The sequence below is a fragment of the Hamadaea tsunoensis DSM 44101 genome (assembly GCF_000428945.1).
Taxonomy (GTDB): domain Bacteria; phylum Actinomycetota; class Actinomycetes; order Mycobacteriales; family Micromonosporaceae; genus Hamadaea; species Hamadaea tsunoensis.
The window spans coordinates 1-56,572 of sequence record NZ_AUAX01000022.1 but is presented as its reverse complement, the minus strand read 5'-3'; the positions used below and the strand labels follow the sequence as shown (position 1 = coordinate 56,572).

General features: G+C 70.3%; 52 protein-coding genes (1 of these 52 cut by a window edge). 18 read left to right on the top strand and 34 right to left on the bottom strand.

Features of this window, described 5'->3' with window-relative positions; all coding sequences use genetic code 11:
• A protein-coding gene (locus tag G401_RS0128150; RefSeq protein ID WP_027345097.1) for a sensor histidine kinase crosses the window boundary here: on the top strand, positions 1–47 show its 3' portion. Its footprint begins 1,171 nt before the window's first position; only the last 47 of its 1,218 coding nucleotides appear in the window; its start codon lies off the left edge, out of view; the stop codon is at positions 45–47.
• A gap of 107 nt (positions 48–154) precedes the next feature.
• On the opposite strand, the gene G401_RS49010 is transcribed toward G401_RS0128150, so the two are convergent.
• The 7 genes from G401_RS49010 to G401_RS0128115 form a co-directional block, all read right to left on the bottom strand.
• Positions 155–625, bottom strand: a complete 471-nt coding sequence (locus G401_RS49010; RefSeq protein WP_051367262.1) for an ATP-binding protein — start codon at positions 623–625, stop codon at positions 155–157.
• 72 nt (positions 626–697) lie between these two features.
• Positions 698–2,275, bottom strand: a complete 1,578-nt coding sequence (locus G401_RS0128140) for a fused response regulator/phosphatase (protein ID WP_027345096.1) — start codon at positions 2,273–2,275, stop codon at positions 698–700.
• 2 nt (positions 2,276–2,277) lie between these two features.
• The gene (locus G401_RS49005) at positions 2,278–4,008 is read right to left on the bottom strand and encodes an ATP-binding protein (protein WP_064741874.1); all 1,731 of its coding nucleotides are present in this window, start codon (positions 4,006–4,008) and stop codon (positions 2,278–2,280) included.
• Complete coding sequence (locus G401_RS0128130; RefSeq protein ID WP_034593387.1) at positions 4,005–5,009, bottom strand: SpoIIE family protein phosphatase; 1,005 nt, start codon at positions 5,007–5,009, stop codon at positions 4,005–4,007. The genes G401_RS49005 and G401_RS0128130 overlap by 4 nt, the downstream gene beginning before the upstream one ends.
• On the bottom strand, positions 5,006–5,425 hold the full coding sequence (locus G401_RS0128125) for an anti-sigma regulatory factor (protein WP_034593385.1): 420 nt from the start codon (positions 5,423–5,425) through the stop codon (positions 5,006–5,008). The genes G401_RS0128130 and G401_RS0128125 overlap by 4 nt, the downstream gene beginning before the upstream one ends.
• Positions 5,422–5,829 carry an STAS domain-containing protein gene (locus G401_RS0128120; RefSeq protein ID WP_027345093.1) on the bottom strand — a complete coding sequence of 136 codons (408 nt, stop codon included), beginning with the start codon at positions 5,827–5,829 and terminating at the stop codon, positions 5,422–5,424. Before G401_RS0128120 ends, G401_RS0128125 begins: the two co-directional genes overlap by 4 nt.
• Positions 5,829–6,683 carry an STAS domain-containing protein gene (locus G401_RS0128115; RefSeq protein ID WP_027345092.1) on the bottom strand — a complete coding sequence of 285 codons (855 nt, stop codon included), beginning with the start codon at positions 6,681–6,683 and terminating at the stop codon, positions 5,829–5,831. Before G401_RS0128115 ends, G401_RS0128120 begins: the two co-directional genes overlap by 1 nt.
• A gap of 192 nt (positions 6,684–6,875) precedes the next feature.
• Between G401_RS0128115 and G401_RS0128110 the strand changes: the two genes are divergently transcribed.
• The gene (locus tag G401_RS0128110; RefSeq protein ID WP_027345091.1) at positions 6,876–7,223 is read left to right on the top strand and encodes an STAS domain-containing protein; all 348 of its coding nucleotides are present in this window, start codon (positions 6,876–6,878) and stop codon (positions 7,221–7,223) included.
• An 8-nt stretch (positions 7,224–7,231) separates the two neighbouring features.
• Here G401_RS0128110 and G401_RS0128105 read toward each other — a convergent pair whose 3' ends face one another.
• Positions 7,232–8,365 carry a family 16 glycosylhydrolase gene (locus G401_RS0128105; RefSeq protein ID WP_027345090.1) on the bottom strand — a complete coding sequence of 378 codons (1,134 nt, stop codon included), beginning with the start codon at positions 8,363–8,365 and terminating at the stop codon, positions 7,232–7,234.
• A gap of 199 nt (positions 8,366–8,564) precedes the next feature.
• On the opposite strand from G401_RS0128105, the gene G401_RS0128100 reads away from it, so the two are divergent.
• Positions 8,565–10,469 carry a Xaa-Pro dipeptidyl-peptidase gene (locus G401_RS0128100; RefSeq protein ID WP_034593383.1) on the top strand — a complete coding sequence of 635 codons (1,905 nt, stop codon included), beginning with the start codon at positions 8,565–8,567 and terminating at the stop codon, positions 10,467–10,469.
• Between the two features lie 122 nt (positions 10,470–10,591).
• Here G401_RS0128100 and G401_RS49000 read toward each other — a convergent pair whose 3' ends face one another.
• Genes G401_RS49000 through G401_RS0128080 form a run of 4 tightly spaced genes read right to left on the bottom strand, consistent with a single transcriptional unit; the run spans position 10,592 to position 15,639 of the window.
• A complete protein-coding gene (locus tag G401_RS49000; protein ID WP_051367261.1) occupies positions 10,592–12,526 on the bottom strand; it encodes a sialidase family protein in 1,935 nt (644 codons plus the stop codon).
• Between the two features lie 40 nt (positions 12,527–12,566).
• Positions 12,567–13,442: a carbohydrate ABC transporter permease gene (locus G401_RS0128090; RefSeq protein ID WP_027345088.1), complete on the bottom strand. Its 876-nt coding sequence runs from the start codon at positions 13,440–13,442 to the stop codon at positions 12,567–12,569.
• Positions 13,439–14,308 (bottom strand): carbohydrate ABC transporter permease, encoded by an 870-nt coding sequence (locus G401_RS48995; RefSeq protein WP_245601869.1) that lies wholly within the window; start codon positions 14,306–14,308, stop codon positions 13,439–13,441. Before G401_RS48995 ends, G401_RS0128090 begins: the two co-directional genes overlap by 4 nt.
• Complete coding sequence (locus G401_RS0128080; RefSeq protein ID WP_169734265.1) at positions 14,308–15,639, bottom strand: ABC transporter substrate-binding protein; 1,332 nt, start codon at positions 15,637–15,639, stop codon at positions 14,308–14,310. The genes G401_RS48995 and G401_RS0128080 overlap by 1 nt, the downstream gene beginning before the upstream one ends.
• 164 nt (positions 15,640–15,803) lie before the next feature.
• Between G401_RS0128080 and G401_RS0128075 the strand changes: the two genes are divergently transcribed.
• Positions 15,804–16,817, top strand: coding sequence for a LacI family DNA-binding transcriptional regulator (locus tag G401_RS0128075; protein WP_027345086.1), 1,014 nt, complete (start codon positions 15,804–15,806; stop codon positions 16,815–16,817).
• 37 nt (positions 16,818–16,854) lie between these two features.
• On the opposite strand, the gene G401_RS0128070 is transcribed toward G401_RS0128075, so the two are convergent.
• Entirely contained in the window at positions 16,855–17,343 is a 489-nt protein-coding gene (locus tag G401_RS0128070; RefSeq protein WP_027345085.1) for a hypothetical protein, read from the bottom strand.
• Between the two features lie 39 nt (positions 17,344–17,382).
• Between G401_RS0128070 and G401_RS0128065 the strand changes: the two genes are divergently transcribed.
• Positions 17,383–18,375, top strand: coding sequence for an alpha/beta hydrolase family protein (locus G401_RS0128065; RefSeq protein ID WP_027345084.1), 993 nt, complete (start codon positions 17,383–17,385; stop codon positions 18,373–18,375).
• A gap of 139 nt (positions 18,376–18,514) precedes the next feature.
• On the opposite strand, the gene G401_RS0128060 is transcribed toward G401_RS0128065, so the two are convergent.
• Positions 18,515–19,474, bottom strand: a complete 960-nt coding sequence (locus G401_RS0128060; RefSeq protein ID WP_027345083.1) for a LysR family transcriptional regulator — start codon at positions 19,472–19,474, stop codon at positions 18,515–18,517.
• Positions 19,475–19,548: 74 nt separating this feature from the next.
• On the opposite strand from G401_RS0128060, the gene G401_RS48990 reads away from it, so the two are divergent.
• Positions 19,549–20,313 (top strand): nitroreductase family protein, encoded by a 765-nt coding sequence (locus G401_RS48990; RefSeq protein WP_084557690.1) that lies wholly within the window; start codon positions 19,549–19,551, stop codon positions 20,311–20,313.
• A gap of 140 nt (positions 20,314–20,453) precedes the next feature.
• Here the strand turns inward: G401_RS48990 and G401_RS48985 are convergent, their stop codons facing one another.
• Entirely contained in the window at positions 20,454–21,857 is a 1,404-nt protein-coding gene (locus tag G401_RS48985) for an MFS transporter (RefSeq protein ID WP_169734264.1), read from the bottom strand.
• Between the two features lie 167 nt (positions 21,858–22,024).
• Here G401_RS48985 and G401_RS0128045 point away from each other — a divergent pair, with 167 nt between their 5' ends.
• On the top strand, positions 22,025–22,300 hold the full coding sequence (locus G401_RS0128045) for a hypothetical protein (protein WP_034593379.1): 276 nt from the start codon (positions 22,025–22,027) through the stop codon (positions 22,298–22,300).
• A 117-nt stretch (positions 22,301–22,417) separates the two neighbouring features.
• Here G401_RS0128045 and G401_RS0128040 read toward each other — a convergent pair whose 3' ends face one another.
• From G401_RS0128040 to glgA, 4 genes are all read right to left on the bottom strand, one after another.
• Positions 22,418–22,921: a hypothetical protein gene (locus G401_RS0128040; protein WP_157546467.1), complete on the bottom strand. Its 504-nt coding sequence runs from the start codon at positions 22,919–22,921 to the stop codon at positions 22,418–22,420.
• A 31-nt stretch (positions 22,922–22,952) separates the two neighbouring features.
• On the bottom strand, positions 22,953–25,055 hold the full coding sequence (glgB, locus tag G401_RS0128035; protein WP_027345080.1) for a 1,4-alpha-glucan branching protein GlgB: 2,103 nt from the start codon (positions 25,053–25,055) through the stop codon (positions 22,953–22,955).
• On the bottom strand, positions 25,052–26,986 hold the full coding sequence (locus G401_RS0128030) for an alpha-1,4-glucan--maltose-1-phosphate maltosyltransferase (protein ID WP_027345079.1): 1,935 nt from the start codon (positions 26,984–26,986) through the stop codon (positions 25,052–25,054). Before G401_RS0128030 ends, glgB begins: the two co-directional genes overlap by 4 nt.
• A 380-nt stretch (positions 26,987–27,366) precedes the next feature.
• Positions 27,367–28,590 carry a glycogen synthase gene (gene glgA, locus G401_RS0128025; RefSeq protein ID WP_027345078.1) on the bottom strand — a complete coding sequence of 408 codons (1,224 nt, stop codon included), beginning with the start codon at positions 28,588–28,590 and terminating at the stop codon, positions 27,367–27,369.
• 114 nt (positions 28,591–28,704) lie between these two features.
• Here glgA and glgC point away from each other — a divergent pair, with 114 nt between their 5' ends.
• On the top strand, positions 28,705–29,940 hold the full coding sequence (gene glgC / locus G401_RS0128020) for a glucose-1-phosphate adenylyltransferase (protein WP_034593377.1): 1,236 nt from the start codon (positions 28,705–28,707) through the stop codon (positions 29,938–29,940).
• Positions 29,941–30,007: 67 nt separating this feature from the next.
• Here the strand turns inward: glgC and G401_RS0128015 are convergent, their stop codons facing one another.
• The 8 genes from G401_RS0128015 to G401_RS0127980 all read right to left on the bottom strand — a co-directional run bounded on the left by G401_RS0128015 (position 30,008) and on the right by G401_RS0127980 (position 40,460).
• Positions 30,008–32,011: a prolyl oligopeptidase family serine peptidase gene (locus tag G401_RS0128015; RefSeq protein WP_027345076.1), complete on the bottom strand. Its 2,004-nt coding sequence runs from the start codon at positions 32,009–32,011 to the stop codon at positions 30,008–30,010.
• Between the two features lie 96 nt (positions 32,012–32,107).
• Positions 32,108–33,262: an endonuclease/exonuclease/phosphatase family protein gene (locus G401_RS48980; RefSeq protein ID WP_051367258.1), complete on the bottom strand. Its 1,155-nt coding sequence runs from the start codon at positions 33,260–33,262 to the stop codon at positions 32,108–32,110.
• A gap of 14 nt (positions 33,263–33,276) precedes the next feature.
• Positions 33,277–34,263 (bottom strand): UbiA prenyltransferase family protein, encoded by a 987-nt coding sequence (locus G401_RS48975; RefSeq protein WP_064741873.1) that lies wholly within the window; start codon positions 34,261–34,263, stop codon positions 33,277–33,279.
• Between the two features lie 18 nt (positions 34,264–34,281).
• Entirely contained in the window at positions 34,282–35,325 is a 1,044-nt protein-coding gene (locus tag G401_RS0128000) for an NAD-dependent epimerase/dehydratase family protein (protein WP_027345075.1), read from the bottom strand.
• Positions 35,319–36,635 carry an aspartate aminotransferase family protein gene (locus G401_RS0127995; RefSeq protein ID WP_211240867.1) on the bottom strand — a complete coding sequence of 439 codons (1,317 nt, stop codon included), beginning with the start codon at positions 36,633–36,635 and terminating at the stop codon, positions 35,319–35,321. The genes G401_RS0128000 and G401_RS0127995 overlap by 7 nt, the downstream gene beginning before the upstream one ends.
• A gap of 131 nt (positions 36,636–36,766) precedes the next feature.
• Positions 36,767–37,879: a glycosyltransferase family 4 protein gene (locus tag G401_RS0127990; protein ID WP_027345073.1), complete on the bottom strand. Its 1,113-nt coding sequence runs from the start codon at positions 37,877–37,879 to the stop codon at positions 36,767–36,769.
• The gene (locus tag G401_RS53445) at positions 37,869–39,695 is read right to left on the bottom strand and encodes a glycosyltransferase (protein ID WP_084557688.1); all 1,827 of its coding nucleotides are present in this window, start codon (positions 39,693–39,695) and stop codon (positions 37,869–37,871) included. Before G401_RS53445 ends, G401_RS0127990 begins: the two co-directional genes overlap by 11 nt.
• Positions 39,696–39,773: 78 nt before the next feature.
• Positions 39,774–40,460, bottom strand: a complete 687-nt coding sequence (locus tag G401_RS0127980) for a hypothetical protein (protein WP_027345072.1) — start codon at positions 40,458–40,460, stop codon at positions 39,774–39,776.
• Between the two features lie 211 nt (positions 40,461–40,671).
• Here G401_RS0127980 and G401_RS48960 point away from each other — a divergent pair, with 211 nt between their 5' ends.
• Positions 40,672–41,961, top strand: coding sequence for an extracellular solute-binding protein (locus G401_RS48960; protein WP_034593374.1), 1,290 nt, complete (start codon positions 40,672–40,674; stop codon positions 41,959–41,961).
• 42 nt (positions 41,962–42,003) lie between these two features.
• On the opposite strand, the gene G401_RS0127970 is transcribed toward G401_RS48960, so the two are convergent.
• Both G401_RS0127970 and G401_RS48955 read right to left on the bottom strand, forming a co-directional pair.
• On the bottom strand, positions 42,004–42,657 hold the full coding sequence (locus G401_RS0127970) for a response regulator (RefSeq protein ID WP_027345071.1): 654 nt from the start codon (positions 42,655–42,657) through the stop codon (positions 42,004–42,006).
• On the bottom strand, positions 42,654–43,760 hold the full coding sequence (locus G401_RS48955) for a sensor histidine kinase (RefSeq protein WP_051367256.1): 1,107 nt from the start codon (positions 43,758–43,760) through the stop codon (positions 42,654–42,656). The genes G401_RS0127970 and G401_RS48955 overlap by 4 nt, the downstream gene beginning before the upstream one ends.
• A gap of 101 nt (positions 43,761–43,861) precedes the next feature.
• Here G401_RS48955 and G401_RS0127960 point away from each other — a divergent pair, with 101 nt between their 5' ends.
• From G401_RS0127960 to G401_RS0127950, 3 genes are all read left to right on the top strand, one after another.
• Positions 43,862–44,794, top strand: coding sequence for an ABC transporter ATP-binding protein (locus tag G401_RS0127960; RefSeq protein WP_051367255.1), 933 nt, complete (start codon positions 43,862–43,864; stop codon positions 44,792–44,794).
• Positions 44,791–45,591, top strand: coding sequence for an ABC transporter permease (locus G401_RS0127955; RefSeq protein WP_027345069.1), 801 nt, complete (start codon positions 44,791–44,793; stop codon positions 45,589–45,591). The genes G401_RS0127960 and G401_RS0127955 overlap by 4 nt, the downstream gene beginning before the upstream one ends.
• 273 nt (positions 45,592–45,864) lie before the next feature.
• Positions 45,865–48,765 carry an AfsR/SARP family transcriptional regulator gene (locus tag G401_RS0127950; protein ID WP_051367254.1) on the top strand — a complete coding sequence of 967 codons (2,901 nt, stop codon included), beginning with the start codon at positions 45,865–45,867 and terminating at the stop codon, positions 48,763–48,765.
• A gap of 15 nt (positions 48,766–48,780) precedes the next feature.
• Here the strand turns inward: G401_RS0127950 and G401_RS0127945 are convergent, their stop codons facing one another.
• Positions 48,781–49,764, bottom strand: coding sequence for a cation diffusion facilitator family transporter (locus G401_RS0127945; protein WP_027345067.1), 984 nt, complete (start codon positions 49,762–49,764; stop codon positions 48,781–48,783).
• 683 nt (positions 49,765–50,447) lie between these two features.
• Entirely contained in the window at positions 50,448–50,693 is a 246-nt protein-coding gene (locus tag G401_RS0127940; protein ID WP_245601868.1) for a DUF6980 family protein, read from the bottom strand.
• A gap of 640 nt (positions 50,694–51,333) precedes the next feature.
• Between G401_RS0127940 and G401_RS56230 the strand changes: the two genes are divergently transcribed.
• The 5 genes from G401_RS56230 to G401_RS56220 all read left to right on the top strand — a co-directional run bounded on the left by G401_RS56230 (position 51,334) and on the right by G401_RS56220 (position 54,001).
• Positions 51,334–51,912: a hypothetical protein gene (locus G401_RS56230; RefSeq protein WP_157546458.1), complete on the top strand. Its 579-nt coding sequence runs from the start codon at positions 51,334–51,336 to the stop codon at positions 51,910–51,912.
• A 274-nt stretch (positions 51,913–52,186) separates the two neighbouring features.
• Positions 52,187–52,768: a hypothetical protein gene (locus tag G401_RS56225; protein WP_157546455.1), complete on the top strand. Its 582-nt coding sequence runs from the start codon at positions 52,187–52,189 to the stop codon at positions 52,766–52,768.
• A gap of 123 nt (positions 52,769–52,891) precedes the next feature.
• Positions 52,892–53,119 carry a hypothetical protein gene (locus G401_RS55085; RefSeq protein ID WP_084557685.1) on the top strand — a complete coding sequence of 76 codons (228 nt, stop codon included), beginning with the start codon at positions 52,892–52,894 and terminating at the stop codon, positions 53,117–53,119.
• Positions 53,109–53,420, top strand: a complete 312-nt coding sequence (locus G401_RS0127925; RefSeq protein ID WP_027345063.1) for a type II toxin-antitoxin system PemK/MazF family toxin — start codon at positions 53,109–53,111, stop codon at positions 53,418–53,420. The genes G401_RS55085 and G401_RS0127925 overlap by 11 nt, the downstream gene beginning before the upstream one ends.
• Positions 53,421–53,830: 410 nt before the next feature.
• A complete protein-coding gene (locus G401_RS56220) occupies positions 53,831–54,001 on the top strand; it encodes a hypothetical protein (protein WP_157546449.1) in 171 nt (56 codons plus the stop codon).
• A gap of 192 nt (positions 54,002–54,193) precedes the next feature.
• Here G401_RS56220 and G401_RS0127915 read toward each other — a convergent pair whose 3' ends face one another.
• The 3 genes from G401_RS0127915 to G401_RS0127905 are packed head-to-tail and all read right to left on the bottom strand — an operon-like array spanning position 54,194 to position 56,207.
• Positions 54,194–54,616 carry an NUDIX hydrolase gene (locus tag G401_RS0127915; RefSeq protein ID WP_027345062.1) on the bottom strand — a complete coding sequence of 141 codons (423 nt, stop codon included), beginning with the start codon at positions 54,614–54,616 and terminating at the stop codon, positions 54,194–54,196.
• Positions 54,613–55,437 (bottom strand): protein phosphatase 2C domain-containing protein, encoded by an 825-nt coding sequence (locus G401_RS48950; RefSeq protein WP_051367253.1) that lies wholly within the window; start codon positions 55,435–55,437, stop codon positions 54,613–54,615. The genes G401_RS0127915 and G401_RS48950 overlap by 4 nt, the downstream gene beginning before the upstream one ends.
• A complete protein-coding gene (locus G401_RS0127905) occupies positions 55,434–56,207 on the bottom strand; it encodes a GntR family transcriptional regulator (protein ID WP_169734263.1) in 774 nt (257 codons plus the stop codon). The genes G401_RS48950 and G401_RS0127905 overlap by 4 nt, the downstream gene beginning before the upstream one ends.
• Before the next feature lie 158 nt (positions 56,208–56,365).
• Here G401_RS0127905 and G401_RS0127900 point away from each other — a divergent pair.
• On the top strand, positions 56,366–56,572 hold a 207-nt coding region (locus G401_RS0127900), incomplete at its 3' end, for a hypothetical protein (RefSeq protein ID WP_027345060.1).

The following is a 56,572-nucleotide window of genomic DNA, read 5'->3' as shown; positions in this document are numbered from 1 at the left end:
GCGAAGGCGGCGGCCTCGTCGTCACCGTGACGCTACCGGGCAGCTGAGACCTTCGATCCCGGGCGCGTCGAGTCACGCGACCGCCGGATCCCCGGTGGCGAGGTCGGCGCCGCCCACGTCCGCCACCCCGACAGGGCTGCGGCCGGCCGGCGGGCTAGGGCGTGACGACGGTGGGCATCGCGACGGTGACCCGGGTGCCCCGGCCGCCCGTCTCGATCTTCACCCGCGGGACGAACTGGCGGATCAACCAGAGCCCGCGGCCGGTGGCGGCCGACGGCGCCGGCCGCTCCGCACCGACGTCGCCGGGCGGCTGCGCCAGCCCCGGACCGTGGTCCTCGACCCGGCAGTAGAGCCAGCCGCCGTCCGGCCACAGCCACATCCGCCCGGTCCCGCCGCCGTGCCGCATGACGTTCGTCAGCAGTTCGTTCACGGCGAGCACGAGATTGTCGCGGTGCTCGGGCGTCAGTCCGCACCCCTCCGCCGTACGCAGGATCACGGTACGCAGCGCGGCCAGCGAGTCGATGTCGACCGCGTACCCGGGCGTGCCCGATGGCGGGGCTTCGCCGTCGATCCGGGGCTGCCCGTGATCGAACACCCAGTCCGGGGAGGTGTCGGTCGCCCTCATGCCGCCCCCTCTCCCGCGTATCCAGTGGCCCTCGCGTCCGTCATACCCACATTCGCGCCGTTCAGACGCCGTTCAGCCGGCGGGTTGCCGGCGCAGGACGACAAGCGCGATGTCGTCGCTCGGCACCGGCGGGCCCACGTCGGCGAGCAGCCGGCTGGCGTACTCCTCCAGGTCGCGTTCGATCCGGACGGAGGCCGCGGCCAGCCGCTCGAAGCTCTCGTCGAACGTCTCGGTACGCAGTTCGACGAGCCCGTCGGTGTACAGCACGAGGGTCGCACCGGGATCGAGGGTCACCTTGGTCTCGGTGGCCGCCCGAACGTGAATGCCGAGCAACGGACCGTGCTCGCTGATCATGCTGACACTTCCGGGCGCGCACGGCAACGCGGGAGAGGCTTCGGGGTCCGGCCGGTGCAGCAGCGGCGGCGGGTGGCCGGCGTTCGCCATCAGCATCTCCCCGGTGGCCGTGTCCAGGCTGAACAGGCACAGTGTCGCGATCTCGCCGGGCAGCAGCCGCCGGACGAGGGTGTTGAGGCGGTCCAGGACGGCCGCCGGACCGTGCCCCTCGACCAGGTACGCCCGGGTCGCGTGGCGCAGTTCGGCCATGACCGTCGCGGCGTGCAGGGAGTGCCCGCCGACGTCCCCGACCGCGATGAAGAGCCGGTCGCCGATGCGTACCACCTCGTAGAAGTCGCCGCCGATCTCCGCGGTGTCGCTGGCCGGGACGTACCGGATGGCCAGGTCGTAACCGGCCACGGCCGGCGGGCGCGCGGGCAGCAGGCTGCGTTGCAGGGTCAGGGCGAGATTGTGCTCCTCGTCGAACAGGCGCACCGCCTCGGTCGCCGCCATCACCGCCTGGCCGAACAGGGTCAGCACCGGCGCGCCCTCCAGGGTGGCCGCCGTCGGCACGATGACGTACAGGGCCGGGCGGTCGGCGCGCGTACGCACGGTCAGCACGCGTACGGTGCCGTCGGGCGGGAAGGCGATCTGCGGCCAGCGCCCGGCCGACTCGTCGGCGAAGCGTACGCCGACCGGCTCGTCGCCGACGTCCACCATGGACGGTCGCACGTCGACGGCGGCGCCGGGACCGGTGCACGCCGCGACCACCCGGGCGCCGTCCGCGTCATTGGCGATGACGAGGATCGGTGCCTGGAAGATCTCGGCACCGCCGGCGGCCGCGGCTTCGAGCAGGGCCCGCTGCGCGGTCACGCCGTTCATCGCGGCGGTCACCCGGACCAGGTTCGCCAGCCGGGACGCCAGCCGCTCGGCCTGGATGCGGGCCTGGTAGTAGCGCAGGATCGCCGACACCGTGGCCAGCAGTTCGTCCGGGTCGATCGGCTCCACCAGGTACGCGTCCGCGCCCCGCTCCAGCCCGTGCGTGCGGTCCACGGCGTGGATCGCCGCCGCCGACACGTGGATCACCGGCGTCGCCCCGTGCACGGGGTGCGCCTTCATCTGCTCGCAGACCTCGAAGCCGCTCGCGTCGGGCAGGCGTACGTCGAGGACGACGAGGTCCACGCCGCCGCGTTCGAAGCGTTCGAGCGCCTGCGCGCCGGTGGCCGCCTCGTCGACCGCGTACCCGCCGCGGCGCAGCCAGCTGGCCAGGATGTAGCGCTTGGACGGGGTGTCGTCGACGACGAGGACGGTGTTCATCGTCAGCCCCGCCGCCGGGCGGTCAGCACCACGACGCCGCACAGATCGTCCAATGTGGTCGACGTCTTGTCGAGCACCGCCACCGCGTGCCGCAGCTCGGCCGTGTCCACCACGTCGGCCCGGTACGCCGTCACGACCACCACCGGGATCGAGCGCAGCCGCTCGTCGGCCTCCAGGGCCTCGATCACGGCGAACCCGTCGAGCTCGGCCAGCCGCAGGTCGAGCAGGACCACATCGGGCGGCCGGGCGGCGATCGCGGCCAGCGCGGTACGCCCGTCGGCTGCCTCGCGTACGCCGAACCCACAACCGCGCAGCACCTGGGCGGCGGCCCCGCGGAACGTGTCGTCGTCGTCCACGAGCAGCACGCTGATCGGCTGGTCGGGCCGGGCGTCGGCCGGCCCGCCGACGGGCAGCCGGAGCGTGAAGGTGCTCCCCCGGCCGACCTCGCTCGCCAGTTCCAGGGTGCCGCCGAGCGCCTCGGCCAGCCGGCGCGCGTACGCGAGCCCGAGGCCGGTCCCCTGCGCCGACGCCTGCAGGTGATTGCGGACCTGGTGGAACTCCTCGAAGACCCGGTCCTGTTCGGCCTCGGGAATGCCGATGCCGGTGTCGCTCACCGCCAGCGCGACCCATGCACCGTCCACGGTGGCCGTCAGGCGTACCTCGCCGTCGGGCGTGAACTTGAGCGCGTTGGTGAGCAGGTTGCGCAGCACCTGGGCCAGCATGATCGGATCAGTGTGGATCACCGGTACGCCGACCGGATCGTCCACCACCAGCGAGGTGTCCGCCGACCGCGGAGCGGCGCGCAGCGTACCCCGCAGGGTCGTGAAGATGGGCCGCAGGTCGGTGTCCTCGATCGCAGGCTCGACCCGGCCGGACTCGGCCTTGGCCAGGTCGAGCAGGTCGTTGACGAGCGTCAGCAGGCTGCGCGACGAGGCGTCGATGAGGTCGAGCTGCTGGGACTGCTCCGCGGAGAGCGGGTCGGACAGGGGATCGCGCAGCAGCCGGGTCAGGCCGGTGATCGAGCTGACCGGCGAGCGCAGTTCGTGCGTGACGTTGGCCAGGAACCGCGTCTTGGCCTCGCTCGCGGCGCGCAGCTGCGCCGAGCGCTCCTCCAACTCGGCGTAGAGCGCGACCACGCCCCGGTTGGTGGCCTCCAGCTCCTCGGACAGCTCGGTGTAGAGGGCGAGCACGCCGCGGTTGGTCTCCTCCAGCTCGGCGTTGAGCCGCAGCAGTTCGTCGCGCTGCGTCTGGACCTCGCCCAGGGTCGCCAGCAGCTGCCGGTTGTGCTCGGCCAGCTCCTCCAGCGGCGTACCGGTCTGGGCCGAGACGACCTCCGTACGCAGCGCGCCGAGCTGGTCGTCGGTCAGGGTCGCGGCCTTGTCCGGCACCCGGCGCGCCATCATCACCGTCGTCCTCCCCGGCTCCCGCTCGACCGACCAGCGGTCCATCAGTCCTCTTGTCACCGCCAGCGCGGCGACGAACTCCTCGTCCACGTCCGCCGCGACCGTCGCGGCGAACAACAGCGCGGGCTGCGGGGCCTCCAGCGCGAAGATCACCGTCACCCGGCCCAGCGGCAGCAGCCGCCGCCCGGTCTCCGACAGCGCCGCGGCCACCCGGATCTGGTCCTGGTTCTCCAGTCCCAGCCCCGCCGCCAGTTGTCTTCCCTGACGGCGTACGCCGAAAACATCGGCCTCCGTCGCGACCACCGCACGCAGCAGCTCCCGGGCGCTCATGTGGCCGTCGCCACCAGGACCGCCGCGTCGTCGCGCCGCTTGCCGGCGTCCCGCAGCAGGGTCGCGGCCACCACGACCGGCGCCTGCCGGGACAGGCCCGGGTAGTCGGCGAGGTCCCAGCGGTCGGTCAGGCCGTCGGTGTGCAGGACGACCAGGGCGCCGGGTGTCAGCGGGTACTCGAATTCGCGGATCGTGCGCGCCTGGTGGCCCACGATTCCCGGCAGCGACACCATCGCGCGGCGGCTGTCGGCGCAGACCACCGCCCCGATGTTGCCGATGCCGGCGAAGCGGGCGGCACCGCGTACGGGATCGAGATCGGCGATGCCCACGACGGCGCCGCGGGTGTGCGTGACCTTGCGGTGCAGGAAGTTGAGTGTCTCTTGTGGACCCGCGGCCGGGGCCGCGTGGAAGGCGGTGACCAGCGCGTCGGCGGCGATCGCGGCGAGCGCGCCGTGCCCGAGCCCGTCGCAGAGCATGATCTGCCGCCGCTCGCCCACCAGCCGCGCCGCGTAGCCGTCGCCGCAGACCGTCTCGCCGTCCATCGGCCGGCGCAGGCCCGCGTACCAGGCCGCCGCGGGGGTCGCGCTCCAGACCGTGGCCGCCAGCACCGTCCCTTTGCCCACACGGGAGTACGCGTGCAGCTCCGAGGCCTGCCGCTGGATGGCACCGAGACCGATGCCGAGCGTGCCGGCCGTGGAGTGTCCGTCCACTGTCGACGCCGCCAGGTCGGCCATGCCGGGGCCGCGGTCGATCCCGATCATCTCCACCCCGTACGCCTCGTCGCTGCGGACCAGCCGGAGGAGGACCACGCCGCCCTCGGCGTGCCGGGCGAGATTGGTCGCCAGCTCGGTCGCGACGATCGCCAGGCCGGCCTGCGCCTGCTCGGACAGCCCTGCCTCGGCACCGAGCGCGACCGCCGCCCGGCGTACGCCGCCCGCTCCCGTCACCTCGGTCGCGGGCAGCCAGGCCCGGTCCTCGGTGGTGCGGACGGTGGCGGTCATCGTTCCCACTTGACGGCGGAGACGGTGGTCCCCTCGCCGGGCGTCGTCTCCACCCGGAACTCGTCCATCAACCGCCGGGCCCCGGACAGCCCGAGCCCCAGCCCGCCCGCGGTGGTGTAGCCGTCGGTGAACGCGAGATCCAGGTCGACGATGCCGGGGCCGTCGTCGACGAAGACGATGAGGATGCCGTTGCGCCGGCCGTTGGTGACCGGTATCACCTCCGCGTACCCGCCGCCGCCGTGGATCAGCGTGTTGCGGGCGAGCTCGCTGGCCGCGGTCACCAGCTTCGTCTGGTCGACGAGGCTGAGCTTGGTCGCCACGGCGGCCGCCCGCACGAGTTGGCGTACGCGTACGACGTCGTCGTCCCCGCCGATGCCCTGCCGGCGGGTCTCCCCGGTCGGTTCGGCGTTGATCATGTGGCGACCGACTCGTCGTCGTCGCTCTCCTCCGGCTCGGCGTACTCGGCGGCGCGGGCGGCCCGCAGCGCGGCCAGGCCCAGCTCGACGTTGAGCGCCGTGCGGATGCCGCGCAGCGGCAGGCCCAGCTCGACCAGCGTGATCGCGACCGCCGGGCGCATGCCGACGACGAAGGTCTCGGCGTCGAGCACCTTCGACACGGCTGCGATGGTGGCGAGCATCCGGCCCACGAACGAGTCGACGATGTCCAGCCCGGTGATGTCGATGATCACACCGTGCGCGCCGGTGGACACGATCCGGTCGGCGAGATCCTCCTGCAGGCGCAGCGCCAGCTGGTCCTCCAGGTCCACCTGGATCGAGACCAGCAGCACGTCGCCCAGGGTCAGGACGGGGATCCGGTCCATCAGATCACCGCGCCGCGGGGCGCCCGCTTGCCGATGTCCGTGCCGAGCGAGCGCAGGGCGTACTGGAGGGCGTCCGACAGGTTCGCCTTCGTGACGATCTCACCGAACTCGATGCCCAGCGACACGATCGTCTGGGCGATCTGCGGCCGGATGCCGGAGATGATGCACTGCGCGCCCATCAGCTGGGCGGCCACCACCGTCTTCAGGATGTGCTGGGCGACCTGGGTGTCCACCGCTGGTACGCCGGTGATGTCGAGGATCGCGTACGGGGAGCCGGTGTCGACCAGCGCCTGCAGCAGCCGCTCCATGACGATCTGGGACCGGGCCGAGTCGAGCGTGCCGATCAGCGGTACGGCGACCACCCCGTCCCACAGCTTCACCACCGGGGTCGACAGCTCCATCAGCTGCTGGGACTGCTCGGTGATGATCGAATCACGGGCGGCCACGTAGGTCTCCACGGTGTGCAGCCCGAGGTCGTCGATGAACAGCGAGAACGCCGCGAAGTCGGCCTTCGACACGTGATCGTCGTCGCCGGCGGCCCGGTAGAACGCCGCTTTCAGCGCGAAAACGCTGATGGCGGTCTCCGAGACCGAGAAGCCCTGCCTGGCCCGCGCATGCGACAGATCGGACAGCATCGAGCGCAGATCCGCCGCATCGGGCCGGCCCAGCGACGAGCTGCCCGACTCGAGCAAGGTGCGCAGGAGCGTGTACAGATCGGCCAGCTGCCGGTCCAGCTCGGCCCGGGTCAGCCGGCCGCGCAGGGTCTCCCGGACCGCGTCGGACCAGGCCTCGACCACCGCGTCCTGCCGGTCGGCGAGCACCGCCGCGAGGCGTAGGGCCGTGTTCGTCTCCATGTGTCCTCCGTGTGGCTTTCAGCGACGTTCGGTAGCGGCCACGCTACCCGCCGGCCATGTCGGCCGACACGTCGCGTTGCAGGTCTCGCGAGTTGTGGCCACAATCGTGACCATGGCCGTCTCTCCCGTCCCGCTTGACTGCGGCGCCGTCTTACCCGGTGCGCGCACCGCCCAACCGTCCACGGGGGCGTCATGCCGCTGAGCACCTCCGCCACGGAGGCCGGCGCGTACGGCGTCCTGGCCGTCACCGGCGACCTCGACCTCGTGACCGCGCCGCAGCTGACCCGGGCGGCCGGTGAGCTGATCGCGGCCGGCCGGCGCGACGTGGTGATCGACGCGAGCGGGTTGAGCTTCTGCGACTCGTCCGGCATCACGGCGTTCGTCGCGATCGCCACCCGGCTCGAGGATTCCGGCGGCCGGCTGGCCATCGCCGGCGCGACCGCCATCGTCCGGCGCATCCTGGAGATCAGCGGGCTGATCGAGGCCCTGGTCGTGACCGCGACGGTCGAGGAGGCGGCGGCCGAGCTGGCCGGCACCTGAGACCGGCGCTAGGCCGGCACCTGCTGGTAGACGCGCAGGTAGTCGACCTCGAGCTGGCGCGTCAGCGACGGGTCGGCCAGGCCCACGCCCCACCGGCGCTGCCAGTCCACGTCGACCATCAGGTTGAGGATGATCTGCATGGGCCCGTTCTCGATCTGACTCGCGTCGGTGTACTGCGCGCACATCTTGCCGTCGATGTACCAGGCGATCCGGTGGGGCTCCCAGTCCACGCCCATGCGGACGAAGTCCTTGGAGTAGTCCTTCACCGCGCACGCGCCGTTGTTGCCCTTGCCCTTGTTCACGGCGTACGACTGGGTGCGGTCGTCGTAGTTGTAGGTCATGAACATGGTGCTCGGGTCGTCGCCGAGCATCTCCAGGATGTCTATCTCGCTCCGGTAGTGGAAGCTCGTGTCGGTGGGCAGCATCCAGAACGCGGTGAAGAAGCCGCGGCCGGCCGGCACCTTGAAGCGCGATTCGACGTAGCCGTAGGTGAACTTGTAGAGGTAGCCGGAGCCGTTGTTCGCGTTGGGCCGCGCGGTCGACAGCAGCCCGGACTTGTAGGTGCAGGTGCCGTTCTGGCAGCCGTCGGCCTTCAGCGCCGGTGAGAGCGGGGCCGCGACCAGCTTGGCCGTGCCGCCGGAGACCCGCACCTGCGACGACTGGTAGTGCTCGCGGCCGTTGTTGAACGAGTTGGTGCAGCCGCCGGTGTTCCAGTCGAAGCACGGCGTCAGGTGGTCGTGGTCGTAGTCCGAGCCGTCGAACTCCTCGTTGAAGGTGACCTTCCACGCCTTGCCGCCGGCCGCCGCGAAGGGCGGCTGACCGCAGTCGGCGCACGGGGGAACCGGCTTGCGCGGCGACGGCTTCGCCGTGGTCGAAGCCTGGCCCGAGGCCGACGGGCTCGGCGTGGCCGAGAGGCTGGGCCCCATGGCCGACGGCGAACCGTCCACGATGGACTCACTCGGCTGCGGGCCGGCGAGCGGACCGCCCTGCGCCCGGGGACTCACCTGCGTCGGCGGCAACGCGAGCATCGCCAGCACCACCCCGATCACCACGGCCAGGGCCGCGACCGGCAGGCCGATGGCGAGCCACAGCCGGCCGCCGCGGCGGCGGTGGGCGGGAGCGTACGGGTCCGCGGACAGCACCCGGCGACCTTAACAGCGGCGGCTGTCCGGCAAGCGCCCGTCCGCATAGATCTACACGAACGGGTCGGGCATGCTGACCTGCCGATCTTCGTTGTACGCCGATCCCGCCCGGCAAGTGTCGGATGGCTTACCGAAGCGGCCGATCCGGCATCGATATTTGAGCATCGACATTTCTCGTTGACCGGTGCCACGATGTGCCATGCGTACACCTCGCCTGATCATCCCCCTCGTGCTGGCCGTCGTGCTCGTCGGCGGCGGCGCGTACGCCCGACCGGCGCACGCGGCCGCGCTCACCCAGACCGACCCCGTCTACTCCTACACCGACGCGATCCGGGAGACCGTCTACGTCGACACCGCCCTCGACAACGACGGCGACCACGTGCCGGACAAGGTCGTGGCGGACATCATCCGCCCCCGCGAGCTGAGCGGGGTGGCGACCGTCCCGGTCATCATGGACGCGTCGCCCTACTACGACTGCTGCGGACGTGGCAACGAGAGCGAGACCAAGGTCTACGCGGCCGACGGCACGGTGACGAAGTTCCCGCTGTACTACGACAACTACTTCGTCCCCCGCGGGTACGCGTTCATCGCCGCCGACCTGCCCGGCACGTCCAAGTCGACCGGCTGCGAGGACGTCGGCGGCCCCGAGGAGGTGGCCGGGGCGAAGGCGGTGATCGACTGGCTGAACGGGCGTACGACGGCGCACACCGCGAGCGGGACGGCCGTCGTGGCGAGCTGGTCCAACGGCAAGGTCGGCATGATCGGCAAGTCGTGGGACGGCAGCATCGCCAACGGTGTCGCCGCGACGGGTGTCGCCGGGCTGGTCACGATCGTCCCGATCTCGGCCATCTCCAGCTGGTACGACTACGAGCGGGTCAACGGCTCGGTCAACCCGAAGGTGAGCTCGGTGACCAGCCTGCAGTCGCTGGTGACCGGGCGGACGTCGAGCGCCTGTTCCGCCGTGGCGAGCGCGCTGTCCAGCGGCTCGGACGCGAGTACCGGCAACTACAACGCGTTCTGGGCGGCCCGCGACTACGTCCCCGCCGCGGCCGCCGGCCAGGTGCACGCCAGCGTCTTCGTCGTGCACGGCATGAACGACCTCAACGTGCAGGGCGTCAACTTCGGCAAGTGGTGGAACGCGCTGTCGGCGGCGGGCGTACCGCGCAAGATCTGGCTGTCCCAGGAGGGGCACGTCGACCCGTTCGACTTCCGCCGCGCGGCCTGGGTCGACACCCTGCACCAGTGGTTCGACTACTGGCTGATGGGCATCGCCAACGGCATCATGAGCACGCCGACGGCCGACGTCGAACGCGCCGCGGACACCTGGTCCACCAGCTCGGTCTGGCCGCCGGCCGGCACCGCCACGGTCAACTACTCCCTCGCCGGCACCGCCAACCCCGGTACGCTCAGCACCGCCGCCCCGGCCGCGGGCACACTGTCCATCACGGACTCCCCGTCGCTGACCGAGACGAACGCGGTCTCCTCCCCGGCGACCAGCCGGACCGGCCGGAAGGTCTACGAGACCGCGGCCCTCGCCACCGCCCTGCACATCGCCGGTACGCCGACCGTCACGCTCAAGGTGAAGTCGAGCAAGTCGACGACGACGCTGTCGGCCCGGCTGGTCGACTACGGCACGGCGACCCGTGTCAACTACCGCAGTTCCGGTGAGGGGATCACGACCCTGACCACGCAGACCTGCTGGGGTTCGGCCACGACCGCCGACGACGCCTGCTACAAGGACACCGCGAAGACGGTCTCCTCGTCGGCGCAGCAGGTCCTCGCCCGCGGCTGGATCGACGGCGCCCACCGGGATTCGCTGTCGGCCACGACCGCGATGTCGACGTCCACGTACTACACGATCACCATCCAGCTGCGGCCGATCGACCAGGTGATCCCGGCCGGCCACCAGCTCGGGCTGGTGCTCACGCTGAGCGACGCGGAGTTCGTCTCGTCGCACTCGACCGGCGCGACGGTCAGCTACGACCTCAGCGGCTGCGCGCTCGCGCTGCCGGTGGCCCCGGCGTCGTTCGCGGCCTCGGCCCTGTCCGCGCCCGCCACCGTCATCGACCCCGCGCAGACCACGACCCGCCTCACCCTTCGGTAACAGCCCTCGCACCCACCGAAGATCCCGTTTGGATCAGGGATTCGCACCTCATCATGGCCCATGATTCGGGTGATTTCCCTGATCCAAACGGGATCAAGCGGGGCGGGGCAGGGCGGGTGCGGTCAGAAGGAGAGGGCGAGGGCCGGGCTCGCGGGGGTAGTGGTGGCTGAGGCCAGGGCGGCGATCTCCGTGTCGGTCAGGGCGCGCTTGTAGAGGGAGATCTCGTCGAGCATCCCGCTGAACGGGTACGGGGCGTCGCCGGGGAGCACGCGGTCCGGCCGGTGTCCGAGGTGGATGGTGAACTGGTCCTCGGCGTCCAGGCCGGCGATCTCGCCGCTGGCGCTGACGTTCCCGGTCAGCCCCGTCTTCGCACCGGCGAACACCCCGTCCAGGTAGAGCGACAGGGTCGTGCCGGAGCGTACGAGGGCGAAATGGTGCCAGGAATTGACGGCGAGGACCGGCGCCGGGAAGATGTCCGCCGTCGTGGTCGTCCACGCGCTCGTGCCCGCGGTGACCGCCTCGGCGTGGCCGCGTACGCGTACCCCCGTCCCTGAGGCTTCGAGCCGCAGCCAGACCTGGGGCTTGCCGGCGCCCTGGTCGTAGGCCCACAGGACGGCCTGGGTACCGGTGGCCGACGACGTGTCGAACCAGCCGCTCCAGGTGAAGTCGCCGGCGCCGGTCGCGTCCGCGGCCGCGTACGGGATCTTCACGTAACTGCCGCCGCCGAGCTTGACGGCGGTTCCCACGCGGCCGGCCACGGTCGCCGGGGCGCCGGTCGTTCCCCAGGACAGGCACGAGTCCAGGCCGTTGCCCGAACTGTCCGGGGTGTCGACGAGGGTGTGCGGCGTACCGAGGGTGGTGGGATTGAAAGTCAGCCAGCTCAGGGTCGCGGCGGCGTTGCCGTCCGGGCCGAGTTCGCCGATGAGGCCGACGGAGGTCGAGCTGATCTGGACCATGTCCGTGTACGACGCGTCGTTCGCCCAGACCTGCTTGCCCTGGTCGGAGATGGTCTGCCAGCTGCACCCGTTGTCGAAGGACGTCCGGATGCGCAGGTCGTGGCGGCGGTCGCAGATCGACGGGTTGGCGAACAGCAGCCGGTTGCCGACCGCCAGCAGCGAGCCGTACGCCGTCGGCGTCACCAGGTCGGACTCGAAGCCGAACTTCTTGGACAGGGTGGCGCCGTCGGGGCTGACCGCGTACGTGCGGTTGTCGCGGCCGTCGTTCTCGCACAGGTCACCGGTCGGGTTGGCCTGGTTGCGGGCGTTGACGTACACCTTGCCGTCGGCGGTCTGCGCGACCGCCAGCTCGCCCGGGTCGACCGTCGCGGTGGAGTTCTGCGATTCGCCCCGGTGCCAGGTCACGCCCTGGTCGTCGCTGTAGATGAGGGCCGCGCTGCGTACGCCGCCGTTGATGTAGTTCATGCCGCCGACGAACCGGCCGGAGGGGCTGAGAACGATTCCATGTCCGGGCCCGATGGCGAGCCAGGCGGGCGGGAAGGTCCACCCCAGCTGGCCGGTGATGTCCTTGGGGGCCGTCCAGGTCCTGCCCCGGTCGCTGCTGTACGAGACGCGGGGTTGCCGCCCGCACACCGGATCGGTGCCGGTGGTCCCCGACAGGCGGCACGGATACGAGCCGCACGACGGGTGCTCGATGCAGCCCACCGCGGTGAGCAGGACGATCTTGTCGGTCCCCGGCACGATGAACGGAGCGGGGCTGTCCTTGACGTCCTTGTTGCCCTTGACCGCGATCCCGAAGTCGGTCCAGGTCGCGCCGTTGTCGTAGGAGTGCTTGGTGACGACGTCGATGTTGCCGTTGTCCTCGCAGACCCGGCCCGGGGTGACCGAGGTGATCCGGCCCTCGGCGAAGGCGACGAGCTCGCCGTCCGGGAAGCGGACGATCGACGGGATGCGGAAGCATTCGTAGGTGACGCCGTTGTAGGTCTGTCCCTCGGCGAAGATCGTGGTGGCCGCGAGGGCGGCGGGCGGCAGGGCGGTGACGGCCGGGACGGTGAGGACCGCCACGGCCAGCACCGCCCGCAGCAGGGTACGCATGCGCATACGACCACTGTAGGCATCCACAGTAGACGCACAGAATGGCCTACTTCACACCACCGGCCGTGAGGCCGCTCACCAGGTAGCGCTGGAACACCAGGTAGAGCGCCACCACCGGCACCGCGCACACCAGCGCCGCCGCCATCAGCTGGCCGTAGGGCGGGATCGCGCCGCCCTCCTGCGTCGCCCCGAACACCTGCAGGGCCACCGCGGCCGTACGCGTGTCCGGCGCGGTCAGCACGGACGCGTACAGGACGTCGTTCCAGCCGAGGAGGAAGGCGAAGATGCCCGAGACGACCATGCCCGGCCAGCTGAGCGGCAGGACGATCCGCAGCAGGATCTGCCGGGGCGTCGCTCCGTCGATCACGGCGGCCTCGTCCAGCTCGGCGGGCAGCCCCCGCAGGTAGGTCACCATGACCCAGGTGGAGAACGGCAGCGCGAAGGTGAGGTACGTGACGATCAGCGCCCACCGCGTACCGATGATCTGTACGCCGACCGCGTTCGCCGTGCTCGCGAACAGCACGAACACCGGCAGCACCAGCAGCGTCCCCGGTACGCTCTGCAGCGCCAGCAGGCCGCGCAGGATCATCGCCTTGCCGCGGAAGGCGTACCGGACGAGGACGTAGGCGCTGCCCAGCGAGACGGCGACGCAGGTCAGCGCCACGGCACCGCAGACGATGAAGCTGTTGAGCAGGCCGCTGCCCAGATCCACGGTGGACCAGATCGACACGTAGTTGCCGAGCACGAGGTGCGACGGCCAGAACTCGCCGGCGACCACGTCGAGGTCGGAGTTGACCGACGCCAGCCCCACGTACGCCATCGGCGCGCCCACCAGGAGCAGCAGCACCGCGACGACGATCATCCGCAGCGGCCCCGGCAGGAGCTGCTGGACCTGGGCCTCGCGGACGCGTACTCGGGTCATGGTTTCTCCAGACGGACGGCCCGCAGGTAGCCGACGAGCGGGACCAGCACGAGGATGAGGGAGAAGATCGCCATCGCCGCGCTGACGCCGAACCGGAAGTTCTGGAAGCTCTCGACGTAGGTGAGCACGGGCAGCACCTCCACGTCGCGCGGGGCGGGTACGCCGAACAGCACGAACGGCAGCGTGAAGGCGTTGAGGTCGTGCAGGAACGCGATGACCGCGGCCAGCGCGACCGGGCCGCGCAGCAGGGGCAGCACGATCCGGCGCAGCTTGGCCCACCAGCCGGCGCCGTCGAGCGCGGCCGCCTCGTGCAGGAGCGGGTCGATGGACTGCAGGCCGGCGAGGGCGAGCAGGTAGATCAGCGGCCAGGAGCTCCAGGCCTGGACGAGGACGAGCGCCCAGAAGCTGCGCGGGCCGTTGAGCCACAGGCCGTCGCCGTGCAGCAGCTGGTTGGCGATGCCCTGCGGCTGCAGGATGATCCGCCAGATCGTGCCGACCACGAAGGCGGGCAGCACGTACGGGATGAGGAAGACCGATCGGACCAGGCCCCGGCCGCGGAAGGCGTTGTGCGTGGCGACCGCCGCCGCGACGCCGATCGGGACGGTCACCACGGTGACGATGACCGAGTAGCCGAGGCTGACCCACACCGCGTGCAGCAGGCTCGAATCCCGCAGCGCGCCGGTGTAGTTGGCGAGCCCGGCGAACGGCGCGGACAGCCACTCGCGGAACGTGTACTGGTCGAGGTCCAGCAGGGAGATCTGGACCGCCGCGAGCAGCGGTACCACGATCACCACGATCATGAGGAGGCCGCCGGGGACCAGCATCCACCACGGGATGCGGCCCCGGCGGCCGGTTGCCTGGGACACTACTTCTTCGCCTTGTCCAGGGCGGCCTGCGCGTCCGACTGGGCCTTGGCGAGCAGCGCCTGCAGCGCGGCGTCGTCGACCTTGCCCTTGGCGAGGTTCGGCACCGACTGCACCACCACGTTCACCAGGGCCAGCTGCACCTGGCTCCAGGCACCGGAGAACGGCGTACCGACGGCTTTCGAGGAGGAGTCGACGATCGCCGCGAGGGCCGCGTCACCCTGCAGGGTCTTCGCGTACTCGGCGTTGGTCGGCAGCTCACCGAACGTCTTGTAGTACGTCTCCTGCCACTCCGCGCTGGTCAGCATCTTGATCAGCGCGTACGCGAGATCCTTGTTCTTCGAGTACTTCGCCACGACCAGGTTGTCCCCGGACAGGATGCTGGTCGCCGCCTTGCCGTTGGCCGGCAGCGCGGACTGTCCCGGCGGGACGGTCGGCATGATCGCGTACGCGTACTTGCCGGCGACCGCGGACTTGTCCAGGGTCACCTTGGAGGTGGCCGAGACCATCGGCAGGAACGCCGCCTTGCCGGCCCCGAAGGCCGCGATGGCCTGGGCGTTCTTCCAGCCGACCGCGGCCGGGTCGACCACCTTGTCGTTGGCCAGCCAGCCCAGATAGGTCTGGTACGCCTTCAGCGTCACCGGGTCGGACAGGCTCGCCTTGCCGTCGGCCACGAGCGGGTTGCCGGCCTGGACGCTCATCGCCCAGATGAACTTCCAGGGATCGAACCCGTCCCCGTACGCGACCGCCAGCCCGAACTGGCCCGGCTTGGTGAGCTGCTTCGCCTGGGCGGCCAGGCCGTCCCAGGTGTCGGCGGGCTTGTCGATGCCGGCCGCGGCCAGCATGTCCTTGTTGTACGCCATCACGAACGGCCGGCTCGTGAACGGGATGCCGACCTCGTGCGTGGCGTCCGGCCCGGAGAGGGTCAGGGTGCTGGGCAGGAACCGGTCCCGGCCGCCGACCTTGCCCCAGTCGTCGGCGGACAGCTCGACGAACGCCCCCGTCGCGTACGCGGTGGGGGTGAAGGTGGTGCCCAGCGAGTAGACGTCCGGGCCCTGTCCGGCGAGGACGGCCGTCTGGATCTTCGTCAGTTCGTCGTTGGGCGAGGCGAACGTCTCGAAGGAGACCTTGGCCCCGCCGTTCTGCTCGGCGAACTTCGCCGACACCGAGGCGAACCAGTCCTTCTGCTGCTGCGGGTAGATCGAGTTGGCGGAGACGAGGACGTTGAGGGTCTTGCCGGCGCCGTCGCCGGACGACGAGTCCGACGAGCACGCCGTTATGGAGGTGAGCAACACGGCGCCGGCGAGCACCGCGATACCGCGTCTGGCAATCATCACTGACTCCTTGAGGGGAGCGGGCATCCCGGCCGGTGGGGCGACGGAGCGGAGGCCGAACGGGGGATGCGGGCCTGGGGAGCGGGTTGTCCGGCAACGTATCAACGGTGGCAACATGCGGCAACCGTTTGCCATTTCTTGCCACTCGTGGTCTCCTCTTCGCCATGGAGACCCCCGCTCCGCGCCCGCGCCGGGTGACGATCAACGACATCGCGGCGGCCACCGGGTACGCGGCGTCCACCGTGTCCCGCGCGCTCTCCCGGCCCGGCCGGGTCAACGCCGAGACGCGCGACCGCATCCAGGCCGCCGCCCGCGAGCTGGCCTACGTGCCGAACACGCAGGCCCGGGCGCTGACGTCGGGGCGGACGGAGACGATCTCGGTGCTCGTCTCGGACGTCACCAACCCGTTCTACTTCGGGCTGATCCGCGGCACGCAACAGCAGCTCAAGGCGGCCGGCTACGCCCACCTGCTCATCGACAGCGAGAACTCCGCCGAACTCGAATCGCACATGCTCACCAAGATGCGCCAGTCCATCGACGGCGCCATCCTCGCCGCGTCCCGCCTGTCCGACCGCGCGCTCGCCGCCCTCGCCGCCGACCTGCCGCTCGTCGCGATCAACCGGACGGTGCGCGGCGTACAGAGCGTCGTCATCGACTCGCCGTCGGGCATCGCGCAGGCCACCGAGCACCTCATCTCGCTCGGCCACCGCGAGATCGTCTACCTGTCCGGCCCCGAGAACTCCTGGGCCAACGAGGCCCGCTGGCGGGCGCTGTCCGCCGCGGGCGGCCGGCACGGCCTCGCCGTCCGCCGCCTCGGCCCCTTCCCCGCCGGCCGCAAGTCCGGTTCGGCCGCGGCCGACGCCCTGCTCAACACCGGCGCCACCGCCGGCATCGCCTTCAACGACCTGCTGGCCATCGGCATGCTCACCCGCCTGCGCGAGCGCGGCGTGAACGTCCCCGGCCAGATCAGCATCGTCGGCTGCGACGACATCTTCGGCGCCGACTTCTGCCACCCGACGCTCACGACCCTGACGGCACCCATCGAGCAGGCCGGCCGCATGGCCGTCTCCATGCTGCTGGCCCGCCTGGAGAACCCGGCCGGGCCCGCGCGGTCACTCGTCCTGCCCACGCACCTCACGGTCCGCGAGTCCACCGGTCCTCTCCCAACCACTCCCTAGTACGCGTACCGGGGCCGGGCCGATGCCGTCACCCGGCCTACGACTCCTCCGTCCAGCAGTGCAGAACGGTCTCGGCGATGGTCCGCGCGGCCTGCGCACGCGGGCTCGGCGGCGTTCCGAACGGCTCCGGCAGGCGGCTCACGTCGACGTAGAGCACCGACGCTTCGCGGCTCGCGTAGACGTTGCCGTTCGGCTCGTGGAACGCCCCGGCACCCAGCTCCGGGACGAGCTCGTTGCCGCCCCGCCGGTCCGACAGGTAGGCCGCGGCGGCCGCCTCGTCCTTCAGTTCCGTGACGGTCATGGTGAAGCTGCCGTTCGCGTACTCGTAAATGCAGGTGAAAGTGGGCTTGACCCACGTAGAAGCGGGAGTCGTCCGGGCGGGGGTGCCGAAGGCGGCGGCCAGCTCGCCGGCGACTTCGGTGCCGCAGACCATGGCGGTCTTCTCGGCGGGCTTGCCGGCGGCGCAGCCGGCGGAGCCGCCGACGAGGCCGAGGGTCAGGAGCAGGGCGGCGAGGGGGCGACGCATAGACGCACAGTACGCCGCGCGAGGGTCTAGAGTCGGCGCGTGCGTATCCCTCGAATCGCAGCTGTCCTGATCATGGGCTTGTTCGCGGCCGGCTGCGGTTCGGCGGCGCCCACGCTCACGGCCGGCGACCCCGCGTCCAGCGCCTCAGCCGGCGCCTCGACCGTCGCTTCGGGGGGCGCTTCCGCCCAGCCTTCGACGAGCGCGGCGCCTTCGCCCAGCGCCATGCCCTCGGCGAGCCCGGTGCCGCACGGCGCGCCCGCGAAGACGTTCTCCGTCGCCACCCGGCAGATCACGTTCTCCCGCGGCAGCCGCTCGCTGCCGACCACGATCTGGTACCCGGTGGGCTCCGGCTCCGCCCTGCCCGCCGGACGCTTCCCGGTGATCCTGTTCAGCCACGGCCTGCACGGGCTGCCCGCCTACTACCAGCAGATCGAGTCCCGGCTGGCCGCCGCCGGATTCGTCGTGGCCGGCCCCGCGTACCCGTTCACGAACGCGAACACCAAGGACTTCAACCCGGCCGACATGACCAACCAGCCCGCCGACGCGTCAGCCGTGATCACCGGCGTCCTCAAGCTCGACACCAAGGCCGGCGACCGGTTCGCGGGCCACCTCGACACCCAGCACATCGGCGCGGCCGGGCACTCCGCCGGCGGCTTCACCACGGCCGGCCTGCTCGCCGACAAGCGGGACACCCGCATCAAGGGGGCGGTCGTGATCGCGGGCGCGGCGATGGGCACGTTCAGCGGCCCGAAGACCCCGGTGCTCTTCGTGCACGGCGACGCCGACCCGACCGTGCCGTACTCGATGGGACACAACGCGTACGCGTCCCTGAAGTGGCCGAAGGCGTTCCTCACCGAAGTGGGCCAGGGACACGGCGAGTACCTCGGCGCCGGGGCGAAGGGCTTCGACCAGATGATGCGTACTACGCTGGACTTCTTCCGCTGGACGCTCTACAACGACGCCGCCGCCCACGGCCGCCTCAAGGCCGACGCGGTGAAGTCCGGCACCACCAAATGGGAGTCCTCCCTGTAGATCCCTGATCCAGGTGTCCCGTGTTCGACCGCCCGTAGCCGAGGCCGGGCGGGATGGCGGCGGCACGGGTGATCATCGCTGGTTTCATGACCGCACCGTACGGCGGTGCGCGGCCCGGACATGAGTTGTCGGCTGGGTCCTAACGCGGCTGGGAGTGCCGCTGCAGCCACCGCACGTAGGCGCGGCTACGCCCGACGGCCTCGGCGTACGCGTCCTCGGCCAGCTCGATCACCTTCATCGCGCCCGGGGCGGCGGGCGACTCCGGCCGCCACCCGACCAGATGGCGCCACCGCAGCGGGGCGCCCTTGATCGGCACGACCACCACGCCCGGCGACTCCCGGAACGTCGGCTGGCACAGCGTGACCGCGTGGCCGTCGCGTACCAGGTCGACGCAGCCGGCGATGTCCGTCTCGAAGATCGGCCGCGGGGTGAATCCGGCGCGGGCGCACGCCGCCGCGAAGCATTCGGCGAAGCAGCCGTCGCCCGGCGTGGCCGCCCACTGCGCCTGCGCCAGCTCGGCGAGGTCGATCTCCTCGGCCGTCGCGAAGGGATGGTCGTGGCGCACGAGGACGAAGACCGGCGCCTCGGCGACCAGGTGCCAGCTCAGCTGCGGCGGCAACGGCGTGGTCGGATCGCCGCAGGCGCCCGCGAGTGCGAAGTCGAGCCGGTCGTCGAGCAGCATCGAGCCGAGTTCGGCCGTGGACCAGGACGGCAGGGTCGTCAGGCGGGCGGCCGGTTCCCCGGCGGCCAGCCGGCTCACGAGACCGCCCAGGATCGGCCCGTTCACCGCACCGATCCGGTACGCCGCCGGTCCCCCGTCCTGCCGCTGCGAACTGGCCAGCCGGGCCGCCTCGTCCTCCAGGGCCTGCACGGCCGGCAGGAGTACGCGCGCCCGCGCCAGCACCAGCTCGCCGAGCTCGGTGGGGCGGGCGCCGGTGTGGTCGCGGTCGAACAGCCGGCCGCCGAACATGTGCTCGATGCGTTTGAGCTGCGTCGTCAGCGCCGGCGGGGCGAGCCCGAGGACCGCGGCCGCCCTGGTCACGCTGCCCGCGTCGGCGATCGCGCACAGTACCCGCAGATGCCGCAGCTCCAGCCGCATCCGACGACTGTAGGCCGCGGGCAAGGGAAGGTAAAGGGTCCGTCCAGGGGTGCCCCGGCCGCAGAATGGCTGCCATGAGCGATCACTACCCGGTGCGCCCGTACGCCCCGCCTCGGCTACCCGTCGAGGAAGGGCTGCGACGCGTACGCGCCTTGTTCACGTCTCTCGACGACCGCCGCAGCGTACGCGCGTTCAGCGCGGAAAAGGTGCCGGCCGAGTGCATCGAATGGGCGGTACGCTGCGCGAACACGGCACCGAGCGGGGCGCACCTGCAGCCCTGGCGGTTCGTGGCGGTCGGTGATCCCGCGGTGCGCCACCGGATCCGGGCGGCGGCCGAGGTCGAGGAGAAGATCAACTACGAGGGCGGCCGGCTGACCCCGGAATGGCGCGCGGCGCTGGCCCCGCTGGGTACCGACGCGGATAAGTCCTATCTGGACATAGCACCGTGGATCGTCGTCTGCTTCGCCGAGAAGTCCGTGGTACGCGGCGACCGGCTGCAGAAGGCGTACTACGTCAACGAGAGCGTGGGGATCGCCTGCGGGCTGTTCATCCAGGCGTTGCACACGATGGGGCTGGCGACCTTGACGCACACACCGAATCCGATGGCGTTCCTGACCGAGATCCTGGAACGGCCGGCCCACGAACGGCCGTACATCCTGTTCCCGGTGGGCTACCCGGCCCGCGGGGCGACCGTGCCGGACATCGTCCGCAAGCCGCTCGACGCGGCGCTGACGTTCTTCCCGCCCCGGGCCGCCCAGGATCCGGTACCGGCCGGCCCGAAGCCGGGGCCGCCGCCCCCGCCACCCCGCCCCCGCCCCACCCCCATCGCCCCCGTCTGACCCGGGCTACCCCGTCTACCCCGGCGCCCCCGGGCGGCGCCCGTCCAGCCGCGTCACCATGATCCCGCTTGGATCAGGGAAATCACCCGAATCTTGGGCCATGATTCGGGTGACAACCGTGATCCAAGCGGGATCTTGGGCTAGGCGGCTTCGGGGTGCTGGGCCACTGTGGAGTCGCGGGCGACTGTGGACAAGGGTGGGGCGACGTCCTCCAGCGACTTGCCCTCCGCGTCCACGCCCAGGAAGATCTCGACGATGCCGCCGATCATCATGACCCCGGCGCCGACGAGGAAGCCGATGAACAGCTTGCCCGGGTCCTCGCCGTCGCCGATGAGGTGGCCGTAGAAGATCGGGCCGATCGCGCCGAAGCACTGGGCGATGGCGAAGAAGACCGCGATCGCCTGGGCGCGTACCTCCAGGGGGAAGCTCTCGCTGACCGTCAGGTACGCCGAACTCGCCCCGGCCGACGCGAAGAAGAAGATGACGCACCAGGCGATCGTCTGCGTGGTGGCCGTGAGCATGCCCTTGTCGAAGAGCACCGCGCTGATCGCGAGCAGTACGCCGGAGACCAGGTACGTGCCCGAGATGAGCTTGCGCCGCCCGACGGTGTCGAAGAAGCGGCCCAGCAGCAGCGGCCCGGCCAGGTTGCCGGCCGCGAACGCGATCAGGTAGAGCGGCGCGGCCTCGGCCTTGACCCCGTAGAACTTGGTGAGCACCAGCGTGTAGGTGAAGAAGATCGCGTTGTAGAGGAACGACTGAGTGATCATCAGCGTGGCGCCCAGCACCGACCGCCGCGGATAGTGCGAGAACAGCACGCGCAGCAGCGACAGGTATCCGTGCCGCCCCGACGGCCGCAACTCGATCGCGTCCTTCTCGTCGACCTCCGCCAGCCGCTGCCCGGACGCCTCGACCTCGTGCTCGATGAAGGCGATGTTCTCCTCGGCCTCGTCCTGGCGGCCGTGCGTGATGAGCCAGCGCGGACTCTCGGGCAGATGCCGCCGCAGATTCCAGATCAGTACGCCGATCACCGGCCCGATCAGGAAGCCGAGCCGCCAGCCGATGTTCAGCGGCAGCTGGTTGAGCAGGATGAAGGTGCCGAGCGTGCCGAGGATGGAACCGGCCCAGTAGGTGCCGTTGACGGCGATGTCGACCCGGCCCCGGTAACGGGCGGGCATCATCTCGTCGATCGCCGAGTTGATCGCGGCGTACTCGCCGCCGATGCCGGCGCCGGCGATGAACCTGGTCCCGTAGAGGAAGATCAGCGCGAGCAGGCTGTTCCCCCAGGTCAACGCGGTCAGCACGTTACCGGCGAGGTAGACGCCCAGCGTCACGATGAACAGGTTCCGGCGGCCGAGCGCGTCGGACAGCCGGCCGAAGAACAGCGCGCCGAACACCTCGCCGAGCAGGTACACGGTGGCGATCGCGCCGACCTGGGTCGCGCTGAGGGCCAGCGTCTCCTTTTCGTTGAGAACGGCACCGACCGCACTGGCGATCGTGATCTCCAGCCCGTCGAGGACCCAGGCCACGCCCAGCGCCATCACCATCCGCGTATGGAACGGCGACCACCGGAGACGGTCGATCCGCGCCGGGATCAGACTTCGGATGGATCGGCTGGATGATTCGGCTACAGCGACCATGCACGACGGGTACCCCGGAAACTCGCCGGAAAACGCGGAAAGTCCGGTTGCGGGGGGAGCGCATGATGATCCGCATGGGGAACTGGTTCGTTCTGGTGGAAGAGAACATGAACTACGGCGAGAACCGCACCTGGCGGGTCTCGGAGTACCACGACGCCGGGCTCAGCCGCGACGCCGCCGACGCGCTCGCGGTGAAGTACGCCCACGAGTTCCAGCCGCGCCACCCCACCTTCGACAGCGGCCGGGAGATCTTCCGGCTGCCCGACGGCGGGCTCCTGGTTCTGGTGCAGGGCGCGACCTCGCAGTACCACTTCAGGGTGTCGGTGGCCGAGAAGATCTCGGCGCGGTGAGCCGAGACCGGGCGGCGGGCGAGGCAGGTTGATCAGGTAGGCGAACAGGATGTGCACGCCGCTACGCGGCCCGCGTCATGGTCGGCGCGGGCCGCGGCGCTGCGGTCGGTCATCGGATCAGGGGCGTTCGAGGTCGGTCGCCGAGGCGCCCCGCTTGGCCGTGTCGGCCGGCTTCGCGACGGGGATCCGGTCGGTGGCGGGCGGGATCGGGGCCACGCCCACGACCGTCGAGCCGTTCATCATCTCCAGCGCGTACATCTCTTCTTCCTGCTCGATCGCCTGACGGCGGGCGGCCCGCGCCCGCATCCGGGCGGCGGCGTACGTGGCCGCGGCGCCGACACCGATGCCGACCGCCGCGGCGCCGAGGATCCACGGCAGGCGGCTGCGGCGGTGACCGGCCAGGGCGTCCCGCGCGGCCTTCGCCCGCCAGGCGCTCTCGGCCCGCGCGGCGCTGACCGCCTTGCGGCCCTCCTTGCGCAGTTCCTTCGCCCGGCGCCGGCCGTGGTCCGACAGCGCCAGCACGCGGTCGTGCGCCTCGTCGGTCAGGTCGTGCGCCCGGTCGGTGGCGCTGTCCAACAGGTCGGCCAGCTCGTCTCGCATCGTGCGCATGGTCCGGGTCATGATCACTCCCATCGACGGGTGCTCGTCGATCTCACCCTTCCCCGCCCGGCACGAGCCACAAACCTCCCAGCGGGGGTACGCGCAGTGTGGCCGACGCGGGCTGGCCGTGGCGGGCCGGCCCGTCGGCGTACGCGCTGCCGAGGTTGCCGACGCCGGAACCGCCGTAGACCTCGGCGTCCGTATTGATCACTTCGTCCCAGCGGCCGGCCCGGGGCAGCCCGATCCGGTAGTCCTCCCGGGGAACGGCCGAGAAGTTGAGGACGCAGACGAGCACGCTGCCGTCCTCGGCGACCCGCTGGAACGCGAAGGTGTTGCCGTCCGCGTCGTCGCCGACGATCCAGCCGAACCCGGCCGGCGCGGTGTCGAGCGTCCACAGGGCCGGCGTACGCCGGTAGAGCGCGTTGAGGTCGCGGACGAGCCTGGTCACGCCGGCGTGCGCCGGATCGGCGGCCAGCTCCCAGTCGAGCCCCCGGTCGGCGCTCCATTCGCGGCCGTCGGCGTACTCGCAGCCCATGAAGAGCAGCTGCTTGCCCGGATGCGCCCACATGTACGCCAGCAGCGCGCGTACGCTCGCCCGGCGCTGCCAGCCGTCGCCGGGGAACTTGCCGGCCAGCGAGCCCTTCCCGTGCACCACCTCGTCATGGCTGATCGGCAGGACGAAGTTCTCGCTCCAGGCGTACACGGTGGTGAAGGTCATCTCGTTGTGGTGGTGGCGCCGGTGGATCGGCTCCCGCTGCAGGTAGCCGAGGGTGTCGTGCATCCAGCCCATGTTCCACTTGAAGCCGAAGCCGAGCCCCTGCCGGTCGGTCGCGCGGGTGACGCCAGGGAACGCCGTCGACTCCTCCGCCACCATCAGCACGCCGGGGTGGTGCTTGTACACGGTCGCGTTGAGCTCCTGCAGGAAGGCGACCGCCTCCAGGTTCTCCCGCCCGCCGAACCGGTTGGGCGACCACTCCCCTTCCTTGCGGGAGTAGTCGAGGTAGAGCATCGAGGCGACGGCGTCGACCCGCAGGCCGTCGACATGGAACTCGTCGATCCAGTAGAGCGCGTTGGCGACGAGGAAGTTGCGGACCTCGTTGCGGCCGAAGTCGAACACGTACGTGCCCCAGTCCGGGTGCTCGCCCCTGTGCGGATCGGCGTGCTCGTAGAGCGGCGTGCCGTCGAAGCGGGCCAGGGCCCATTCGTCCTTCGGGAAGTGGGCGGGCACCCAGTCCAGCAGGACGCCGATCCCGGCCTGGTGCAGCGTGTCGACCAGGTGGCGGAACTCGTCCGGCTCGCCGAAGCGGGCGGTCGGCGCGTAGTAGCCGGTGACCTGGTAGCCCCAGGAGCCGCCGAACGGGTGCTCCATCACCGGCAGGAACTCCACGTGCGTGAACCCCAGATCCACCACGTACGCCGTCAGCTGCTCGGCGAGGTCGCGATAGGACAGTCCGGGCCGCCACGAACCCAGGTGGACCTCGTAGATGCTGGCCGGATCCCGGTGAGGTTGCCGGCGCGACCGCTCGTCGATCCAGGAGCCGTCCCGCCACGCGTACTCGGAGGTGGTGATGATGGAGGCGGTACGCGGCGGGACCTCGGCGCGGCGGGCGAGTGGATCGGCCTTGTCGCGCCATTGCCCGTCGCGCCCCAGGATCCGAAACTTGTACGCCTGCCCGGCGTGCGCGCCGGGGACGAAGATCTCCCACACGCCGCTGGCGCCCATGGAGCGCATGGGCCAGCCCTCGTGCGCGCCCCAGCCGCTGAAGTCGCCGACGACCCGGACGCCGACGGCGTTCGGCGCCCAGACGGCGAAGGCGACGCCTTCCTCGCGGGGCCGGGCGCCCAGGGCACGCCACAGCTGTTCGTGGCGGCCCTCGGTGATGAGCTGGAGGTCGAACTCGCCGATCGTCGGCGGGTACCGGTAGGGGTCGTCCTGTTCCTGCCCGTCGACGTCCAGCCGGTAGTCCGGTTCGTCGGCGGCCGCCACGAAGATCCCGTCCGGGTGGACCCGCTTCATCGGCACACGATCGTCCTTCAGCAGGAGGGAGACCTCGGATGCGCCGCGGCGCAGCACGCGCACCACGCCGTCGTGCAGCCCGAGGATCGCGTGCGGGTCGTACGCGCGGCCGGCGATCAGCTCGTCGAAGTCCGTCATCGCTGGACCACGAGGATGTGGGCGGGCTCGTCGAACGGGTCGAGCCGGACGGCGTTGTGCTGCCCCCAGGTGAACCGCTCGCCGGTGAGCTGGTCGACGACGTCGAACCGCTCGTGCCAGTCGTAGCCGAGCACGGGCATGTTCAGCGACGTGTTGCCCCACTGCAGGTTGTGCGAGTCGAGCGAGCACACGACGATGACCGTGTCGCCGGTCTCGGAGTCCATTTTGGACCAACAGAGGAACTGGTCGTTGTCCACGTCGTGGAAGCGCAGGTTGCGCAGCCGGCGCAGGGCCGGATGGCCGTTGCGTACCTCGTTGAGCCTGGTCAGGAAGGGTGCGAGGGACTCGCCCGCCGCCTCCGCCCGGGCCCACGCCCGCGGCCGCAGCTGGTACTTCTCGTTCTGCGCGAACTCCTCCACACCCGGCCGTGCCACGTGCTCGTACAGCTCGTAACCCGAGTAGATCCCCCACGACGGGCTCAGCAGGGCGGCCAGCACCGCCCGGATCTTGAACATCGGCGGGCCGCCGTGCTGCAGCGACTCGTGCAGGATGTCCGGCGTCGTCGGCCAGAAACTCGGCCGCATCACGTCGGCCGTGCGTACCAGCTCCTCGCAGTAGTCCCGCAGCTCCCTCGCACCCGTACGCCACGTGAAATACGTGTACGACTGGGTGAAACCGGCCGCGCCGAGACCTCGCATGAGGGTCGGCTTCGTGAAGGCCTCGGCGAGGAAGAGGACGTCGGGATCGGTGGTACGCACCTGGCCGATCAACCAGTGCCAGAAGTCGATCGGCTTCGTGTGCGGATTGTCGACGCGGAACACCCTGACGCCCTGGCGTACCCAGTGCCGGACGACGCGCAGGATCTCGGCCCGGATGCCCTCCGGATCGTTGTCGAAGTTCAGCGGATAGATGTCCTGATACTTCTTCGGCGGATTCTCCGCGTACGCGATGGTGCCGTCCGGCAGCGTCGTGAACCACTCCGGGTGCTCGGCGACCCACGGGTGATCCGGCGAGCACTGCAACGCCAGGTCCAGCGCGACCTCGAGCCCGTTCTCCCGGGCCTGGCCGAGGAACCAGCGGAAGTCGTCGAGCGTACCGAGCTCGGGGTGGATCGCGTCGTGCCCGCCCTCGGCCGCGCCGATCGCCCACGGCGACCCCACGTCGGCCGGTTCGGCCACGAGCGCGTTGTCCCGGCCCTTGCGGTGCGTACGCCCGATCGGGTGGATCGGCGGCAGGTAGACGATGTCGAAACCCATCCGCGCGATCCCGGGCAGCCGGTCGGCCGCCGTGCGGAAGGTGCCGTGCCGGACCGCCCGCCCGTCCGCGTCGACGACCGCGCCCTCGGAGCGGGGGAAGAACTCGTACCAGGCCGAGAAGAGGGCCCGTTCGCGCTCGGCGAGGATCTCGCGCTCGGCCGACCTCGTGGTCAGCTCCGTGACGGGGTTCGCCCAGAACAGGTCGTGCAGGCCGAGCGCCGGGGAGACGCGTACGCCCAGCGGCATGTCGGCGGCCTCCAGCGCCTCGATCGCGGCGGTGATCCGCGGCTCGGGCATGGGCGCCCTGTGGAGGATCTTCACGCCGGTGGCCAGGTCGTTCCGGAGATCCTCGGGACCCTGGCCGGCCTCGATCTTCTTGCGGACCGCGTTCGACCAGGTCTGGAAGGGATCGCTGAAGGCCTCGATCTGGAACGTCCAGCGGCCCTCCTGGTCGGGCGTGATCGCCGCGTGCCAGGTGTCGTCCCCCTGCGCGTTCATCCGGGTACGCCGGACGGTCCCGTCGGGCCCGCGCCAGACGACGAAGCACCCCATGGCGTCATGCCCCTCCCGGTACGCGACCGCGGAGACCGGGATCAGCTCGCCGGGGACGGCCTTGGCGGGCAGCTGTCCGTTGTGGACAGTCGGGGTGATGCTCTCGATCGCCAGGCGGCCGATGGTCGCGGGTTCCCAGGACTCCGCGGGCGGCGGGGCTTCGAGGGAGGCGCGAGGTTTCACGTCGGCGGGAACGGCCTGCTGGAGGTCCACTTCCGGCTTCTCTACCGGTTGCTCGGCGGCGTCGAGGTAGCTCTCGGGGTCGGCGGGCCGCGGCACGGGAATGAGGACGGCGGGCGCCAGGTCCTCGGCGGGCGCGGCTCCTTCAGCGGCCGTCGCCACGGCTGGCGTGACACCTTCAGCGGCCGTCGCCACGGCGGGCGCGGCACCTTCAGCGGCCGTCGCCACGGCGGGCGCGGCGGGAACCCGGGGTGCAGGGATCTCCGCCCCGCCCCCGGTCGGACGCGGCGCGAGCCGCCCGGATGGTGTCGAGGCGTTGTCCGTCATGGGGTGCTCCTCAGGACCGAGCGGTAGATGTCCAGCGTCTGGTGCGCGATCGCGTCCCAGGAGAAGTGTTCGATCGCCCGGCGGCGGCCCGCCACACCCATCGCGTACGCGCGGCCGGGGTCGTCGAGCAGGGCGGTGATCTGAGCCGCGAGGTCCGCCGCGAAGCGGTCGGGGGCGACCGGGGTGCCGTCCGGGCGCTGTTCGAGCGGGACGAGCAGTCCGGTCGTGCCGTCGTCGACGACCTCGGGGATGCCGCCGACCGCGGTCGCGACGACGGCCGTCTCGCAGGCCATCGCCTCGAGGTTGACGATGCCCATCGGCTCGTAGATCGAGGGGCAGACGAACACCGTGCTGTGCGTGAGGATCTGGATGACCTGCGGCTTGGGCAGCATCGCCTCGATCCAGACCACGTTGCCGCGTTCGCGGGCCAGGTCGCCGGCCAGCTGTTCGACCTCGGCCGCGATCTCCGGGGTGTCCGCCGCGCCGGCGAGCAGGACGATCTGCGCATCGGGCGGGAGGTGGGCGGCGGCCCGCAGGAAGTAGGGCAGGCCCTTCTGGCGGGTGATCCGGCCGACGAACACGACCGTGGGCAGGTCCGGCTTGATGCCGTACGCGGCCAGCACGTCGGTACCGGGGTCGGGCGCGTACTGTGCGACGTCGATCCCGTTGTGGACCACGCGTACGCGGGAGGGGTCGACGGAAGGATAGGCGGCCAGCACGTCGCGCCGCATGGCCGCGGAGACCGCGACGATCGCGTCGGCGGATTCGACGGCGGTGCGTTCGGCCCAGGACGACAGCCGGTAGCCGCCGCCGAGCTGCTCGGCCTTCCACGGGCGCAGCGGTTCGAGCGAGTGTGCCGTGACCACGTGCGGTACGCCGTGCAGCAGGCTCGCGACGTGCCCGGCAAGGTTGGCGTACCAGGTGTGGGAGTGCACGACGTCGGTGCCCGCGGTGGCGGCGGCCATCGCGAGGTCGACGCCGAGCGTGCGCAGCGCGGCGTTCGCCCCGGCGAGTTCGACGGGGTCGGCGTACGCGACCACGCCGGGCTCGGGGTGCGGCGGCGGGCCGAAGCAGTGGACGCGGACGTCGGCGAGCATGCGCAGACTGCGGGCGAGGTACTCGACGTGCACGCCCGCGCCGCCGTAGACATGCGGCGGATACTCCCTGGTCAGCAGGTCGACACGGAGCGGGGGCGAGGGTGGTGCCGGGGGCGCGGCCATGACCCCGACCATAATGCGCACCGCCGGATTGATCTACCGGACGAGGCAGGGTCGAGCCGAACGGACACCCCGCCTCCGGTGGTGTAACGGGTGGTTGCGGGCTAACTTCTCCTCATGGCTCCTCCCAAGGTTCTCGCAATGGTGCTGGCCGGTGGGGAAGGCAAACGCCTGATGCCGCTGACGGCGGATCGGGCCAAGCCCGCGGTTCCCTTCGGTGGGTTGTACCGGATGGTGGACTTCGCGTTGTCCAACCTGGTCAACGGCGGCTACCTGAAGATCGTCGTCCTGACCCAGTACAAGTCCCACTCCCTCGACCGGCACGTCACGAAGACGTGGCGTATGTCGAACCTGCTGGGCAACTACGTCACGCCGGTTCCGGCGCAGCAGCGGCTCGGCCCCCACTGGTTCGCCGGTTCGGCGGACGCCATCCACCAGAGCTACAACCTGGTCAACGATGAGCAGCCGGACTACATCATCGTGTTCGGCGCGGACCACGTGTTCCGCTTCGACCCGTCGCAGATGGTCGCCGACCACATCGCCTCGGGCGCCGACGCGACGGTGGCCGGCATCCGCCAGCCGCTGAGCCTGGCCGACCAGTTCGGCGTCATCGAGACCACCCCCGGCAGCACGCAGATCGCCCGGTTCCGCGAGAAGCCCAAGGACGCCAAGGGATTGCCGGACGCGCCGCACGAGGTGTACGCGTCCATGGGCAACTACGTCTTCACGACGAAGGCGCTGACCGAGATGCTCATCGCCGACTCGACGGACGGCGACAGCAAGCACGACATGGGTGGCAACATCATCCCGAACTTCGTCTCGCGCGGGCAGGCGCACGTCTACGACTTCCGCGACAACGAGGTGCCGGGCAGCACCGAGCGCGACCGCGGCTACTGGCGCGACGTGGGGACGCTCGACTCGTTCTACGACGCCCACATGGATCTGATCTCGATCCATCCGATCTTCAACCTGTACAACTACAAGTGGCCGATCTACACCGAGAACCGGCCCTGGCCGCCCGCCAAGTTCGTGCACGGGTACCAGGAGCGGCTCGGCCGGGCGATCGGGTCGATGGTGTCGCCGGGCGCGGTGGTCTCGGGCTCCCTGGTGGAGAACTCGGTGGTCTCCCCGAACGTGCACGTCCACTCGTGGGCGCACGTGTCCGGCTCGGTGCTCATGGAAGGCGTCGACATCGGCCGCCACGCCGTGGTACGCAACGCGATCCTGGACAAGAACGTCGTCGTGCCCGAGGGCGCGGAGATCGGCGTCGACCTGGAACGGGACCGCCGCCGGTTCACGGTGTCCGACGGCGGTGTCGTCGTGGTCGGCAAGGGCCAGCGGATCGATCCCTAGGGCCTGTCTCCCGGATCGTTCGCGGCCCGTTGGCGGCCTCGAGATCCGGGAGACAGGCCCTAGGACGTCACCGGAGGCGGTGCCAGAGGAACGTCAGCCGCAGCGCCTCCAGGTACGCCTCCTGCTCGTGCCCGGCCGCGCCCGCGTGCCCGCCCTCGGTGTTCTCGTAGTACGTCACGTCGTAGCCGTGCCGGCGCAGGAGGGCGGCCATCTTGCGGGCGTGCCCGGGGTGCACCCGATCGTCCTTTGTGGACGTGTAGAGCAGCACCGGCGGGTAGCCCGCGCGGGCGCGTACGTTGTGGTAGGGCGAGTAGCCGCGCAGGAAGTCCCAGTCCTCGGGCACGTCCGGATCGCCGTACTCGGCCATCCAGGAGGCGCCCGCGAGCAGCCGGTGGTAGCGGCGCATGTCGAGCAGGGGCACGCCGATCGCCACCGCGCCGAACAGCTCCGGGTAGCGGGTCAGCATCACGCCCATGAGCAGCCCGCCGTTGCTGCGGCCGTGGATGCCGAGCCGGCGCGGCGTCGTGATCCCCCGCGCCACGAGGTCGCGGGCCACCGCCGCGAAGTCCTCGTACGCGCGCGGCCGGTTCTCCCGCAGCGCCGCCCGGTGCCACCCCGGGCCGTACTCGCCGCCGCCCCGGATGTTCGCCAGGACGTAGGTCCCGCCCCGGGCCAGCCAGCCCCGGCCGATCACCCCGGAGTACTCCGGTGTCCGCGCCGCCTCGAAGCCGCCGTACGCGTACAGCAGGGTCGGGCCCGGCCGCGCCGACGAGCCGACGACGAAGTAGGGGATCCGCGTCCCGTCGTCGGAGGTGGCGAAGTACTGGCGGACCTCGGCCCCGGCCGCGTCGAAGAAGTCCGGCGCGGTACGCAGAACCGACGGCTCCCCCGCCCCCGTGACATACGACAGGGTGGTGGGCCGCAGGAAACCCTCGGACGTCATGAGGAAGTCGTCGCACTCGTCGGGTTCGGCCGTGACGATGCCGACGGTCGCGTACGCGTCCGCCTCGGCGATCGGCTCGGCCGACCAGGTCCCGGGGGTGCGGATCTCCAGGCGGCCGCGGACGTCGGTGAGCAGGCCGAGCACGAGCCGGTCCCGTGTCCACCGCCAGTCGAGCAGGCTGGTGCGCTCGTCGGGCGCGAAGACCACCGTCATCTCCCGCTCCCCGGCCAGGTACGCGTCGAAGCGGGCGGCGAGGAGCGTACCGGCGGGATGGGTGGTGCCGCCGGCGGTCCACGGGGTGCTCGTGCGGATCAGCAGCCATTCCCGGTGCGCCTCGAAGTACGCGTCCGCCGGCACGTCCATGCGTACCGGGCCGTCGTCCGTCAGCAGGAACGTCTCGCGGGTGTGGAAGTCGGGCATGCGCCGGGCGAAGTCGCGGACGAACCCGTCCTGGTGGGACCGCCACGCGTACGCGAACACGTCGGTCACCGGCGCCGCCAGGACCGTCGGCGCCCCGGCGAGCGGGGTGCCCCGGCGCCAGCGCTTGACGATGCGCGGATAGCCGGACTCGGTCAGCGACCCGGCGCCGAAGTCGGTGGCGACGAAGATCTCGTCCTGGTCGATCCACGAGACCTCGGATTTCGCCTCGGCCAGCGTGAAGCCGTCGGCGACGAACGACAGCGAGCAGAGGTCGAACTCGCGGACGACGACCGCGTCCGCGCCACCCCGGGAGAGGCTGACCAGCGCGCGGGTGTGGCCGGGACGCAGGACCCGGGCGCCCTTCCAGACCCAGCTCTCCCCTTCGGCGGCCGCCGTCGCGTCCACGTCCAGCAGGGTGTCCCAGGTGGACTCGCCCGCCCGGAACGCCTCGACGGTCATTCGCCGCCAGACACCCCGCGGGTGCGCCGCGTCCTGACGGAAGTCGTACAGATGCGCCCCGCGCCAGGTCGGCAGGGGAACCCGCTCCTCCGCGTCGAGCACCTCGTGGATCTCGCGGCGCAGCCGGTCGAACAGCCCGCCGCGGGAGAGGTCGGCGACGGCGGAGGCGTTGTTCTGGCGTACCCAGGCCAGCGCCCTGGCCGATGTGACGTCCTCAAGCCATAGATACTGATCTTCATCATCGACCACGCCGTCAGTGTGTCACGACCCTGCTTGGATCAGGGATACCCCCCGAATCAAGGGCCATGATTCGGGTGACTTCCCTGATCCAAGCGGGATCATGCCCTACAGCGAGATGGACAAGGACTGCGCGCGGTGGTCGCTCATCCGCTCGGTGGGCATGAAGTCGTAGTCGTGGACCTTGACCCCGTGCGCCGTGAACGCCCAGTCCAGCCGCCACAGCGGCATCGGGAACGCGTTGACCGTGCTGCGCGACCGCCAGCTGTACGGGTACAGGTCGCGGTTGGCCCGCAGCGCGTCGTCGGCCACCGAGGTGATCCAGTGCATGTCCCCCATGGACGGTGAGGTGTTGAAATCACCCGCGAGGAGGACCGGGTTCCGGTTGGCGGCGATGTCGTCGTGCACGCCCTCGAACTGGTCGCGCCGCGCGGTGTCGGCGAACGCCACGTCCTTGAGGAAGTCGAGGGTCAGCAGCGAGTGCTCGCCCAGCTGCACCGGCATGTGCGTGTTGTAGATCGACAGGATCCGGTCGCCGACCTTCACGTCCGTGCGCAGCACCTTGACGTTCGTGTAGACGTCGGTCCAGTCCTCGACCGGCAGCCGGCCCCAGTCCGGCGCGACCGGCGGCGTGGCCACCACCGGCAGCCGCGACAGCGTGAGCAGCTCGCCGCGGGTGGTCACGGTGTAGCCCGGGAACACCTGCTTGAGCCGCAGCAGGTCGCCCGCCGACCGCGGGCCGGTCGGCAGGCACTGCGCGTTCATCGTGTTGTCCCAGAAGATGTACTCCTGCAACAGGTACACGTCGGCGTTCTGCGCCTTGAGGAAGTCGTAGAACTGGTCCGGGCTGTCGTACTGGTCCCAGTACTCGGTGTTCCAGGAGAAGATCTTCAGCGATCCGGCCGGTGCCGCGCCGTCGCCCCCGCCGAACACCGCGTGCGGGTTCAGCCCCGTGAGATTCGCGCTCAACAGGATCGCGGCCACCGCGAGCGTCAGCACGTACCTTCTCGCCGCCCGCAGCGTCACCCCCGCCACGATCAAGATCACACCCACCAGGAGGTACGCCGGCGGCGGCAGCAGGTCGAACAGCAGGAACAGGTAGGAAACCCCGCTGAAGACCAGATGAGCCACGAGGTACGCGACCCACAGCGCGGCGAACCACACGAAGAAGCGCGTACGCCGGTTCCAGCGCGCCTGGACCGGGGCGGCCGGCTCGGGTTCCGGCGTCTCGGTCGCCGGGACGTCTTGCAGAGACTGGGACATCGAAACAGCACCTCTCAGATGACGCCGTGCAGCAGGGCGTGCGCGAAACCGGGATAGCGGGCGGCGGCGAAGATGGCGACCAGCGGCACCATCCACAGCAGGGAGCTGGTGACCAGGACGCGGTCGCCGAACAGCGCCGCCGCCGGGTCGCCGCCGGTGTGCCGGATCAGCAGGTTCTGCAGGTAGCGGAACAGGCAGAACAGCGCGAACGGCGCCGAGACGAGCATGGCCGCGGTCGCGTACCCGCCGATGGGCGCCTCCGTACGCAGGTACAGCAGGAAGGCCACGCCGGTCAGCCCGGCGCTCAGCAGGATCAGGTAGTCGGCCAGCTGGACGGTGTAGCCGCGCAGGGCCGGCCGGTGCTCGGTGGTGGAGGCGAGGATCTCGGTACGCCGCTTGCCCAGGATGAGCAGCAGGCACAGGGCGAGCACGCTGACGGTCAGCCAGCCCGAGACGTGCGATCCGGCGGCGAGGTCCCCGATGACCAGCCGCAGCAGGAATCCGCCGGCGATGACGAACACGTCGACCATCGGCAGGTGCTTGAGCCACGTGCTGTACGCGAGGTTGAGCGCCACGTACGCCAGTGCCGGCCAGCCCAGCGTCAGCGGTTCGACGGCCAGCCCGCCGACGAGCAGCGCCCCGAGCAGGACCGCGTACGCCCAGGCGAGGCCGACGCCGACGCGTCCCGAGGCCAGCGGCCGGTGCCGTTTCACGGGATGCTCGGCGTCGCGGTGCCGGTCGGCGATGTCGTTCACGACGTAGACGAGGCTCGCCGCGATCGTGAAGACCAGCACCGCCCAGCCGATGCGCGTGAACGCCCGCGCCGACCAGTCCGGCGCGTCGAGCAGCGCCAGCGGGACGACGACCGCGTTCTTCGACCACTGCCGCGGGCGTACGAGGTTGATCAGATCGGCGAGGCGGCCCCGGCGAGGCGGATCGTCCGCGAGAGCGGGCGCCGGCGGGACGGCCGTCCTCGGCTGCGCCGGATCGGCGACGGTCATGGTGCGACTACCCCATTCCTAGAAGAAGAACTTCACGGCGGCGAGGGCGCCCTGCCGCCACGGGTCGCGGCTGGTCCGGCCGCCCGACGGGCGGGTCGCGGGCGCGAGGTCGCGCTGCGAGCGCCACCACTCGTAGCTCGCCAGGATCGCGTCCTGATTGGACAGCTTGGGTGCGAAACCGAAGCGCGACTTGGCTTTCTCGACGCTCACATAGGAGTCGGCCTGCAACTTCGACAGCAGGCGGCCGTAGACCGGCGACAGCTTCGTGCGCTCCAGCCCGCGCAGCAGGGCCAGCGCCGGGCGGGCCGGCAGGCTGACGACGCGCTTGCCGTGCCCGGCCGCGTCCAGCACCGATTGGAGGTCCTCGCGGAACGTGCCGAACCGTTCGGCGCCCACGTTGTAGGTGTCCACGAAGACGTCGTCGGGCGCGTTGAGCACCGTCACGACGGCGTCCACGAGGTCGGACAGGGCGAACATCTGGATGCGTACGTCGCCCTTGCCGAGGACGGGGAAATTGCGGCCCTCGTCGGCCCACTCGAAGAGCATCGCGAACAGGCCCATCCGGCCCGGCCCGAGGAACGTCTTGGGCCGCAGCATCCCCACCGCCAGCCCGTCCGCGCGGTGCCGCTCGGCGATCTCCTCGGCCGCCGCCTTCGCCCGGCTGTACGCGTCGACCGGCTCGCGCGGGTACGCCTCCGTCGTCGGCACCACGGACGGCAGGCCGTACACGGCCGTCGAGGAGACGTGCAGGATCCGGGGTACGCCGGCCGCGCGTACGGCGTCGAAGACGGAGGTCGTGCCGCCGACGATGATCGAGGAGATCTCCGCCTCGGGATAGCTCGGCAGGGCCGACGCGGTGTGGACGACGAGGTCCACGCCCCGGAACGCGGCGGTCATCGCGGCGGTGTCCCGCACGTCGGCGACCGTCCACTCCAGAGACTCCTCCGGAGAACCGGGACGGAGGTCGATGCCGCGTACCGAGCAGCCGTCGGCGAGCAGGCGGGTGACCAGGCGTGAGCCGAGCATCCCGGCCGCGCCCGTGACCGCGACCGTCCTCACCACAGCGTGCTCACCTTCTCGGCGACGAACCGCGTCACGAGCTTCGTCAGCCCCTGGGCGAGCACGGCGTCGAGGGCGTCGAGGGCGTACTGGACCTCGTCGCGGCCGACGATCAGCGGCGGGCCGAAGATCAGCGGGTTGAGCCCGTTGAGGGTGTAGTACGTGTAGAGCGCGTGGTCGCGGTAGAGCGCGTTGATGACCGAGCTGGTCACGAGCTTCGCCTTGAAGCGCGGGTCCTTGGCCAGGCCGCCGGGCGCGAACTTCGTGACGAGGTCCAGCACCTTCGGGCCGCCGTCGATGAAGACGCCCCACATCGCGCCGTCGCCCTGCACGTCGCCGATGGCCTCGGGATACTTGGCCCGCAACGCCCGCAGCCCGGTGCCCAGCTGCTCGCCGATCGCGCGCGCCCGGGCCGGGAAGTCCTCCTCCATGACCACGGCGATCGCCTCGACCGCGGTCGCGCACTCCTCGCCGAACCCGTAGTAGGTCGTGCTCGTGCTCGTCATCAGCGCGTCGTTCAGGTTGTCGTACGCCTTGCGGAACACCTTCTCCCGGGCCACGTACGCCGAGATCGACGACTTGCCGCCGCCGAACGTCTTCGACGTCGTGACCACGTCCGGGATCAGGCCCTCGTAGCGCATGAAGTAGAACAGCGAACCGGTCTTGCCCCAGCCGGAGTAGATCTCGTCGAACACCAGCACGATGTCGTGCTCGGTGCAGATCTCGCGTACGCCGCGCAGGAACTCCTCCGAGCACCACCGGATCGTCGAGGCGCTGAACGGTTCGATGAGAAGGGCGTACACGTCTCCGGCGTGGGCGGCGACGAGTCGGCGTACGGAATCGAGATCGCCGTAGGCGAAGGAGGCGATGCCGGGGATGGTCGGGAACGCGAAGTGCGACTGCGCCCCGGCGGTGAGCCCGCCGGAGCCGAGCAGCTTGCCGTGGAAGCTGATGTCGGCGCGCAGGATCGTGTTGCGCTTCCCGCCGTGGTACTTGTACGCGAGCTTGACCGCGCCCTCGACGGCCTCCGCCCCGGAGTTGGGGAAGAACGAGAGGTTGAGGTCGCCGGGCAGGACCGCGGCGAGGTTGTGCCCGAGGGCCGCGACGTAGGGCGAGAAGTAGGTCTTGTGCACCTCCATCCGCTGCTGCTCGGCGAAGCGCCGGCGGGCGGCCAGGACGCGCGGGTGGTTGTGGCCGTGGGACAGGACGCCGACGCCGCCGGTGAAGTCGAGCACCTTGCGCCCGCCGCGCTCGTAGATGTACGCGCCCTCGGCCCGCTCGGCGAGTTCCCGGCCGAAGCCGAACGAGGTCATCAGCGAGACCTGGCTCTTGTTGACATACTTGCGGTAGAGGTCGTGGACCTGCTCGACGCTGAGCTTGTCGCACTCCTCCAGCGTGATCAGCTGGGGCTGGGTCATCGCATGGTGGGTCATCGCATGCTGGGTCATCGATAGACTCCCGTCAGAAGTTTTTCGTACGCGTCCACGCACGGCGTCACGCCGTAGAGCTGCCAGGCCAGGGCGGCGCGCTCGGCCCGGTGGTCGGGCGGCAGCTCGCGCAGCTTCTGGATCGCCGCGAGGATGGCGTCGGGGTTCTCCGGCGGGATGAGCTCGCCGAACCCCGTCTGCTGGATGGGGACGCGGCCGCCCCACACCTCCGCCGTGATCGACGGGACCCCCGCGATCATCGCCTCGGCCTGCACGATGCCGAACGACTCGTACACGCTGGGCAGGGCGAACAGGTCGATCGAGGAATAGAAGTCGTCGATGTCCGTCCCCGAGAGCAGCCCGAGGATCCGGATCCGGCCGTCCCCGTCGGCGGCCGCGCGTACGCGGTCGATGCAGCTGCCGCCGGCCACCGCCAGGTAGTCCCCGGCGAGCAGCAGCCGGGCGTCGGTGTCGGGCAGCCGCCGGAACGCCTCGACGAGGTATTCGATCCCCTTCTCCTCGACGATGCGGCCCATGAACCCGATGTGCAGCCCGTCCGTCTCCCGGTAGCCGGGCTTGCCGCCGCTGCGGTCGACGCACGGTGCCGGGATCGGCACGTAGCCCTGCTTGTCCAGGGTCGGCCGGATCCGTGAGTGGTCGGCCTGGTCGACGCTGTTCACCACGACCGCGGCCGACCGCCGGATCGCCATCTGCGCCGACAGGTCGGTCGCTTTGGCGGCCGCCGAGTTCACGAACCCCTTCGGCAGCCACAGGTCCAGGTGGTAGGTCGTGACGATCGGCGTACGGCCGGCCAGGCGGGCGATCAACCCGGCCTCCAGCATCGGCGCGTGCAGATGCACCACTCTGGACTCCCGGGCGAGCTTCGCGGCCAGCCGCGGGAACGCCGGGCTCAGCACGCCCCGGCTGATCCGCAGGCCCACCGGGCAGCGGAACACGTCCACGCCGGCCCGCCGCTCCCGCAGCGGCAGCGCGGTGTCGTGCTGGGCACAGACCACCGCGACCTTGTGGCCGCGCCCGGCCAGCCCCTCCGCGACCAGCCTGGCTGCCTCGGTCAGCCCGCTCACATAGGGCGCGTAGTAGTTCAGAACGACGGTCACGTCATACCGCATGCGCTGTCTCCTTAGTAGACAGTTTCGAAGTGCCCAGAACAGCGAGCGACGTCGTCAGCTCCGCGAGCACGCAGACGATCCGGCTCGCCACCGCCGCCGCGGCCGCCGTCGCGGGCGGCAGCACCGTCGCGAGCGCGCCGACGATCGCCACTTCGCGTACACCCCAGCCGTCGGGCACGATCAGCACGAGGCTTCCGGCCACCGTCGCCAGAGCGAAGGCGCCCGCACTGGGCAGGGCAGCCCGGGCCGGTTCCGCGCCGAGCGCCACGGCGACGGCCCACAGGTGTACGCCGGACGCGAGCCACGAGATCACCGCGGTGAGCACGCCTGCCCGCACAGCGCTACCGGGCAGCGGTTCGACGGGCTTGCCCACCCGCCGGGCGACCCAGCCGACGGGCGCGGTGAGCAGCGCCGGCCAGAGCAGCAGCACGAGGAGCACCGCGACGGGCGCGGCCAGCGCGTAGGTGAGCGGGGCGGCCAGCAGCCCGACGACGAACCCGGTCAGCGTGGTGATCCCGAGACTCATCAGGTACGCCGTCGTCATCCGGGCCGCGTCCATCCCGAGTGGACGGCCGAGCTCGATGTGCGTGACGACGCCCCACACCCGGCCCGGCAGGTACTTGCTCAACTGGCCGAGGAAGAAGATGCGCCCGGCGGCCAGGGCGGGGATCCGGCGGCCGAGCAGCGCCCGCCACGACAGCATCCCGAGCCACAGGCCGACTGCGTTGGCCACCAACGCCAGCAGCGCCAGGGGCAGCGCTCGCGGCCGGGCCAGCGCGGCCGACAGCACCGCACGGTCGTGGCGGACGAGCAGCACGACGGCCACCGCGGCCGCGACGACCATTCCGGTGGCCACCGCGACGCGTACACCTCGAAGGCGGAGCAGACCCACGACGGCGCCGGCCACCAGGGCGACATGGGTGAGCAGGTGCAGGCAGAGGAAGTAGAGGAGGAACGGGATTCCCTTGCGGCGGGCCACGAAGCTCAGCAGCCCCGGGTCGGCGGCGGTGAAGAGCGCGAGGAATCCGGCGGCCGCGACCAGCGACCAGGGCGACAGGAGCGAGAGCCCGAGCGCGACGAGCATCAGGCCGACCGCGAGAATCCCGAGTGGACGGTTGGCGGTGAGCGACGTGCGGCCGGACCGGCGGGCGGCGAAGAGCGTCTCCCCCAGCAGCAGCGACCGGCGGAACTGCTCCCGCAGCATCGGCCACAGGCGGTGCTCCTCGTCGTGGCGCGCGGAGATCCGGTCGGTGAGCAGGATGCGGTGGCGCGGCGCGAGGCGCTCGCTGTATTCGAGGTCCTCGCTGTCGCGCAGCTCTGGCTTGAACGGGCCGACCTCGTCGAAGACGTGGCGCGGCATGGCGGCCTGGGCGAAGAAGGCGGTCGGCACCTCGCCGGCCCCGCGCTTGCGCCAGAAGTACGCGTGCAGCGTCTTGTACCACTCGACCGGACCGTCGTCGATGAGCGGCTCGGGCGCGATCACCCCGTGCACGACGCCGTAGCCGCCCGCCAGGAGTTCGAGGGCGTTGGCGATCGAGTGCTCCGCCAGGGCTTCGTCGGAGTCGAGAAAGAAGAGCACCTCGCCGGAGCTGGCCGCGACCCCGGCGTTACGGGCGACGGACACGCCGCCGTTGACGGGCAGGCGCACGACGGTCGCGCCGAGGGAGGCGGCGAGGTCGGCCGTGCCGTCGGTACTCGCATCGTCGACCACGATGACCTCGTCAGGGGTACGGGTCTGGCGGGCGACCGAGTCGAGACACAGCGGCAGGGTGCGTACGCGGTTGTAGGCGGGGATCACGACGGACACGCGAGGCATGCGGGGAGTGGACGACGCCGCGCTATGGTCCCGATATCAACCGCCCGACCAGCCCGGCTCTCCCACCCCTCAACCCGCTCAGCGCGGCAGGCGTACGCCGAGGTTGAGGCGTACGGCGGTGCGGTAGATCTCGACGGCGAGCGCGTCCGCCCCGAGGCCGCCGTCATCGGGGTCGACCACCCGCAGTCCCTCGTCGGGCGACTCGTCCAGCACGTCGGACAGGCGCAGCTTCCCGCCCGCCGCCAGCACCACGGCGTCCGGGGAGAGCGTCGCGAACGGCGGTGTGCCGACGATCAGATTCGCCCCGTAGACCGCTTCTTCGGCGTCCGCGACCGCGCTCACGCGTACGCCGAACCGCCGGGCCGCCTCCAGCACGGGCAGGCCGGGCATGACCCCGTACACGCTCAGGTGCACGAGGCCGGGCAGGGCGTGCAGCAGGGCCTCGACCGTCTCCGGGGTCGCGCCGAGGACGGCGGCCGTGACGGGCAGCCCCCGCAGCAGGTGCGCGGCGAGCGCGGCGGCGGTGGCCGCGACCCGCAGCCCGGCCAGGTACGCCGAGGAGATGAGGCACACGTCGAGCCAGAGCCACCGGTCGACCAGGACGGTGAGCCGGGGGTCGCCGGGGACGGCGGAGACGACCGGGGTCGCCATCGAGTGCGGGACGCCCCGGCGGTGGGCGGCGACGACGACCGCGGCGGGGTCGAGGTGCCGGCAGGCCTGGCGGGTCGCGCGCTCGTCGAGGTAAAGGATCGTATCGGTGTTCATCGGACTCGACGGTGATGCTCGTCGATGCTTTTCTCCCGTCGCCATCGTCCGCGCGCCCGGATGCCGGCGACGGATGCATAGCGGATCGATGGGCGACTCATAGTAGCTCCCCGAACGCTCTCTGAAGCGATCAGCAGGACGAGCAGGGATGAGCAGGAGGAACCCGAATGAGCAACCGAGCACCCGCCCGGGAGACCCACTGGGGGGCAGCGTGAAGACCAAACTGTTCCTTGCCGTGAGCCTGGCCGGCGTGATGGTCGCGGCGTCCGGCTGCGTGACGACCAAGACCGAGAACGCCGGCGACCAGAAGACGATCCGCGTGTGGCTGATGGAGGACTCCGCTCCCGACCAGGTCATCGCGGACCTGGACAAGGAGTTCGAGGCGACCCACTCCGGTTACAAGGTGCGCTACGAGATCCAGAAGTGGGCCGGCATCCAGACCACCCTGAGCGCCGCGCTGAGCAGTGGCAACCCGCCGGACGTCATCGAGACCGGCAGCACGCAGACGGTCAGCTTCGCCCGCGGCGGCGGCCTGCTCGACCTGACCGGCAAGAAGGCCGAGCTCGGCGGCGACCACTGGCTGCCGGGCCTGGTCGACTCGGGGGTGTGGGAGAACAAGCAGTTCGGCATCCCGTTCTTCGCCTCCAACCGGGTCGTCGTGTACCGCAAGGACATGTTCGAGCGGGCGGGTGTGACGCCGCCGAAGACCCAGGCCGAATGGGTGCAGGTGTCGCAGAAGCTGAAGAACGCGTACGCGGGTGATCCGAAGTTCCAGGCGCTGCTCCTGCCCGGCACGTTCTGGTACGCGTTGTGCGGCTTCATCTGGGACCGCGGCGGCCAGCTGGCGACGGACGACGGCGGCAGCTGGAAGGGTGCCCTGGACTCCCCGCAGTCGGTCGACGCGATGCGCTACTTCCAGACCATGTTCAAGTTCTCCAAGCTCGCCCCGGACTCCGACGAGGACGTGCCGCGCAGCTCGGACGTGTTCGCCCAGGGCGACACCGCGCAGATGGTCTCGCTGCCGCTCTACTACCACGAGGCGATCACCAAGAACCCGTCGCTCGACGGCAAGCTCGGCGTCTTCCCGATCCCCGGGCTGACCGCCGACAAGCCCGGCTCGGTCTTCGTCGGCGGCTCCAACCTGTCCATCCCGGTCCGCAGCAAGCACGCCGACCTGGCGTACGAGTACATCAAGATGCTGACCGGCGACAAGTACCAGACCAAGCTCGTGCAGTACCCCAACAACTGGTACGTGCCGGACAAGACCACGCTCGCCCCGGCGGTCGCCAACGACCCGGTCATGACCGTGGTCTCGCAGGCGGCCGCGTTCGGCCGGTCCATGCCCGTCGACCCGCGCTGGGCCGCCGTCGAGAACGAGCCCAACGTCATCCGCCGCTACATGACCCAGGTGCTCTCCGGCGGCGACCTCGCGACGCTCGCCCGTCAGGCCAGCGACGAGATCACCCGCCGGATGAACGCCGCCGGCGCCGTGGGCGGCTGACGACCGGGCCGGGCCCCGGCGGGTCGGGGCCCGGCCCCCCACTTACGGCTGCACCAGACCCAGTTCATAAGCGAAGATCACCAGTTGTACGCGATCCCGCGCGCCCAGTTTGGACAGCAACCGGGCGACGTGGGCCTTCGCCGTCGCGACGCTGATGAACAGCCGTGCCGCGATCTCGGTGTTGGACAGCCCCTGGCCGACCAGCGTCAGCACCTCGCGTTCGCGTTCGGTGACCCCGTCCGCCATCGGCCGGGCGGCGGCCGGCACCACGGCGGGCCGGCCGGCGAACTCGGAGATCAGCCGCCGGGTCACGCTCGGCGCGATGAGCGCGTCGCCGCCCGCGACCACCCGGATCGCACCGAGGATCTCCTCCAGGGCCATGTCCTTGACGAGGAAGCCGCTCGCCCCCGCCCGCAGCGCGCCGTAGACGTAGTCGTCGTCGTCGAACGTCGTCAGGATCAGTACGCGCGCCGCGCCGCTCGCCGTGATCAGCCGGGTCGCCTCGATCCCGTCCATGCCGGGCATCCGGATGTCCATGACGACGACGTCCGGGCGCAGGTCGGCGGTGAGGCGTACGGCCTCGGCACCGGAGGCGGCCTCGCCGGCGACGTCCATCCCCTCGGTGCCCTCGATCAGGACGCGCAGCGCCGACCGGATCAGCGGCTGATCGTCCACAAGCATCACCCGGACACTCATGATGCCGTCACCAGACTCAACGGGATCCTCGCGAAAACGCGGAATCCCTTGCCGTCGCGGGGGCCGGCCTCGATCTCGCCGCCGAGCAGGGCCACCCGTTCGCGCATGCCGGCCAGGCCGAACCCGCTGCCTTCCGGCTGGCCGCCGCAGCCGTCGTCGACGATCTCGACGGTCAGGGCGTCCCCGCCGTAGGCCAGGGCGACCCGCGCCTCGGCGACGCCCGCGTGGCGTACGACGTTGGTCAGGGCCTCCTGCACGATCCGGTACGCCGACAGGTCGATGTCCCCCGGCACCGCGACCGCCTCGCCGGACCGCACGACGGACACGCGTACGCCGGCCCGCTCGGTCTGCTCGGCGAGCCGGTCGAGATCGGCCAGGCCGGGCAGTGGATCGAGGGAGGCGCTGCCGTCGGCCTGCCGGAGCGTGCCGAGCGTACGCCGCAGTCCGGCCAGCGTCTGGCGGCTCGTCGCCTCGATGACGTCGAGCGCGTCGCGGGCCGCGTCCGGGCGGGTGTCGATGACCCGGCGCCCCACCCCGGCCTGGATGGCGATGATGCCGATGCTGTGCGCCACCATGTCGTGCACCTCGCGGGCGATGCGCTGGCGCTCCTCGGCCATCGTCCGCTCGGCCGCCCGGGCCCGGTCGTGCTCGGCCTGGGCCCGGCGCTGGCGGATCTGGCTGCCGATCGTCCAGGCGATGAGGAGCGCGAAGAAGGCGTCGACGGCGAGGTTGACCGTGTCCATCGTCCAGATCGGACGGATGAACACGATGGCCAGCTGCACACCGAGCACCGAGACCGCGAAGACGACGGAGCTCACGCGCGGCCGGCGTACGGCGAGGTAGACGATGGCGAGGTCGATCACGATGAAGGTGATGTACCGCAGGTCGCGCAGGTACCCGGCCTGCCAGCCGCGCAGGCTGAACGCGAACCACGCGGTGACCAGCAACATGATCGTCAGGGCGGTCTTCGGGAACCGGCGCAGCAGCAGGGCGGGCGCGACCACGCCCGCCACCGGCCACACGTAGCGGTCGACGTTGACGGGCATGACGACGGTCGTCCAGAGGGCGGCGAGGGCCGCCACGGCCGCCACGATGATCACCATTGCCCGCCCACTGGGCCTCGGTCGCGGTTCTTCCACGCCGCCGATCGTAGCCATACCGCCGCGATCAGGGCATTCTCCCGTGGGCGTACGCCCGCCGGCGGATGCTTCTCGGCCGCGCTTCCGGCATCGTGCCTACGGTGATCGAGATGACCGCGCTGACGAAGCGCTACCGCGAGACCACGGCGGTCGACGACCTCACCTGCACCGTGCGGCCCGGCCGGGTCACGGGGTTCCTCGGCCCGAACGGCGCCGGCAAGTCGACGACGCTGCGCATGGTCCTCGGCCTGGCCACGCCGAGCTCCGGCACGGTGACGGTCGGCGGCCGGCCGTTCCGGGCCCACGCGCGCGGCCTGCACCACGTCGGCGCCCTGCTCGACGCCGCCGACGTGCACGGCGGCCGGTCGGCGCGCTCGCATCTGCGGGCGCTGGCCGCGAGCAACCGCATCGGGCGTACGCGGGTGGACGAGGTGCTCGCCGAGGTGGGCCTGACCAGCGCGGCCGGCCGGATGATCGGGCGCTTCTCGCTCGGCATGCGCCAGCGCCTGGGCATCGCGACCGCGCTGCTGGGCGATCCGCCGGTGCTGCTGTTCGACGAGCCGTTCAACGGCCTCGACCCCGAAGGCGTCCAGTGGGTACGCACGATGTTCCGGACCCTGGCCGCCGAGGGGCGTACGGTCTTCGTCTCCAGTCACCTGATGAGCGAGATGGAGAACACCGCCGACCATCTGGTCGTCATCGGCCGGGGGCGGCTGCTCGCCGACGAGAGTCTGGCCGACTTCGCCCGGCGCGGCGGCACCTCGGTCCTCGTCCGTACGCCCGACGCCGCCCGATTCGCCGCTCTCCTGCCGGAGCCGCCCGCGATCGACGGCGACACCCTGACCGTGCGCGGCCTCGGCGCCGACGAGCTCGGCGAGCTGGCCTTCACCCACGGCGTACGCCTGCACGAGCTGACGCCCCGCCACGCGTCCCTGGAGGAGTCCTTCATGCGCCTGACGGCCGACCGTACCGAGTTCGCCGCCGGGGGTGCCCGGTGAAGGCGCGCTTCCGCGATCTCGTCGTCGCCGAGTGGATCAGGTTCTGGTCGCTGCGCTCGACACGCTGGGGCCTGCTCGTCTGCACGGTCCTCATCCTGTACGTGAACATCTCGGCCGCGTTCTGGGATGAAACTTTCTTCGACCGGCTTCCCGTCGAGGAGCAGCGGCACTTCTACGCGCTCGGCGACGCGTTCCAGAACAACGCGTACCTGTTCATGATCTTCGCGATGAGCACGATGGGCGCGCTGTCGATCGTCGGCGAGCTGAGCTCCGGCCTGATCCGCACGACCTTCGCCGCCGTGCCGGACCGCCGGGCGGTGCTGCTCGCCAAGGCCGCCGTGGTCGGGGCCGTGTTCACCCTCGTCGGCGCGTTCATCGCGCTGACCTCGTTCTTCGTCACCCAGGCCATCCTCGCCGACCGGCACGTCGGACTCTCGATCACCGATCCCGGCGTACCCCGGGCGGTGCTCGCGGCCGTCCTGCTCGCGCCGGTCTGCGCCCTGACCGGGCTGGGCATCGGCACGGTTCTGCGGCACCCGGCGACGACGGCGGTCTTCCTCGGCGTACTCCTGTTGCTCGTGCCGCAGTTCACCCGCGACGACAAGTTGTGGAAGGCGGACATCCGGCACACGATGATCGTGAGCGCCTGGCAGCGGCTCGCGGACATCTGGCCGGCGGTGACACGCCCGGGCGTCTTCTATCCCCCGACGCTTCTCGGCTCCTGGGTCGTGTACGCCGCGTGGCCGATCGCGGCGCTCGCGCTCGCTCTGATCACCTTGCGTCGACGCGACGTCTGAGCCCGCACCCACAGGCGAAACCGGGGCAGAAATCGGCCAAGTGTGATCTGCAAGGAAACTTTATGGATTGCTTGACCCCCGCGTGCGGCTTAGTAGGCTATCGGACGAACGTCGGGGAGGTACGGCACGAACAGCGCTGCCAGCTCAGGTTCATTACTGCAAATATTTCAACCTGTCCAACGGCGGACCACCCACGTCCGCTCCCCCGACCGCGCGTGGGCCACCGGCCAGCTATGGGGGGCGACACATATGGAGCTGCGGATCCTAGGGCCGTTGACCGCGCGCGTGAACGACCGGACCGTCGCCCTGGGCGGCCCTCGCAACCAGGCGGTACTCGCCCTGCTGGCGCTCGAACCGCACCGGGCGGTCCCGGTCGAGCGGCTCGTCGACGCCGTGTGGGACGACGACCCGCCCGCGACCGCGCGAGCCCAGCTCCAGATGTGCATCTCCCTGTTGCGGCGGGCCTTCGCCGCCTGCGGGGCCGCCGACGTCATCGAGACCCGCGCGCCCGGCTACCTCCTGCGGGTCGGGCCGGGCGGGCTCGACGCGGACGTCTTCGCCGAGCACGTCGCCGCGGCCAAGAACCTCGGCGCCCAGGGGCGTACGGCGGAGGCGGCCGCGGAACTCCGCCGGGCGCTGGCCCTGTGGCGGGGTCCAGCGCTGGCCGGGCTCACCGGCCGGCTCGTGCAGGCCGGCGCGCGCGCCCTCAACGACCGGCGGCTGACCGTCACCGAGGAGCGCATCAACCTCGACCTCGCCCTCGGCCGGCACGACGATCTCATCGGCGAGCTGATGGCCCTCATCGAGGAATACCCGCTGCGCGAGCGGCTGTACGCGCACCTCATGCTCGCCCTCTACCGCTCCGGACGGCAGAGCGAGGCGCTGCAGGCGTACCGGCGGGCGCGCCGGACCCTCTCCGACGAGCTGGGCCTCGAACCGGGCGCGGAACTGCGCCGGCTCGAACACGCGATCCTCGTCGGCTCCACCGAACTCGCCGGGTACGCCGCTCCCCCGCGCCCTGCCCCGCCCGCCCGCGCGCCCATGCCGCACCAGTTGCCGGCCGACGTACCCGGATTCGTGGGGCGTACCGACAGCCTGCTGCAGATCCGCCGAGCCCTGTGCGGGGAGGCTGCGCGCGGCGTACCGGTGGTGACCATCCACGGGCCGGGCGGCATCGGCAAGACCGCACTGGCCGTGCACGCGGCGCACGCCCTGGCCGAGCAGTTCCCCGACGGCCAGCTGTACGCCGGCCTCGGTGGCAGCGGACCGCGTCCGCACCCGCCCGCGGAGATCCTCGGCCGGTTCCTGCGCGCCCTGTGCGGCAGCGAGGCGGCCGTCCCGACCGGCGCCGACGAGCGCGCCGAGATGTACCGCAGCCGGCTGGCCGACCGCCGCGTCCTCATCGTGCTCGACGACGCCGCGAGCGAGGCCCAGGTCCGCCCGCTGCTGCCGGGCACCGACTCCAGCGCCGTCCTGCTCACCAGCCGGGCCCGGCTCACCGGCGTGGACGCGGCCGACCGGGTGGACCTCGGTGTCCTCGACGCGGCCGGCAGCCTCGCCCTGCTCGCCGACGCCGCGGGCGCCGAGCGCGTCGCGGCCGACCCCGACCAGGCCCTCGCCATCGCCGACCTCTGCGGCCGGCTCCCCCTGGCCCTGCGCATCGCGGGCGCCCGGCTCGCCGCCCGTCCACACTGGACGCTCACCAGGCTCGCCGGCCGGCTGCGCGACGAGACCCGCCGGCTCGACGAGCTCGAGCACGGCGAGATGGGCGTACGCGCCAGCATGACGATCACCTACGACATGCTGGCCCCGGCCGAACGGCGGCTGCTGCGCCGGCTGACCCTGCTGGAGGCGCCCGACTGCGCGCCCTGGGCCGCCGCCGCGCTGCTGGACGTCGGCCCCGAGGAGGCCGAGGAGATCTGCGAGCGGCTGGTCGAAGCGCAGATGCTGACCGCGGTCACCCGCCCGTCCGCGACGACCGTCCGCTATGGACACCCCGAGCTGGTACGCGTCTTCGCCCGCGAGCGCCTCGCCCAGGAGGAGACGCCGCAGCAGGCCGAGGCCGCCCAGCAACGCCTGTTCGGGGCCATGCTGAGCCTGGCCGAGACCGCGCACCGGGCCGAGTACGGCGGCGACTTCACGATCCTGCACGGCTCCGCCGCCCGCTGGCCGGTCCCCGGCGGCCTCGCCGACGACGTCCGGGCCGACCCGCTCGGCTGGCTCGCGGCCGAACGAGCCACCCTGCACGCCGCCGTACGCCAGACCGCCGCCCTCGGCTGGGACGAGCTCTGCTGGGACCTGGCCCTGACGTCGGTCACGTTGTTCGAGGCCCGCTCCTACCACCGGGCGTGGCGCGAGACGGCCCAGACGGCCCTGGACTGCTGCACCGCCACCGCCAACGTACGCGGCCAGGCGGCCATGCTCGCCACCCTCGGCGCGGTCGAGCTCTTCGAAAGCCGCACCGACGACGCGGAATCCCTGCTGCACCAGGCGCTGGACCTGTTCACCGCCTGCGCCGACGGGCACGGCCGGGCGCTGGTGCTGCGCAATCTCGCGTACCTGGACCGGATCAAGGGCCGCACCCGTCAGGCCCGGGCCCGGTACGACGAGGCGCTGGCCGGTCTGCAGCAGGCCGGCGACCTGATCGGGCAGGCCCACGTCCTGGTCAACGTGGCCGGCCTGCTGCTGGCGGACAACCACGTCGAGGACGCGCGCGACCTGCTCGGCGAGGCCCTCTCCCTGTGCCGCAGCGTGGGCAGCCGCCGCGTCGAGGCCCAGGTGCTGCACCGGATGGGCGAGGTGTGCCTCACCCGCTCCGAGTACACCGAGGCCGGCGAGATGTTCACCTCCGCCCTGCGGATCGTCCGGCACTGCGGCGACCGGGTCGGCGAGGCGTACGCGCTGCTCGGACTCGGCCGCGTCGAGCACGCCGAGAACCGTCCGGACCAGGCCGGCCGGTGCTATGCGGCGGCGCTGGGGCTGGCTCGGCGTACCGGCGAGAAGTTCGTCGCCGCGCGGGCCCTGCAGGCGCTCGGCGAGCTCGACCTCGACCGCCGCCGCGGAGAGATGGGCGCGGAGCGGCTGGCCGCAGCGGGCGAGCTCTTCGCGGAGATCCCCGCGGGCGCCTGGCAGGAGAAGGTACGCGAGCGCCTGGCGGACACGATGCCCTATTAGTGCCGGCGGTCGTTATCAGTGCTGGTGGTCGTGGCCGCGGTGGACCGGGCCGTGCGAGTCGGCGCAGTGGTCGCCGGAGGGGATCTGCAGCAGTTCCTCACCGACGTGGTCCACCTGGAGCGTCGTGTGCGTGAGGTCGTAGTCCCTGGCCAGGACCTCCTGCAGCTGCACCCGCACGGCGTGGCAGTCCGCCGCCGGCTGCACCAGCACGTGCGCGGACAACGCGGGCTGCTGCGACGTGATCACCCATACGTGCAGGTCGTGCACCTCGACCACGTCCGGCTGGCGGAGCAGGTCGTCGCCGATATGATCGGGGTCGATCCCGGCCGGCGCCGCCTCCAGCAGGATCCGCCCGGAGTCGCGCAGCAACCCGAGCCCCGCCTTCACCATGAGCACCACCACGACCAGGGACGCCAGCGCGTCCGCCCGGCTGAACCCGGTGAGCAGCATGATCGCGCCGGCGACCGCGGTGGCGATGAAGGCATACAGATCGTTCAGAACATGCTGGAACGCGCCCTGGATGTTGAGACTCGCCCGGTTGGCCTTGCTCAACGCCCACGCGGCCGCCACATTGACCCCGATCCCGGCGATCGCCGTGACCAGCACCCACCCGCCGGCCACCTCGGGCGGGTTGAGCAGCCGCTTCACCGCCTCGTACGCCAGCCACGCCGCCAGCAGCAGCAGCGTCAACCCGTTGGCCTGGGCCGACAGAATCTCGGCGCGTTTCAGGCCATACGTATAGGTACCGCGAGCGGGTCGGGCCGCGAGGCGTACGGCGATGAGCGCCAGCACGATCGAGGCGGCGTCGGTGAGCATGTGGGCCGCGTCGGAGAGCAGCGCGAGCGAATGCGCGACCAGGCCGATGACGACCTCGACGGCCATGAACCCGAGGATCAGGGCAAGGGCGATCGACAGCCACCGGCGGTCGGCGTCGGCGTTCACGCCATGGGAGTGGCCGTGGGGCTCGCCATGGCCGTGGGCGTGCTCATGCTTGTCCATCGCAGCCCATGGTGGCGCGGAGGGGCGGGAAATGCCACTTGAACATGGCTTTCAAGTGCGGAAACTCTTCCGGCCATGTTCACCGTCGCGTGGGTCCATCTGAGCTGCATCGATCGTCCGCGACGATTGTCGTTGATGGTCGTCATTGGCCCTCTTTTGACGGCCCAATGACGGCCCTGACGGCCCGGCGACGGCCCGGGCCAGCACCGCGAGACCGCTTCCACCCTGGCGGCCCAGGGTTCCCCTCGGACTTGCTGTCGCCAACCGGCGCCGTCGTCGTATGGCATCCTCTCCGGCATGACTGGATCCGCCTGGAAAGGCGATGTCTGCCCTGAGTGCAGTGGGCCGTTGCGCCTGCTCGGTATGGTGCTGGGCCGCCGAGAAGACGATCAGCAGAGGACGTGCAAGACTCCGCTGCACTGCGAGCGATGCGATCGAACCTGGAGCAGATGGGCCGACCAGCCAGAGGTACCGCTGACCGAGGAGACAGTGCTCACCCCTGGGATGCTCTCGCCGGCCAGGAAGAGCCGCCGGCGTTGATCTGCAACGACACGTCCTTCCGTGTCAACGAACGATCACGGCGGTTTGACCTTGGGGAGCAACCGTGCCTGGCTCGGGAAATAGTCAGCCGCCGTTCACCAACGTCCGTCCGCGTACGCCGCGATTGTCACCCAGTTAGACACTCAGCCCGATTTCGGCAGGTCGAGCGGGGTGCCGCACCAGGGGCGGTACTTGATCTGGACGTATGACGACCCGCCGTCGTGAAGGATCAAACCGAACCGACCCTGTGCGTCCCGCCAGACCAGCCGGTCCGGGCAGTCGAATGGGTCAGGATGCAGGTCGCAGGATGTCTCGAAGTTCGATCGCATGGTGTCGCAGCAGTACGCCACGCGCGTAGCGTAGATCACCACAGGGGATTTGAGCACCATAGATATTGAGCTTCGCGAGATCGCCTCAAGCCGGACGCCTTGACGTCCGGAGCAGCTAGAACGCCGCCATCGCTTGTCATCACTTTGCAGCGGTTTCCGTGCCGAGTTGTGCCGAATCTGTGCCCGATGATCTCGACAGCACAGGTCCGGCCTACACGTCTAGTCGAACTTAGGTTCTTCGCCCCAGATGGCGGAGGCTGCCCGATTGGCCCTTCCACTCCCGCTACGTCCGGCGCGATGCGCACTGGCAGGACCAACACGACCAGCATTGGTTGATCGGTACACAACTCTGTCTCCAACAATGGTGCCCGCGTACTTGCCAGCCGGGGGTGTACACGTGGTCACCCCTGATCTTGCCGACATGCCTGCCGGAGCGGTCATACACAGCATCGCCATCGACTCGCAACGGCTCGCCGTTCTTCGTGTACAGGTAATCCACGTCGCCTCCTGGTGTAGCGCTGTGGACATAGTTTCCGGGGAGGGTCTGACAGATTCCGGCGTACAGGCCGACTCGTCCGCCGCCTTCCTGATCACGCCGATCCCCGGCCTTCTGAGCTGGCGATATTCGTAGTGTTGATGGTATTCGTAGTGTTGAGCCTAACGTAGACATGAGCTAGGCGGCAGCGTGCGTGGTCTGTGTATGCTTAACGACCAGCAGGTTACCGGACCAGTCAAGGCGGCCAATCAGATGCCTCTTAGACCCGCCAATGAGGATCTATGGATAACGGAAATTCGGGGCGTCCGAATTTACCTCGATGACGTCGAAAATATGGCGTCGGAGCTAGGCAAGTACGGCACGGCCGAAGTAACGGTTTCACATCGAGGGCGCCCCGATTCGATCTACGATTCAATCGACGACTTGATCGGGCGAAAAGACGTTTATGGCGTGAGCATGCGCGTCGAAAACCCTAAGGGCCAGCCGTGGGGATACACCGAGCTTGACCTCGGGATGACCGGCGTACGCGTACGTATGGCAGGTAAGACCATCGTGCCTCGGTCGATAGTTGAGCATTTCCTCAGCTCACTCGAACGCAGACGCTTCCGGCTACTTTCTCCCTTAATCGGTAACTATGCAGAAATAGTGACGGACAAGCGCTTGTCGAAGCTCGCCCGCACTGATCAGCGCCGCCACGATTTGAAGCTTGCCCTCATTTCCGGGGTAATAGGTGCAGCCATAGGCGCAGTCGCAACAATCATTGGTGCCGTAATTGCGAAATAGCCTCTAGGCAATCGGTGAATGCGGACTGTAAATCCGTCGCGAAAGCTACGAAGGTTCGAACCCTTCACCCGCCACCAATAGCACAAAGACGGCCTCCGACCTGGACAAACAGGCAGAGGCCGTCGCCGTTTCCCGGTCCGGTTGAGTCCGGTCAAGTCCGGCTCTCAACGGCCGTTCACGGGAACATAGCGGGAACACAATCTGCTGGCCGCGCCGTCGCGGGACGCGACACCGACACGGCCTTCGGGTTGATCGACAGCCGTACGGTGATCGAATGATCATCCTGGTACCGGAGCAGGCACCCGTGCCGCCCGCACCGCCCATGTCCAAGAACGCACGACGGCGGCTGCTCGTAGCAGTATTGATCTTCCTGAGCATCCTGACCGCGTGCGTTGCGGTGCCGGTTGTTGGCGCCGTCGCCTGGCTGGCTCGGATCACGGTCGACGCTGGCAAAGGCGAAGCCTGCTCCACCTGCGCGGCAGGGGTTTACCTAGACGCGCTGCAAGACGGGCACCCGGGGGATGCGTGGCGTGTACTGGGCGGGTCACACCGGGACGAACTGCTACAGCAGCTAGACCAGCTCAACGCCGAGGTGGGCAGGTCGGCCGGCGGCCGCCCGTTCGAGATCGCACCGGTGACCGCTGTACCGATGACCGACAAGATCACCGACCCGTCGGCCACCCTGCAACTACGGATAGAGGTCACCTGGCAGACCGAGGGTCACGGCACCACCTTCAACACCAGCCTCATCGAAACACCCTGGGTCTTCCACATCGTCAACGAAGGCTCGGGCGGCTGGCGCATCCACGAACTGCGTAACGCTCGATGGTGCGAGCCGATCCGCTGCAAGCCGTAGGCGGTATGCAGGCGGCCTGCCAGGCCGCTCAACACCTCGCTCAGCGATGTAACGCCACGCCCAGCGATGCAATGCCACGCAATGCGTTGCAAACTGAGTTCACGCTGGCATACGCTTTGTCTTATGACTACGATTACGTTCCGTACTGACGACGCGGTGGATGAAGCGCTCGCCAGCCTGGAGGACGGACGTGACCGTTCCCAGGTGATCCGTGATGCGATCTTGACCGCCGCACGCGTACGTACAGCGGAACGGCTCCGCGCTGAAGCTGTGGCGCTGGCCGAAGACGAAGACGACCGAGCGGAAGCACGAGCAGTGCTGGAAGACATGGAGGGCCTTCGTGCGTGGTGACGTGCACGAGCTACCGGCGCCCCGGGGCGCTCGTGGTCATGAGCAGCGAGGCAACCGGTACGCCGTAGTCGTCCAGTCCGATCACCTCCCACTGTCGACATGGCTGGTCGCCCCGACGTCGACGAGCGCCCGCCCGGCGTCCTTCCGTCCAGAGATCGAGTTGCTCGGCAAGACAACGCTGGTGCTCGTCGAGCAGACAGCCGCGGTTGATCCGGAGCGCCTCGGCCGCCTCGTCGGCCATCTGAGCGCCCGCGAGATCTCCAACGTGAACCAAGCGCTCCGCACAGTCCTGGACCTGTAGCGACTCTCTGCCGTCAAGGATTCCTTGCCCCCGTCGCGCGCCGGTGGCCCACTCAGGTGTCCCGTCGCTGTCGGCCCGCCCACCGGGGAGCGGGCTTCTCCTTGGGCGCATAGGTGGAGCGCCCCACCGGACGAACGACCTATGCGCCCAAGGAGAAGTCTGCTCAGCTCGCTCGGGCCGGCAGTGACGGGACCAGTCCCACCAAGCCACACCACCACTCCACCCGGCAGTCGCCCGACTTCCTCTGCCTCCTGTTGCAGGAAGCGCCCCTGCCAGAGGCGCGCCTCAAAGCGTAAAGTGGCTCTGTCGCTCATCGCGTGTCCTCGGCCGTCAGTTCGGTGTGTAGAGCAGTCGACAGCTCATCTTGTTCTCGGACCCCGCGGCCGATCCATCAACCAGATTGGTTGAAGATGATCGACAAGGTCACCTGCTTCTGGGGTGCGGTCGGGGCGGTCCTGTGCCAGGTTGCATATAGCCTGCCATGGATCATTATCGCCGTCCGTGCCCCCAAAGAGAACTTGGTCGAGATCGCACGAGCGTTGAAGCGCTCGCCGATCTCGGACAAGAAGCAGATCAGGTAACCAGCAGCTCGGCGCCGGAACGCTGCGAACTCTTACGTTCCGGCGCCGAGCCATGCCTGTGCACGCCAGCCGCCGGGCCGGTCGCCGCGACGCCGAAGGCATAGCGGCGATCCGTGCCCGAGCGAGCAGGCGTGCGCGCCGCGAAGCGGCGCCTTGAAAACGTATAGAAAGTTCTCACAAGGCTGATCAGCCTCAGAGGATCGTGACTCCGTCGTGGAGGCGCACTGGTACGTCGGTCGCCTGGATGGCGTCGATGGCGCGGATGGCGTACACCTGGGGCATCTTGGCGCGGATCTCTTCCTCGGTCCACCATTCGACGGCCTGGGACTCGTCGGTCGTGGTTGGCTGGCCTGATACGTATCGGGCGCGGAAGACCAACGCGACAACGCCGACCTTGATGTTCTTGTAGACGCCGGTCAGGCGTACGGGCTCGACGTGGACGCCGGTCTCTTCGAGGACTTCGCGCTTCATGCCGTCCGGGATGGACTCCTCCAGTTCCAGGACTCCGCCGGGCAGCTCCCACCGGCCGTTGTCGCGTCGCTGGATGACGAGGACCCGGTCCTGGTCGTCGACGACGACACCGGTCACGCTGACGGAGTGGCGGGGCAAAGTCATGGCTGGTCCTCCGTGATGAGCAGGACGGCGGCTGTCGCGTCGTCGTGGAGCTTCCCTTCGACCTGTCCGGTGGCGGCCAGGTTGTCTTCGGCTGTGCGTACGCGCCGGATGAGTTCGGCCGGCCCTTCGTCGGCCAGGAGCTTCAGCAGGCCGGGCCAGTCGAGGATGTTGAGACTGTCGACGGCGCACGAGGCTCCATCGGTGAGGAGTGCGACGCGTCGGGTCTCGGAGGTCGGCAGGCTTCCCGTGATCGCGTGATGTGCTGCTTCTGGGTCAGCCGCGGCGATCCAGTAGCCGCCGTCGCGATTGGTGTACGCCCACTTGCCCGGTGTGTAGCCGCGGTTGGCAGCAACGGACTGAGCGGCCGTCGGGTCACTCGGCGTGTGCCGCAACACGTTGATGATGCGATGGAACCGATCATCCGTCACGGCCACGACCTCGCCGGAGACCTCGTAGACCAGGGTCGTGTCACACAACACCAGGTAGTCGATTCGTTCGGCGTTCGCCCGGACGAGACACACGGTGGCGGCAGGCGTATTCGGCCGAGCCAGATCGCATTGCGGGTGATCGGTACGGACGTCGGCAATCGCTGCCGCGAGAAGGTCCGGTAAGTCAGCGCTCGGACAGGCGGTGTGCTGCTCAGTTAGCCGGGCGACGAGGCGGCCGACGTACCAGGCAGCGCCGTGCACGCAGCCGGAGTCCATACCGGCGGGCTGAGTCACGCCGTCGAGCACCCCGACGAGGTTGCCCGCGCGGAAGACCGCGTCTTCGTTCGCGCTCCGGTCTGGTGCCTTCTCGGTCGCTAGGCGTACCTCGATCACTGGCCGCTCTCCTGCGGGTCGTCCCACGTGTATCGCAGTGTCCAGAGGTGGCCGGGCATGACGTGGATCGTCACGCTGACCGGGCGGTCGTCGGCGGCGTACGCAACATGGGTGATCTCGAAGATCGGAGCCGAGGCCTCGATTTCCAGGCGGTCTCGCTCGATGTCGTAGGGCATCCGGACGTTCACGTCTTCGCTGAAGCGGACCGGGCCGACGCCGAGATCGGCGAGCCTCGCGTACGACCCGCCCTTGCCGACCTCGGCAGCAGTCAGCGGGCCGTCCTTGGTCAGAGCCCATGAGTAGTACGAGTCTGCGAGCTGAGTCGGCTCGTCGTTGGCGAACAGCCGGCGGCTGCGGATCAGAACGTCGCGTTCGCCCAGGATCTCTGCGACGGCGGCAGGTGCCTCGACTCGGCCGATGTGCAGGTACTCGGTCCGGGATTGCAGATTGAGCTTGGAGATCTCGACCTGGCCGGCGCCTGTTCCTTGGTTGCGGGCGGCGAACCGTGCGACCGCATCGCGGTTCAACTTGGGCAGGCTACGGACGAACGTCCCAGCGCCGCGCCGGACTTTGACCTGGCCGCTGGCCCGCAGGAGGGTGACCGCCTTGTTGACGGTGACGCGCGAGACGTCCAGCTCTCGCGATAGCTCCGGCTCGCTGGGCAGCAGGGTTCCCGGCGCGTAGGTGCCGTCCTGGATGCGCTCTTGCAGCAGATCGGCGATCTGCTGGTACTGCGATTTGCCCGGTTTGATCACGGTCACGCTGCTCACCTGCTTGTACGACGTCTGACAGGGACAGCTTAGGTGCGTGAGCCGCCTGATGCATCTCAGCTTGTAAGACATCTTGCATCTACGTTTGGCTCGACGTAGCATGTCTTACATCTAAATCGACGCGCAGCTAAGCGCGAGATCACCGGGAGGACGAGGTCATGGAGAGCTTCAAGATCGACACGCGGGGTGTGGAGTACGAGGTGGCGAAGTCGCCGGTTCCGCGTCTGGGTCGGAATAACGCTCCGCGTACGGATCGGGAGACCGGGTGGACGCAGTTCGTGGTGGAGCTGGTCGCGTACCGGGGTGAGAACGAGGGTGCCGAGACGCTCGCGGTGACGTTGGCGTCGCCGTCGCTGCCGGTTCTG

Excerpts from the sequence above, each read along its gene's own strand:
- G401_RS49010 (WP_051367262.1), bottom strand. The coding sequence starts at position 625 with ATGAGGGCGACCGACACCTCCCCGGACTGGGTGTTCGATCACGGGCAG.
- G401_RS0128140 (WP_027345096.1), bottom strand. The coding sequence starts at position 2,275 with ATGAACACCGTCCTCGTCGTCGACGACACCCCGTCCAAGCGCTACATC.
- G401_RS49005 (WP_064741874.1), bottom strand. The coding sequence starts at position 4,008 with ATGAGCGCCCGGGAGCTGCTGCGTGCGGTGGTCGCGACGGAGGCCGAT.
- G401_RS0128130 (WP_034593387.1), bottom strand. The coding sequence starts at position 5,009 with ATGACCGCCACCGTCCGCACCACCGAGGACCGGGCCTGGCTGCCCGCG.
- G401_RS0128125 (WP_034593385.1), bottom strand. The coding sequence starts at position 5,425 with ATGATCAACGCCGAACCGACCGGGGAGACCCGCCGGCAGGGCATCGGC.
- G401_RS0128120 (WP_027345093.1), bottom strand. The coding sequence starts at position 5,829 with ATGGACCGGATCCCCGTCCTGACCCTGGGCGACGTGCTGCTGGTCTCG.
- G401_RS0128115 (WP_027345092.1), bottom strand. The coding sequence starts at position 6,683 with ATGGAGACGAACACGGCCCTACGCCTCGCGGCGGTGCTCGCCGACCGG.
- G401_RS0128110 (WP_027345091.1), top strand. The coding sequence starts at position 6,876 with ATGCCGCTGAGCACCTCCGCCACGGAGGCCGGCGCGTACGGCGTCCTG.
- G401_RS0128100 (WP_034593383.1), top strand. The coding sequence starts at position 8,565 with ATGCGTACACCTCGCCTGATCATCCCCCTCGTGCTGGCCGTCGTGCTC.
- G401_RS49000 (WP_051367261.1), bottom strand. The coding sequence starts at position 12,526 with ATGCGCATGCGTACCCTGCTGCGGGCGGTGCTGGCCGTGGCGGTCCTC.
- G401_RS0128090 (WP_027345088.1), bottom strand. The coding sequence starts at position 13,442 with ATGACCCGAGTACGCGTCCGCGAGGCCCAGGTCCAGCAGCTCCTGCCG.
- G401_RS0128080 (WP_169734265.1), bottom strand. The coding sequence starts at position 15,639 with ATGATTGCCAGACGCGGTATCGCGGTGCTCGCCGGCGCCGTGTTGCTC.
- G401_RS0128075 (WP_027345086.1), top strand. The coding sequence starts at position 15,804 with ATGGAGACCCCCGCTCCGCGCCCGCGCCGGGTGACGATCAACGACATC.
- G401_RS0128070 (WP_027345085.1), bottom strand. The coding sequence starts at position 17,343 with ATGCGTCGCCCCCTCGCCGCCCTGCTCCTGACCCTCGGCCTCGTCGGC.
- G401_RS0128060 (WP_027345083.1), bottom strand. The coding sequence starts at position 19,474 with ATGCGGCTGGAGCTGCGGCATCTGCGGGTACTGTGCGCGATCGCCGAC.
- G401_RS48990 (WP_084557690.1), top strand. The coding sequence starts at position 19,549 with ATGAGCGATCACTACCCGGTGCGCCCGTACGCCCCGCCTCGGCTACCC.
- G401_RS48985 (WP_169734264.1), bottom strand. The coding sequence starts at position 21,857 with ATGGTGATGGCGCTGGGCGTGGCCTGGGTCCTCGACGGGCTGGAGATC.
- G401_RS0128045 (WP_034593379.1), top strand. The coding sequence starts at position 22,025 with ATGGGGAACTGGTTCGTTCTGGTGGAAGAGAACATGAACTACGGCGAG.
- G401_RS0128040 (WP_157546467.1), bottom strand. The coding sequence starts at position 22,921 with ATGACCCGGACCATGCGCACGATGCGAGACGAGCTGGCCGACCTGTTG.
- glgB (WP_027345080.1), bottom strand. The coding sequence starts at position 25,055 with ATGACGGACTTCGACGAGCTGATCGCCGGCCGCGCGTACGACCCGCAC.
- glgA (WP_027345078.1), bottom strand. The coding sequence starts at position 28,590 with ATGGCCGCGCCCCCGGCACCACCCTCGCCCCCGCTCCGTGTCGACCTG.
- glgC (WP_034593377.1), top strand. The coding sequence starts at position 28,705 with ATGGCTCCTCCCAAGGTTCTCGCAATGGTGCTGGCCGGTGGGGAAGGC.
- G401_RS48980 (WP_051367258.1), bottom strand. The coding sequence starts at position 33,262 with ATGTCCCAGTCTCTGCAAGACGTCCCGGCGACCGAGACGCCGGAACCC.
- G401_RS48975 (WP_064741873.1), bottom strand. The coding sequence starts at position 34,263 with ATGACCGTCGCCGATCCGGCGCAGCCGAGGACGGCCGTCCCGCCGGCG.
- G401_RS0127995 (WP_211240867.1), bottom strand. The coding sequence starts at position 36,635 with ATGACCTCGTTCGGCTTCGGCCGGGAACTCGCCGAGCGGGCCGAGGGC.
- G401_RS0127990 (WP_027345073.1), bottom strand. The coding sequence starts at position 37,879 with ATGCGGTATGACGTGACCGTCGTTCTGAACTACTACGCGCCCTATGTG.
- G401_RS53445 (WP_084557688.1), bottom strand. The coding sequence starts at position 39,695 with ATGCCTCGCGTGTCCGTCGTGATCCCCGCCTACAACCGCGTACGCACC.
- G401_RS0127980 (WP_027345072.1), bottom strand. The coding sequence starts at position 40,460 with ATGAACACCGATACGATCCTTTACCTCGACGAGCGCGCGACCCGCCAG.
- G401_RS0127970 (WP_027345071.1), bottom strand. The coding sequence starts at position 42,657 with ATGAGTGTCCGGGTGATGCTTGTGGACGATCAGCCGCTGATCCGGTCG.
- G401_RS48955 (WP_051367256.1), bottom strand. The coding sequence starts at position 43,760 with ATGGTGATCATCGTGGCGGCCGTGGCGGCCCTCGCCGCCCTCTGGACG.
- G401_RS0127960 (WP_051367255.1), top strand. The coding sequence starts at position 43,862 with ATGCTTCTCGGCCGCGCTTCCGGCATCGTGCCTACGGTGATCGAGATG.
- G401_RS0127945 (WP_027345067.1), bottom strand. The coding sequence starts at position 49,764 with ATGGACAAGCATGAGCACGCCCACGGCCATGGCGAGCCCCACGGCCAC.
- G401_RS0127940 (WP_245601868.1), bottom strand. The coding sequence starts at position 50,693 with ATGGTGCTCAAATCCCCTGTGGTGATCTACGCTACGCGCGTGGCGTAC.
- G401_RS56230 (WP_157546458.1), top strand. The coding sequence starts at position 51,334 with ATGCTTAACGACCAGCAGGTTACCGGACCAGTCAAGGCGGCCAATCAG.
- G401_RS56225 (WP_157546455.1), top strand. The coding sequence starts at position 52,187 with ATGATCATCCTGGTACCGGAGCAGGCACCCGTGCCGCCCGCACCGCCC.
- G401_RS55085 (WP_084557685.1), top strand. The coding sequence starts at position 52,892 with ATGACTACGATTACGTTCCGTACTGACGACGCGGTGGATGAAGCGCTC.
- G401_RS56220 (WP_157546449.1), top strand. The coding sequence starts at position 53,831 with ATGATCGACAAGGTCACCTGCTTCTGGGGTGCGGTCGGGGCGGTCCTG.
- G401_RS0127915 (WP_027345062.1), bottom strand. The coding sequence starts at position 54,616 with ATGACTTTGCCCCGCCACTCCGTCAGCGTGACCGGTGTCGTCGTCGAC.